Below are 56,527 nucleotides of genomic sequence, written 5' to 3' on the forward strand. Positions count from 1 at the left end.
GCGTCGGACACAACACTTGATGGGATCACTCCGGTGAAGTGGCATTTTGTGGGACCGCAGACAGCCCGACCTGTGCCTTTGGTGGTGTTGTTTCATGGGCGGGACCGCACGGGATTGTCGATGACCGAGATGTGGTATGAGACCGCTCGTAATAATGGGTTTGCTATCTTGGCTCCCACAGCCCCAAGCGGAAACTGGCCTTATCAGGATCCGTCACCACAGGTGCTGGAAAAGATGATCACACAATTGGATGCGAAACATTTGATCGATCGTGACAGAGTATATCTGTTTGGCCACTCTGCGGGGGCCGTCTATGTGCAAGCTTTGCTCAATACAACCCAAGGCCCGTGGCGGGCTGGCGCGATACATGGAGGGTTTTTACCCGCTGAGTTTCAGATCATTCCACAGCAGCCCAAACCTTACAGAGCGTATGTGGGCCAATATGAGGAGGCATTTGATCTATCAGACATACGTGCAACGGGCGAAGAGATGGCCAAACGTGGTGTGGAAAACGATCTGATCGTCATCCCACAACACACACATTGGTTTTATGATATCGGCGACCAGATTGCCGCCGACAGCTGGGCTTGGTTCAAGAGCCTGCCTTAGGACTCACCGTAAAGGCGCTCGGCCTGCTGCGTCAGGGCTTTCATGGCGGCGCGGTAGGGCGCTGGACCAAAGCTGATACGGGACACACCCGTCGCAGCCAAGGGCGCCACGTCTGCGGTGACATCCAGACACATGGCGTTGATTGGTAAGGCAACCGCTTCGCAAATGCTGCGGATCATCTCTGGGTCAGACAGGCCGGGGATGAAGAAGCTGCTGGCGCCGGCCTCGGCATAAGCCGTGCCTCGGGTGATGGCAGCCTCAACATGTTGGCCATGGTCGGCGGGGTCTGATTGTAAAACCAGATCGGTGCGGGCGTTGATAAAGAGCGGTACATCGTGGGCGTCGGCCTCTGCCCGGATGGCTGCAATGCGTTTGGTTTGGGTGTCGATGTCATGAAGGCCTTGGCCTTGCACCACACGGTCCTCAAAGTTGATGCCAATGATGCCCGCCGCCAACACACCCGCAATGTTTTTGCGCAGCGCGTCGGTCTCACCGGCATAGCCGCCCTCAAAATCGAGCGAGACCGGCAGGTCGCAGGCTATGGTGATGCGGGTGGCGATTTGCAGGAGGGTCTCCAGCGGCAGAGCTTCCCCATCGGCATAGCCCTGCGCCGCAGCCACAGACCAGCTGCCGGTGGCCAGCGCAGGCGCGCCGCCTTTGGCAATGGCTGCACCGCTGCCAGCATCCCAGCAGTTGTAGAGCACAAGGGGCTTGCCGGGTTGGTGCAGCGCGGCGAAGGCGCGGGCGCGATCAGCTTGGGTCATGGACAGGTCCTTTTTGGTATTGGCGTTCGATTTCAATGAGTTTCTGTTTCCGCCAGAGCCCGCCGCCGTAGCCTGTGAGTGAACCGTCCGCGCCCAGCACGCGGTGACAGGGCACCAGCAGCGCAATTTGGTTGGCACCGTTGGCGCGGGCCACAGCGCGGGTGGCGGAGGGGCGGTCTAGGGATTTGGCAATCTCTGAGTAGCTGCGGGTTTCTCCTGCGGGAATGCCACAGAGCGCGTGCCAGACGTCTTTGGTGAAGGCTGTGCCGTGAAAGGCGAGGGGTGTTTCAAACTGTGCATTCTGGCCCGTGAAGAAGGCGGCAAGTTCTGCCTCCACTTGATCTGTCGGCGCATAGCGGCCCAAGCCAAGGTCCCCTTTGGCAAAGTTACGTAGGCGGGTGAGTTCGCGGGGCAGGGCCTTGCGTTCGACAAATTCCAACAAGTGTAAATGGGAGGCGCTGGAAACGGCGATCAGGTCACCCAGCGGCGAGGTGATCCAATCCGCGCGTAACAAACCGCCTTTTCGCAGGTCGGCAGGGGCGCAGCCAAGCAACCGGGCAAAGGCGGCACGGAAGGCGGAAGGGCTGTCAAAGCTGGCGCTGTGTTGTGCGTCGATGACTTTGTCGCCTTGGCTCAGGACCTCAAAGCCTTCGCGCAGGCGACGTTGGCGGGCCATTTCCAAGAAGGTCATGCCAAACTGGCGTTTGAAAGACCGGCGCACTGTGGAGAGATCAAAGCCCATTTGTGCGATGTGCCGTTCTGACCATCGGAAATCGGGGCGTTCATCTAATGCGGCGAGCAGGGCGGCAATGGCAGGGTCTTCTTCGGCGGCAGGGGCCATGGGGTGGCAGCGCTTGCAGGCTCGGTAGCCTTGCTCAATGCACTCGCCAATGGAGGCAAAGAAGCTGCAGTTCTCTGTCTTGGGTTTGCGGGCGGGGCAGGTCAGGCGACAGAAGACGCCGGTGGAGGAGACACAGACAAAGGCGCGGCCGTCATAAGCGGGATCTCGGGCCAGTAGGGCGGCATAAAGTGTGTCATGGGTGGGCAAGTCAAAAAGCATGATGACACCCTAGCAGCCAGCAAAACCCGTGCAGCCGGAAATCGGGCGTGTATTTCAGAAAGCTGGTCAGGAATATGTGACTGGTGGGTTACCTAAGGTAAGACTTAAGGTCCTCGCCAGGGAGCGAGAGGGAAAATGGCAGAGAACAGTTTGTATTCGGATCCCGCCTTGATTGCGGTTTATGACGCCCTAAATGCCGGGCGGGAAGACTACGATTTCTACCTGTCGCAGCTGCCTAATGTGCCACTACGGATTTTGGACATTGGCTGTGGCACCGGACAGTTTGCGTTGGCGCTGGTGGTGCGGGGGCATGACGTCTGTGCGGTTGATCCGGCGCCGGGCATGGTAGCTCATGCGCGGGAGAAACCCGGCGCAGAACTGATCGAATGGTATGTGGGCCGGTGCTGTGTGGTGCCCAAGTCGCGGCCGTTTGATTTCATATTCATGACCGGCCACGCGTTTCAGTGTTTGTTGAGCGATCAGGACATCTTGCGGCTTTATGCTGATGTGGCGGAGCGGTTGGCGCCGGACGGGGTGTTTTTTGCTGAGAGCCGCAACCCGGCAGCGAAGGCTTGGGAACGGTGGCGTCCAGAGAATGCAGGGGTGCCGGTTGTTTTGCCGGAGGGGGGCAGGGTTCAGGTTGAGCATGAAGTGACCTCCGTGCGTGATGAACAGGTGCAGTTTGTTGAGACCTACAGGTTTGAGCCTGAAGGGGCAGTGGTGCGCTCGGAAAGCTGTTTGAGGTTCTGTGCAAAAGACAAGCTGGTTTCTCTGGCGCAGCAGGCCAGCCTGAACGTACGGCACTTGAGTGGTGGTTGGGAGGGGCAAACCTTTGACGAGGCAACCAGCCCTGAAATTATACTGGGTCTACAATTCCAAAACGAATAAGGCCGGGCAAGTGCCCGGCCTTAAATGTCTTATGTGATTGTCTTACCGGCCGCGGATACGGGGGTCGAGCGCGTCGCGCAGGCCGTCGCCGAGGTAGTTCACCGACAGCACGGTCAGCGAGATGCCCAAGCCGGGCCAGAACACGCGTTCCGGATAGTCTTGCAGATACTGCACCGCGTCGTTCAGCAGGCGGCCCCAGGTTGGGAAGTCTGGCGGGAAGCCAAGGCCCAAGAAGGACAGCGCCGATTCTGTGATGATCGCGTTGGCGATCCCCAGTGTGGCCGACACCATGATGGGCGACAGCACATTGGGCAGGATGTGGCGGGTGATCATGTTCTTGTTGGATGTGCCGATGGAGCGGGCGGCCAGAACAAATTCACGTTCCTTCAGTGCCAGTACATCGCCTCGCACGATCCGTGCGGTGGGCATCCAGGAGGTGATGCCGATGGCAACCACAATCAGGATGAAGATGCCACGCTCTGGACCAACCGCAGAGGACAGCGGTTCGCGGAAGAGCATCATCATCACCAACAGAAGTGGCAGAATTGGCAGCGCCAGGAACAGGTCGGTTAGGCGCATCAGCGGCCCGTCGAGCTTCTTAAAGAAGCCAGCGACGATGCCGACAAAACTGCCCAGGCTCAGTGCCAGCAACATGGCGGTAAGACCCACAGCAATGGAGGTTTGCCCCCCAGCCATCATCCGCGCCAGAAGGTCACGGCCCAATTGGTCTGTGCCAAAGGGATGTGCCAGGCTTGGACCCTGGTTACGCGACCGGATGTCGATGTAGGTGGCGTCATAGGGCCAAAGCAGTGGGCCGAGAAAGACCCCGAACACAATGATCAGGAAGACGATGCCACCCAGCATGGCGCCTTTGTGCGCCTTGAACTGGTGCCAGACGTCGTACCACTGGCTGTGCGGTGGGGTGGTCGGCTCGGTGTTGGTGGTATCAGTCATAGCGGATCCTCGGATCAAGAACGCCGTAGAGCACGTCTGCGATCAGGTTGAAGAAGACGATCAGGAAGGCGAACATAAAGGTCAGCGTCTGCACGGTGGGCAGATCGTTGGCCTGGATGGCGCCAATCAGCTGTGCGCCGATGCCGTTCACCGAGAAAACCTGCTCGGTGATGATGGCGCCGCCGAAGATGGCTGGAAGACCCAGCGCAATCACGGTCACAACCGGGATCATCGAGTTGCGCAACACGTGGACCAGAACCACAACTTTCTCGCTCAGACCTTTGGCACGTGCGGTACGTACGTAGTCCTGATTGAGATTGTCCAGCATCGAGGCGCGCATGTAGCGGCTGATCTGAGCGGTGGTTTGCAACGCAAGCACCATCACCGGCATGATCATCTGACGCAGCTGATAGACAAAGCTGTCCCAATCCACGACCTCATGTGTCGTGTCATAGATGAACGGGAACCAGCCCAAATTCACCGAGAACAGCACGATCACCAGCGGGCCGGTGAAGAATGGTGGAATGGAGTAGCCGATCATGGTGATGAACGTACCAGCCTGATCGAACATCGAGTACTGCTTGTAAGCAGAGTAGATGCCGATCGGCAGCGCGATCATGATACCGACGATGTAGGACAGGCCCACAACCCAAAGCGTCTGTGGCAGGCGCTCGACAACCACGTCCATCACAGGGCCGCGGTGCTGCCAGCTGATGATGCGCAGTTTGCCTTCGGCAAAGGTGGTGCCAAACATGTGGTCAAACAGGATCTGGGGTTCTACCCAGAAGAACTGGACCAGCCATTTGTAGAAACGGATATAGCCAGGTTCGCCAAGGCCAAGAGCCAAGCGCATTTTTTCTTTGACCTCTGGCGGGACGGTCAGGGGAACTTGAGCCATCGGATCGCCGGGCGCAAGCTCGAGCAGGAGGAAGATGACAAGGGAGATAAAGAGCAACGTCGGGATCGCAAGGATCAGACGGCGTATGGTGAAGGTCAGCATGGAAGCGCCTTTGTGCGTCGTTTTTGTTGTTGAGCCCCGCACAGGGACCTTACTGTGCGGGGCCTAATAGAGTTGGGGCGAGCCCGAAAGCTCGCCCCATTTTGGTGAATTACTTCACGCGATGCCAGTCAGCAACATTCCACAGCTCGGAGTCCCAAACGTTCAGGACGACGCCGCCCAGAGAGTTTGCGTGTGCCGAGACGCGGCCACGGTGCACAAGTGGCACGATGGTGTAGCTGTCTTTGGTCAGCATGTTGTTCATCTTGATCGCGATCTCGCCGCGCTTCTCGATGTCACCGGTGCGAGCCAGTTCGTCGATCAGAGCGTCGTATGCCGGATCACAGAAGCGGTTGATGTTTTCACCCTGCCACTGGCTGTCCGGCTTCGGCTCACCACCACAGCGATATGCTGCGAGGTACTGCTGAGGGTCGGTGCCGTTGAAGGTGTTGGCATACATTTCCACGTCTGCGTAGAACTTCTGGAAGGTGTCAGGGGAGCCTGGGTCACCACCGAAGAATACAGATGCGGACAGGTTGCGCAGCTCGGTTTCAACACCAATCTCGCTCCACCACTGTTTGATCAGGGCTTGGAAGTCCTGACGTACAGCGTTTGTGGAGGTCTGGTACAGGATGGACAGCTTCACGCCGTCTTTGGCGCGGATACCGTCGCCACCCTTAACCCAACCAGCTTCGTCCAGCAGTGCGTTGGCGCCAGCGATGTCCTGCGTTGCGCAGTAGTCGTTTTTGGCAGCATAGTTATCTGGAGAAGGCACGAGGTCACAGGTGACTTTACCTGCTTTGCCGTAACCAATTTCCACCAGCAGTTCGCGGTCGATTGCCATGGACAGTGCTTTACGCACGTTCATGTCAGACAGGAATGGGTGAGGATGTGCAACAGTGCCGCGCTCGCCTTCCGGAAGATCGGAGGACGGGTTGGTCATGTTCATTTCCAGACGCTCAACCAAAGGACCGAAGCCTGCAATGGCTTTGCCTTTGCCGCCTTCTTCCATCTTGGCAATCACATCGGGTGCCAGTTGGAGGTTCCATGCGTAGTCAAATTCGCCGGTTTCCAGAACCGCACGACCAGCACCGGTTGCGTCGCCACCCCCTTTGAAGGTCACAGTTGCGAACGCAGGCTTGGATGCGTCACGGTAGTTAGGGTTGGCTTCGTACTGGATCACGTCGTTGGTTTTGAAGTTTGTTACAACGAATGGACCGGTGCCGATTGGGCCAAAGTTCTCAGCTGTACACTCAGGCGCCTTGGCACCGGTGCAGTTTTCAAACTGAGCTTTCTGGATGATCGGAGACTGACCGCCAACAAATGGGCCGTATGGGTTCGGCTTTGGCTGGTTGAAAGTCACTTTGACGGTTTTGTCGTCGAGCGCTTCGATGTTTTCAACGCCGTCAAAGAATGCCGCCTGTGCACAGCCACCTTCGGGGTGCATGCAGTACTCGCCTGTGAAGACAACGTCGGCAGAGGTCACTGCGGTGCCATCAGACCACATCATGCCGTCTGCAATGGTCCAGGTGATAGTGGTCAGGTCTTCGGAAACGCCACCGTTTGAAACGGTTGGGATTTCAGCTGCCAGGTAGGGAACCATCTTGCCGGTTTCGTCGTAACGTGCCAGCGGCTCCAGGGTGAGGGAAGCGGATTCAACGTCCTTAGTGCCCGAAGACAGATATGGGTTCAGGATGGAAGGCGCTTGCCAATAAATGATGTTCACGTGGCCGTCCGAACCGCGCTCTGCCATGGCCGCTGGGGCCATCACAAACGCTGCTGCGGCGCCAAGCATCAAAGTTTTTGCTTTCATGTCTCACTCCATGTTGGTGCACGCTGGTTGCGTGCCGTTCAGGCGGATTGATTCCACCCGGTTTTTGCTTGTCAGGAAAGGACACAGATGTTGCCATCTACGGTTCCACATGGTGGAAAAGTCGTACACCCCTCCGACTGCAGGCATCACAGACCAGTGGGGGTGAAATTGCAAGGGGCCAAATTGAATAAATGTTCATTCAGAGCCGGAATCTGGCCTTACATTGTTTGACCATTGCTTTTGTGGGCGGTAGCGTCGGCGCGAGGGACAAACAAAAACAATACTCAGGGGAGCCACCTTCATGTTGGACAACGCCATTGCGTCAATCGAGAATCTGCGAGTCGAGTTCCAAACCAAGGATGGGCCTGTGGTGGGCGTGGAGGATGTGTCCTTCAAGGTGAACCCTGGCGAAACCGTTTGTATTGTTGGTGAATCTGGGTCCGGGAAATCCGTATCTTCGCTCTCTTTGATGCGCCTGGTAGAATTCGGCGGGGGTGATATTGCGGGCGGCAGGTTGCTGTTTGACCGCAAAGATAACGACGATGTGGATTTGGCCAAAGCCGACCAAGACCTGATGCGCACGATTCGCGGCAATGAAATTGGCATGATCTTCCAAGAGCCAATGACCGCCTTGAACCCGGTTTTCACGGTTGGGCGTCAGTTGACCGAAGGTCTGCGGTTACACAAGAAACTGTCGAAGGCGGACGCCGAAGCCCGCGCGATTGAGCTTTTGCGCGAAGTTCGAATTCCGGAACCTGAGCGCCGCCTACAACAATATCCGCATGAGTTGTCCGGTGGCATGCGTCAGCGTGTGGTGATCGCTATGGCAATGGCCTGTGAGCCGCGCTTGCTGATTGCAGATGAACCAACAACGGCTTTGGATGTGACCATTCAGGCCGAGATTCTCGCGCTGATGGACCGCCTAAAACGCGAAACCGGTACGGCTGTGATGTTCATCACCCACGACATGGCAGTTGTGGCGCAGATGGCGGACCGCGTTGTCGTGATGTTCCGCGGCAACAAAGTTGAAGAGGGCACTGTCGAAGAAATCTTCGAGAACCCAACACATGATTACACAAAGGCACTTTTGGCGGCTGTGCCAAAGTTGGGTGAAATGACCGGCACGGATGTGCCAAGCCCAATGAAGCTGTTTGGCGACAACACCCACAGCACCGATCCGATCCCGGGCACTGAAGAGCCTATCCTAGAGGTTAAGAACCTTGTCACGCGTTTCCCGGTAAAAGGCGGCTTGATGCGTCGGACCGTGGCCAATGTACACGCGGTCGAGGACTTGTCTTTCACCGTAAACAAAGGGCAAACCTTGTCGCTGGTCGGGGAATCCGGCTGTGGTAAGTCGACGGCTGGCCGTTCTTTGTTGCGCCTGGTGGAGCCGACCTCCGGTGAAGTGACGTTTGATGGTCAGGACGTCATTTCTTTGAACCCCAAAGAGATGCACTCAGCGCGCCAGCAGATGCAGATGATCTTTCAGGACCCCTTTGCATCATTGAACCCGCAGATGATGTTGCAGGATCAGGTGTCCGAACCAATGCGCAACTATGGCACACACTCGGGTAAAGAGCTGCAGAAGCGCGTCGAGATGCTGTTTGACCGCGTTGAGTTGCCGCGCAGCTTTATGCGTCGCTACCCGCACGAAATGTCCGGTGGCCAGCGTCAGCGCATCGCGATTGCCCGTGCGCTTGCCTTGAACCCCAAACTGATTGTGTCTGACGAAGCTGTGTCCGCGCTCGATGTCTCTGTGCAGGCGCAGGTGTTGAACCTGATGATGGAACTGCAGGCTGAGCTAGGCATTTCTTACGTCTTTATCAGCCACGACATGGCGGTTGTGGAACGTGTGAGCCACCACGTTGGCGTGATGTATCTGGGCCGGATCGTGGAACTTGGTCCGCGTCGTGCGGTGTTTGAGAACCCGCAACACCCATACACACAAGCGTTGATGAAGGCGGTTCCAATTGCGGATCCGCGTCAGCGGAAATCGGAGAAGGACCTTAATTTCAAACCGATCCCGTCACCAATCCATGACGTAGGTTATGAAGCCGCTCCTTCTGAGTACAAAGAAGTTGGTCCAGGTCACAAAGTGCTGATTACCGACAGCGGGTATTAAGCGCATGGCGGAGCGTCTGAGCCCGCGGGCTATTTTGGATATGCTGGTGTCGTTTCCGACTGTGTCGAGCGACACCAACCTACCGTTGATAGAGTGGGTGCAAGACTATCTTGCGTCCCACGGTATCGAAGCGCACCAACATCCACATGAAACAGACCCGGCCAAGGCCGGACTGTTTGCCCATGTGGGCCCGATGGTTGAGGGCGCGGTTGTGTTTTCTGGGCATACCGATGTGGTTCCGGTTGAAGGGCAGCCTTGGTCAACCGACCCGTTTGAAGTGGTCGAGAAAGACGGCAAGCTGTTTGGCCGCGGTACCTGCGACATGAAAGGCTTTGACGCGCTGGCGATCTGGGCTGTTGTCGAAGGAAGCTACGCTGATCTGAAGCGGCCGTTGCAGTTGGCGTTGTCATATGATGAAGAAATCGGCTGCACCGGCGCGGCGCCGCTGATTGAGAGCATCGACAAACATTTCCCCAAAGGATCTGCGGTCATTGTTGGTGAGCCGTCTATGATGGGCGCAGTGACCGGCCACAAAGGCGGGCAGGGCTTCAACGTGCATGTGCGCGGCTTTGAAGTGCACAGCTCGCTGATGCACACTGGCGTGAACGCAATCATGTATGGCGCCAAGCTGATCGAATGGGCCAATGAGATGAACGCGGAAAACCGCGCCAAAGATGCAGGCCCTGTGGCGGCGACGTTTGAGCCGCCGTGGACGACCGTGCATGTCGGTGTGATTGAGGGCGGCACCGCCCACAACATCACGGCGTTGGATTGCCGCTTTGGTCTCGATTTCCGCATAGTGCCGGATGAGAACCGCGACGACTGGATTGCCCGTTTTAAAGCCAAAGTGGCCGAGGTTGAGGCGGAGATGCAGGCGGTTGTGCCGGAGAGCCATATTGCGCTGGAGGAGAAGTTCTACGTGCCGGGGCTGATGCCGGAAGAGGCTGGCGAGGCGGAGGCCTTGGTGCGCCAATTGACCGGGGACAACGCGTCCCGTGTGGTGAGCTACGGGACCGAAGGCGGCCATTTCCAAAATGCGGACTATTCGACTGTCATCTGTGGCCCTGGCGACATTGCCCAGGCCCATCAGCCGGACGAGTTCCTCTCTGTGGCCCAGTTTGAGGCCGGAAAAGGCTTTATGCAGAGGCTGATCACGGCCTGTTTCTGATGTCTTACCAAAGGGACACGAAATTAACCGAAATGAACGGTTAATGCCCATCAAATTTTAACCATAGCTCCAGAAACCCGCCTATTACCCCCTACGGAGGGCTTGGCGGGTTAACAACCTGTTGATAACGTCGGAAGCGTTCAGAGGTGATGGAGTGTCATGCGTCATAGTCTTCCGATAGTTCCGCAGTTCTACGTGACCGCGCCGCAGCCGTGCCCTTATCTGGAAGGGCGGCTGGAGCGTAAACTTTTCACGGCGCTGCAAGGTGACAATGCGACCGCGCTGAATGACTCCTTGTCTCAGCAAGGCTTTCGTCGCTCTCAGAACGTGCTCTATCGGCCGTCGTGCACCGATTGTAATGCCTGTATGTCCGCGCGGATTGATGTGTCGAAATTCACCGCGACCAAAAGCCAACGTCGTGCGGCACGTCGCAATACGCATTTGAAACGTAGAGCGACGTCACCATGGGCAACGGAAGAACAGTTCGATCTTTTTCGCCGCTATCTGGACAGCCGTCATGCGGAGGGCGGCATGGCGGATATGGATGTGTTCGAATTTGCTGCGATGATTGAAGAAACTCCCATTCGCAGCCGGGTGGTGGAGTATTCCGATCAAGACAACGATCAGCTTATCGGGGTGTGTTTAACGGACGTTCTCGAAGACGGCGTCAGCATGGTCTATTCGTTTTATGACCCCAAGATGAGCCGGACCTCCTTGGGGACGTTCCTGATCCTGGATCACATTGAAATCGCCCGTGAGGCAGGCTTGCCCTACGTGTATTTGGGCTATTGGGTGCCTGGCAGTCAAAAAATGGGCTACAAGGCAAAGTTCTCTGGTCTTGAGGTGTTTGTGGGTGGCCGCTGGCAGCCGATGAGCGATCCTGAGGAGTTCTCGGAAGATCACCACCCACTGTCCTCGCCACCAATTGCGGAACAGGTGGCGAATATTGCGTTGCCGGAGGTGCGTGGGAGGAAGGTCTGACGTGTCGCGCCATCTGTACGCGATCGCGCTCGTGGTACCCGACTACGACGTCGGCTTAGATTTCTATGTCAAAAAACTTGGTTTTGTGTTGCGCGAAGATGTGAGGCTTTCTGAGGAAAAACGCTGGGTTGTGATTGCACCAGACATGGATTGTGCGACCAACATTCTTTTGGCCAAGGCGCGTGGTGTCGACCAGAAAGCTGCGATCGGTGATCAATTTGGGGGACGTGTTGGGCTGTTTCTGAACACCGACGATTTTGACCGAGAGTATCAAAAAATGCAGGCAGCGGGCGTGCACTTTGAGGAAGAGCCGCGGGCTGAAGATTACGGCAAGGTAGCCGTATGGCGTGATCCATTTGGCAACCGGTGGGATTTGTTAGAGCTGAAGGCACACAAGCTGACATAATCCTGCCTTCTCTGAGCGCCGATTTCCAATGATGATGCTCTGCAACGAGAGTTGAAAAGATGTTGCCGCCAAACTGGATTGGCGACAACACACTCATTTGGTTTAGTTGGTCGCGCTCATGCCCGTGGCGCGTTTGGAGATCAGCTCAATCGCATTGCCCGCTGCGCGGGTGTATGGCGGCCAGAACATGCTCTCCTCAAAGAAGTCCGGGTTGGCTTCGATCAGAGGGTTGGCGTCCACCACAGAGGAAGAGGCGACCATGCCTAGGCCTTCAACCACGCGGGTCTGGACCTCTTTGCCGATGAAGTGGTTGGCAAAGATTTCAGCCGCTTCCAGCTTGTCACCTTCGAGGTGTTTGGCAAAGTTGATGGTGTCGAGCCAGACGGTATTGCCTTCCCCAAACGGCACCAGGCCCCAGTTGCCGCCTTCTGCAATCGCGGCGGAGGCCCCTACGCCATAAGAGGCCACCAGATCATATTCGCCGGTGAAGGGTGGTGAGGCGCTCCAGAAGTGGCCAACCTGGCCGTAGAGCGCATTCACGGTTTGCTGCAGATCGCTGTCCGGGGAGGCGAGGGCGCCCAAGGCGGCGCGGTCGCCTGAGACGTCGTTCACCTCAAAGGCGGAGCGGCCAAGCGCCAATAGGGCCAGCGATACGTTTGGATGCACCTGACCATCGGTTAGCGACAGGCGGCCTTTCCACTCAGGTTCCAGCATGGCTTTCACGGAGGTTGGCATGTCCTGCACCGTGTCGAGGTTGGCCCAGATGCCGTAGGCACCGCCACCCCATGGAATATAGAGGTGCTGATCACCTTTCATGCCCATCGGAATGTCGGTCAGCGCTGTGGACAGGTGCTGGTAGTTTTCCAGTCGTGGGGAGTTCACGTTGATCGGCTGCAACATGTTGGCAGAGGGGCTACCTTCCATGTTGATGTAGTTCAGCGTCAGGAAGGACACATCCACATCACCTGAGCGCAGCATGTCAAACATCTGCTGCGGGCCTTCCGCCACGGTTTCAAGCAGGTTGACCTGAACGTCGTACCCTTGCTCTTTCAGGAGGGCATTGACTGCCGCAATCTCGGTGTCGTTGACGTAGCCGTCCCAAGTAAAAATATTGAGCTGTTCGGTTGCATGCGCCATGCTTGCGCTTGCCGCCAAAATACATCCCATCAAAGCGTGTTTCATCTAAGCACCCCAGTTGTTGAAAACAGTGTTTGTGCGACCGGCCAAATGGTCTCCGATCGACTTGGCGCCAGATTGCGGCGCAACTCCTAACAACCTGTGAATGTATTACGTGACCTATGCGGGGTTTATGGTTGAATGTCGCGCTAAGTTGATAAGCAGTTGTTTTCAATTGTGTTCAGTTGACGGGATAACAAAAAACGCGGCGCCCGGAGGCACCGCGTTTCCACAAACCGCAGATGCGGTGATGTGATTATTCTTCGGCTGCGGCTTCTTCACCTTCAGCAGCTTCACCTTCGTCGTCTTCACCGGCAGAGCGCAGGCCGGACGGTGCGGACAGATTGGCAATCACGAAGTCACGATCGATGGTTGGCTTTGCGCCTTCCGGCAGGTCGATCTGGCTGATGGTGATGGTGTCGCCGATATCTTTACCAGTCAGGTCCACAACCAGACGCTCAGGAATGTCACCTGCGGTCACGTTCAGCTCAACTTCAGGGCGCACGATGGTCAGCACGCCGCCTTTTTTGATGCCGGGTGCTTCTTCTTCGTTTTCGAAATCAACGTGGATGAACAGGCTGATTTTGGAAGTGCGACGCAGACGCAGCAGGTCGATGTGGGTTGGCAGATCTTTGATGACGTCGCGCTGAACGCCGCGGCAGATCACACGCACGTCTTCCTGACCTTCAACCTTCAGGTTGAACAGGGTGGACAGGAAGCGGCCGTCTTTCAGTTTCTTGAGCAGAACATTGAAAGGGATCTGGATTGCAACCGGGTCGGCTTCGCCGCCGTATACAACACCAGGAACCATACCAGCGCGACGTGCTTGACGAGCGGCGCCCTTGCCTGTCCCCGTACGTGCTTCGGCGATAAGATCAGGAATTTGACCAGCCATTTTGAATTCTCCATATACATAGGCAGGGATCCTCCAAGGCTGTATCCCCGCGTGAAGCCGCGCCTATACCGCGGATTTGTCTGAATGCAAAGGGGATTCGCGCCCTAAATACTCCGAAATTCCCGTAATACGCCGCCGGCCGCAACAACTCTGTCATAAAGCTCAAAATCCGCGGGGCGTGCGGCGCGAAATGCCGCCTCCACGTCGGGTGATAGAGTGGCCTCCACGTGAGGGGAGACATTTTTTTGGCGTGGAAGAACCTTTGCCCCAAAACGCTCTTCGATAAAAGCTTGAAGCAGCTCTTGGCGATCATAAGCAAAAAGGTGATCGACTGGGACGTCTCCTTCCGCCAAAGACAGGAAGGACGCTTGGGAGCCGATGCCAGCGGCTTTGGATGGGTGTTTGCTGATTGCGTCGCTGACATAGTCATCAAAGCTTATGCCGCCGTGGCACGTGGGTGCATTGGGGGCCATTCGCTCGGGGCTGCGGTATTTGTACCAACTGCGCGCATGGTCAATTGGATCTCGGATCACCGCAAAGCGTTCCGGGGCAAGGCCATAGGTCTCTTTGAGGAAGGGCGCAAACTTGGCGTGGTATTTTCCGAGTGTCATGTGTTTCACCCCTTTGGTGAAAATCACATCAGCCCGCGGTCTCAGCGCCAGTTCATAAGCCGTGGAGCCGGTTTTGGGCACCGATATAAATGCCAGATTTGGTTTGAAAAAGACCAACATAAACGTGATACCTCTTGCCCGATGCGTTTATGGCGCGCCGGACAAGAGCTTGTCAAAGCAATTGGTTAAGCCTGCCAGCTGCCTTCGAAGTTTTCTGGCACCAGGAGGATGTCGCGATCCAGCTCGTCAATGGTGCGGCGCCCACATAGGGCCATGGACACGTCGAGCTCTTTGTGGATCACTTCCAGCGTTTTGGTGACTCCGGATTCGCCCATAGCGCCAAGGCCGTAGATAAAGGCGCGGCCGATGTAAGTGCCTTTGGCGCCCAGTGCCAGAGCCTTAAGGACGTCCTGACCGGAACGGATTCCGCTATCAAGATGCACTTCGACCTGATCGCCAACGGCCTCCATGATCGACGGCAGCGCGCGAATGGCACTGAGCGCACCGTCGAGCTGGCGACCGCCGTGGTTGGATACGATGATGGCATCCGCGCCAACCGTGAGCGCCATTTTGGCGTCATCCGCATCCAAAATGCCTTTGAGTATGACTTTGCCGCCCCACTTTTCTTTAATTTTGGCAACTTTGTCCCAATCCAATGTGAGATCAAAGCTTTCGGCAGTCCAGGCACCAAGGTCCGCGGTGTCGGTAATACCGTCAACATGTCCCACGATGTTGCCAAAGTTGCGCCGCTTTGCGCCCAGCATCTCGATTCCCCAACGCCATTTGGTCATCAGGTTGGCAATGGTGGAAGGTGTCAGCTTGGGGGGGGCAGAGAGACCATTCTTGAGGTCTTTGTGGCGTTGGCCAAGGATTTGCAGATCTAGCGTGATCACCAAAGCCGCGCATTTCGCATCTTTGGCACGCTGGATCAACCGGTCGACAAAGTCCTCATCCGTCATGGTATAAAGCTGAAACCAGAACGGTTTGGTGGTGGCCTCTGCGACCTCTTCAATCGAGTTGATCGACATGGTTGAGAGCGTGAAAGGAACACCGAATTTTTCGGCAGCGCGCGCAGCTTTGATCTCTCCATCCGCACATTGCATGCCCGTGAGGCCAACGGGTGCTAGGGCGACGGGCATTGCCACATCCTGCCCGATCATCTGGCTTGCTGTGGAGCGCCCAGACATGTCTACGGCCACACGTTGGCGCAAATAGATGTCAGTGAAGTCAGAGGTGTTCTCGGCAAAGGTTTTTTCTGTCCAGCTGCCGGTTTCGGCGTAGTCAAAAAACATTCGTGGCGCGCGGCGTTTATAGAGGCGTTTGAGGTCTGCAACGGAGGTGATGACGGGCATAGACTTACTTTCAGGCCGGTTTTGGTAAATGTTTTTTACCAATGCAGCGGATTTTGCGCAATACCCCTTTTGAGGTTAACATCATGTTTACCCTTTGTTCTTATTGTTGACTGGTTGAGATTTTTCAGTCACGCGGAGGTTTCCATGAAAGGCATTGTTTTTGTCGAATTGATCCGAATGGCCGAGTCTGTGATGGGCGAAGAGGCCGTTGATGACATCTTAGAAAAAGCGAAGTTGGAAAATGATGGCGCGTTTACTGCGGTGGGCAACTATCCCTGTCGGGAACTTTTGGCGATTGTCGATGCGATTGGCGCCGAACTTGGCGCGCCGATAGAAGCATTGCACAAGCAATTTGGCCATTGGATGTTTGGCCGGTTTGTCGAAGGGTACCCTGTTTTCTTTGAAGGCAAAAACGACGGCTTTGACATGTTGGAGTCGATTGAAGGTGAGGTCCATGTTGAAGTGCGCAAGCTTTATCCAGAGGTAGAGCTTCCGACGTTTGCGACAGAGCGGTTGGAGGATGGCCGGTTTAAGATGGTCTATTCCAGCGAGCGGCCGTTGCAGCATTTTTGCCATGGCTTGATCGAGGCTTGCTTGCAGCACTTTGAACACGATGCTTCGATCCAGATGACGGAGCAAAAAGGTGGTGGCAAGTTCTGTGCCGAGTTTTTGATGCAGAAGGCTGTCTGATGTATCTGCGCGAGCCCATAGCCCCGCCTTCCGATGCTGTCTCGCGTCGGAGGTACATGCGGGAGCGCGTGGGGCGTGAGGAAGCGGAGTCAATTCTGGAGGGAAAAAGTCGAGAGCTTTATGAAGCCAATCAACGGTTGCAGAAACTCCTTGGCACAATGGAACAGGCCGTGCGTGACCGCACAAGCGAGTTAGAAGAGGCTCGCGTTGCTGCAGAGTCGGCAAATGAGGCCAAATCGGCATTTCTGGCCTCGATGAGCCATGAAATCCGTACCCCCCTAAATGGCATTCTTGGTATGGCCCAAGCGCTGGACGACAGCGGTTTGAGTGATGATCAGGCCAAATTGGTGGCGATTTTGGGGGAAAGTGGTCGCTTGTTGTTGGCGATCATCAATGACGTTTTGGATATCTCCAAGATTGAAGCAGGTAAGTTGGAGTTTGAGATCATCCCTTACAAATTGTCGGATTTGGTGGATGGCATGCGGCACCACTACCAATTCCGGGCAGAAGAAAAGGGGCTCAATTTTGAAGCTGTGCTGTCAGAGGCGGCCAATTGCTCTGTGCACACGGATCCGGTGCGGTTGCAACAGGTCGTGGGCAACCTTTTGTCCAATGCAATTAAGTTCACCGACACGGGCTCTGTTTCCCTGTTTATTGACCTGGTGCCACATAGGTCGGGAAAGATAGTTCTGAGCCTAAAAGTTCGGGACACAGGGCCTGGCATTCCGAAATCTCAGCAGCTGCGGTTGTTTGAGCGGTTTAATCAAGCAAACACCAGCGTGACACGCATGCACGGCGGCACCGGTTTGGGCTTGGCAATTTCGCGACATATTTGTGAGCTAATGGGCGGGGAGGTATCCCTTCGGTCCAAACCCGGTGCAGGCGCTGAGTTTCATGCCAAAGTTCTGGTTGATCCGGCTGAAGACAGAACAGGTTCGATTGCGTCCGTGACGGCCGCAGATGCAGGGCGCAGCCTGGCTGGCTTGAGGATTTTGGCGGCGGAAGACAATCGTACCAACCAAATAGTGCTCAAGCACATGTTAAAGAAGGTTGGTCTCACGCTGGAGATTGTTGAGAACGGGAGCGCTGCAGTGCATGCTTGGAAAGCAGCGCATTACGACATGATTTTGATGGACATAAATATGCCCGTTATGGATGGGCTAGAGGCCACGCGACAAATCCGCGAAATTGAAAGTCGAGACATGCTGGAGACGACGCCAATCTTGGCGGTGAGTGCAAATGCTATGGTTCATCAGGTGGCGGGTTATCTGTCCGAGGGCATGAGCGGGCATGTTGCCAAACCCATCAGCAGAGAATGCCTGGTGCAAGCCATGGCCAATGCGCTGGCCGCGGAGGGACGTTGGCCAGACTAGTCACGGGCATGCTTGGGGGGGGCAGGCAAACCCAGCTAACACCTGCCCACAGCTTGCGACGTGCATTCAAATGGTGTCCACTTTTCCGGAATAGACCTGCACAATATGCTTGTCTGCTGCGGTGGTCAGTGCCGCAATCTCTTTGTTCTGAATGGTGGATAAGAAACCGGCTTGTGGTGCCTTTGCAATCGCTGAAAGAGCCTTGTCCCTGGCAATTTCAAAGGCGCCACGCCGTCCATCTGCCTCGTAGTCATCACGCCCAATGCGCTGAAAAACTTCAGGAATATGCTGATCCCGGCAGCCTGCAACCGTGTGGTTGCTATCGAGAAAATGCCCACCCACAGGAACTTTGAGCATTTCTTCGAAGTTCAGCGCGGCATCATTTACATCCGGCACCTGCAAAAAGCGTCGTGTCATACCGCCAAGCTCGTTGTCCAAGACCGCCTGCACTGGGCAGAACACTGTCGCACATTCCAATTGGCCAATCCCGCCAAGGATATCCGCACCTGACAGTGCCACGGTTTGCATCAATAGCGCGCGCTCGGCCATGGATTGATGATCCGTATCCGGCGTGTCGGATCCGGATCCGTAAGTGTGCGCCATCAAGCCAAACCCGTGCTTGACCAATTGTATGGAAAGCGAGGCGGCTTGCATGGCTTCCACAGAAGATTGCAGGGCACTGCCGGTGCGCATGTCCAAAGCAAACATTAAAGGCGTGGCGATCACCGGCAGTCCAGGGGACAGCACATGTGCCATCGTGACCATGCCCACCACTTCGGCGCCAGCCATCACCGCAAGTGCCGCCGGGGACAGGGGGGCGGTCCCGCCAGCACTGGGTAGCGAACAGGCATGTACCGGTACGCCGTATTTGCCACATGCGATGATCACTTCAGTGTCCATGAATTTGAACTCAAGAGGTGAAAATGAGCAGGTGATGGTGCTTGTGGAAGGATTGGCCCGCAGCGCGTCTTCACCGCCGGCGGCAATGGCGGCGATCTTCAGAAGATAGTCAACGTTCTCTTTTTGATAGGGCTGCATCCACACGTGCTTTTGTGTGTTGGCAGAGATGGCCGCAAAGCTGTGAATGTCAGCTGTAACCTCCGGAACGCCATGCACAAACGGGTGGGCGATGAACCCGACCTGATCCAAAGAATTGGCCACAGCCGCAATTTCACGTGTCGCGGTGAGGTCCATGTTGCGGTAGCTGGCGTCGTACGGATCAATATAGCCATGCCCACCCGTGCCTGTTCGTAAGATGAACCCTCCGTCGGCACGCGGGACGGCCATGTCAAAGATGCGGTCGCGCCCGGCTAGCCGGCAGGATTTTGGTGTTGCATCTAAAGCCTCTTGGATCATTTGGCGCGGCATCTTTAGGCGTCCGGCCTCGCTGCCTTCCGTGGCGCCCGCTGCCAGGAGAGCAGCTTTTGCCTCTGGATGCACCACCATGACACCGTAGTCCGCCAGCAGGTCCAAAACGCGACCTTTGAGGGTTGCCATGCGATCGCTGTCTAAAAATCCAAATTGCGCGCGCGGTCGAATGACATGTTCAAGAGAAAAGGCATCCGCTGACGCGCGGCTGACCGGCGGTGATTTGCGACCGCGGCGTTTTCGAGGGGCTGAGGAATGGTCAGTAGGCATGGCGCAAGCTCCTTAATACTTGGAAAAAGGCACACACCGATTACGCTCACTGCCTGCCGACTTGAGCAGGATAAGTGTAGCATGACGCGGCGAACCGCGCCAAAGTTTTGATGTCATCAGGCGCGGTGGGCACCGTCCGCCAGAGATTTTACAAAGGCTAGAACGTCTTTTACGGGCTTCCCAGCGCCAATCTGGCTGACAATGGCAGATCCAACCACTGCACCGTCCGCGACGGAGGCAATGTTTTGCGCCTTTTCCGGTGTGTTGATGCCAAAGCCCACGATCACTGGCAAATCTGTTTTGGATTTGATCCGGGTCACTTCCGGTCCTACATCCGTGGCCTCTGCCTCTGCAGAGCCGGTGATGCCAGTGATGGAGACATAGTACACAAACCCAGAAGTGTTCTGTAGAACCTTGGGCAGGCGTTTGTCATCGGTAGTTGGCGTCGCGAGCCGGATGAAATTCAGGCCCGCAGCCTGTGCCGGAATACAGAGCTCGGCATCTTCCTCTGGCGGTAGGTCCACCACAATCAACCCATCAATGCCAGCAAGCTTTGCGTCGATCAAAAACTTGTCGACGCCACGGGAATAGATCGGATTGTAGTAGCCCATCAACACAATTGGGGTGGTGTCGTCAACGCGTCGAAACTCAGTGGCCAGATCAAGAGTTTGTTCCATTGTCATGCCGCCGTCGAGCGCGCGTTGGCCTGCAAGCTGAATGGTTGGGCCGTCAGCCATTGGATCGGTAAACGGCAGCCCAAGTTCGATGATGTCGACGCCGGCGCCAGGAAGGCCTTTGATGATCTCCAATGATGTATCGTAGTCTGGGTCTCCGGCCATGACATAAGCCACAAAGGCTTTTTTGCCAGCGGCATTCAGTTCGGCGAATTTGGCGTCGATGCGTGTCATGAACAGTCCTCAGAGTTTGCTGACAGAAGATGTGCCGAAAATTCTAAGGGAAATCAATCCTTGCTGAGCATGTGCTGCATCCCAACCTTTGGTGGGGCATCTGTAAAGCACATCTTCACAATGTCATTGGCATCAAAGACTGCAGAACAGACATCCTTGGCTTCTTCGCTGGTGCAATCGAAGCAAACGTAAGGAAAAAATGTCATCACAATCTCCTTGTTTAATGGGTCTATCCTAACACGCGGCTTGCGCCGGACCCAAACTCTGCCTAAGAGCAGCACAAACATGTGACAGGAGACCGGACATGGGTTTCAAGATGGGCATCGTTGGCTTGCCAAATGTTGGCAAATCCACGCTCTTTAACGCGCTGACCAAAACCGCTGCAGCGCAGGCGGCAAACTTTCCGTTCTGCACCATTGAGCCCAACGTGGGTGAAGTGGGCGTGCCAGACGCACGTTTGGACAAACTGGCAGCCATTGCGCAGTCCAAATCCATTATCCCAACCCGCATGACCTTTGTGGACATTGCCGGTCTGGTGAAAGGTGCGTCCAAAGGTGAAGGTCTGGGTAACCAGTTCCTTGCCAATATTCGTGAGACCGACGCGATTGCCCATGTTCTGCGTTGTTTTGAAGATGGCGACGTGACCCACGTGGATGGCCGGGTTGATCCGGTGGCAGACGCAGAAACCATTGAAACCGAGCTGATGTTGGCGGATCTGGAAAGCATTGAGAAGCGTCTTCAGGGCATCGTGCGCAAGGTGCGCGGTGGCGATAAGGAAGCGGTTCAGCAGGAGCGTTTGCTGAAAGCGGCGCAAGAGATGCTGGAAGACGGCAAACCTGCGCGTCTGCTCGAAGTTGACGAAGACGATGTGAAGGCGTGGAAAATGTTGCAACTTCTGAGCACCAAGCCGGTGCTCTATGTGTGTAACGTGGGCGAGTCTGAATCTGCTGAAGGCAACGATCATTCCGCTAAAGTGGCGGAAATGGCCGCTGCACAGGGCAACAGCCACGTAATCATCTCCGCGCAGATTGAAGAAGAGATTAGCCAGTTGGAAGATGATGAGGCCATCATGTTCCTTGAGGAGATGGGTCTGGCAGAAGCTGGGTTGGATCGCCTGATCCGCGCAGGTTACGAACTTTTGCATTTGGAAACCTATTTCACCGTAGGCCCAAAAGAGGCCCGCGCCTGGACCATCCGTCAGGGCACCATGGCGCCTCAGGCAGCCGGTGTGATCCACGGCGACTTTGAAAAAGGCTTCATTCGCGCTGAAACCATTGCGTATGAGGATTACATCGCTTGCGACGGTGAAAGCGGTGCCAAGGAAGCGGGTAAGATGCGCGCAGAAGGCAAAGGCTATGAAGTGAAAGACGGCGACGTCATGCACTTCCTTTTTAACACGTAACTTGGATAGACATATCTGACTTGAAAAAGCCCGCTGCTATGACAGCGGGCTTTTTGTTGGGATTGGTCAAGGCGTGTGCCATGCGACTTCGCGGATGGAGCTACTTGAGCGCCCTCGCCAAAAATGCCTGTGTGTCGGGATGTTGTGGCGCATCGAACAGCGCGCTGGGCGGGCCTTCCTCAATCACTTTTCCAGCTTTTAGAAAACAGACCTTATCCGCCGCCTCGCGGGCAAAACCCATCTCGTGCGTGGCAAGAACCATGGTCATTCCGCTGCCTTTTAGGAGCCGCAAAACGTCCAGAACTTCGCCCACCAACTGGGGATCCAGCGCCGAGGTGATCTCGTCAAACAGCATCACTTCGGGCTTCATCGCCAAAGCGCGCACAATGGCGACCCGTTGCTGTTGCCCACCGGACAGTTGGTCCGGATAGTGGTCCATACGATCCGCCAACCCAAAGCGCTCAAACAACTCGGCCACCTCGCTCCGTAACTCCGCGCGCTTCTTGTTGTAAACCCTGCGCGGCGCTAGCATCACATTTTCGACAGCCGTCATATGGGGAAACAGATTAAAGCTCTGAAACACCATGCCAATGCGACGGCGAACTGGTTGCGGGTTCAATCCGGGTAGAGAAATATCCTCGCCATCGAGAAGGATTTCCCCGTCCTCGATGGTTTCCAGCAGGTTGATACAGCGCAGCAGAGTGGATTTTCCGGCGCCCGATGCCCCAATCAGGCAGACCATCTGGCCTTCCTCGACTTCAAGGTTGATGCCATCACAGACCGTGTTGTCGCCAAACCGTTTTTCTACGCTTTTTAAGGTGATTTTTGCCATCAACTGCGCTCCCGGTTCTGCTTGGCCATGAGATAGTCGGCGTAGCGTGTGGCGGGAATGGTAACCGCGAGGAAGATCGCTGCTGCGCCCACATAAGGAGTGAAGTTTGCCAGAAGGGATTTGAACACGCCTGCTTGGCGGAAGATTTCAACCGGACCGATAAAACTCAACAACGCCACGTCTTTTTGCAGGGCAATAAACATATTCATCTGCGCGGGGATAACCCGGCGAATGGCTTGTGGCAGGATCACAAAGCGCATGTTGTCCGCGTCAGACAGGCCCAAAGATTGTGCGGCAGCACGTTGGCTTTTGTGTACGCTTTCGATGCCGGAACGGAAGATTTCCGCCACATATGCCGAGTATGTCAAAATGAGAGCCAGCGAGCCCCAGATGTACGGGGAATTCCACGGGCGGGGCAGTCCAAGGCCGGGAATGCCAAAGCCAATCAAGTAGACGGTCAGCACCACCGGTACACCGCGAAAGATATCTGTGTAAGCCGCACCCAGAATGCGGAGCGGAAACAAAGCGGGATTGCGTGTGTCACGTGCCAGTGCAACCAGCAGCCCAAGGATCACAATGGCGGGGGCGCTCCATAAGAAGATCGCAACATCCAACTTGAAGGCTTCAAGCAGCTTTGGAAAAGTTTTGGCAAAGACTTCCCAGTTAAAGAAGCTGGCTTTGACACGGTCCCAACCCGGTGCCAGTGGCACCAGAAGGATCACGGTCAAAAACACAGCCAAAGTGCTGCCACCCGCGATCAGCATGGAGCGGCGGCGCAGGCGGTCTTCGTATATTTGGCGGCGGGTTTTGCCCGCCGCGTTGGTCTTGCTCATATTATTTGATCAGCGGCACACCAGTGGTTTCCTGCAACCACTCGGCCTCAATGGCGGCCAACTTCCCTGTTTCTGTTAGGGATGCGATAGCCTCATCGACACATGCTTTCAAGGGGTTGCCCTCTTCAAGCAGGAGACCAAACCGGTCTGGGTTTTCGGTGCGATCTGCCGGGAATTGGCCGATCACAGCCGAGCCCTCGACAACAACGGCGCTTAGGTACAATGCGGTGGGCAGATCAAAAAGCGCTGCATCAATCTGGCCCGCCTGCATTGCCGCCGTCACGTCAGCGTTGTCACCATAGAGCAACGGCATGTCATTTGGACCAATAGCGTCCATCAATACGGGCACTGCAGTGGTGCCGCCCATGGCGCCCCACTTTAGGCCTTTGAGGGCATCTACCGTTGCAGCCGTTCCTTTTGCATCCGCAGAGGCCAAAATCGCCATAGGCGCCGCGTAGTAGGCAGAAGAAAAGTCGACCATCTTCTCGCGTTCTTCGGTTATGGAGAACTGCTGCAAGTTGAAGTCGAAATCTTTCGGGCCTGGCTGGATTGCCTGATCAAAGGAGGAGCGGGCCCATGTTACCTTTTCTGCAGCAAAACCCATTTCTTCGGCCACGGCGTAGGCGACAGCGGCTTCAAAACCTTTGCCGCTTTCCGGCGCGTCATCCATGACCCACGGATAATAGGCGGGGTTGCCTGTTGCGATGGTCAGAGTGCCATCGGTCAAGGTTTTACCGTCGGCGCAATGGCCTGCTGCGAAAGCTGCGGAGGTGGTCAGCGCGGTGAGCGCAGTGGCGGCAATGACTTTGTGAAACACGGAGCTATCTTCCCTTTTGAACTCTTTGGTCAAAACATGCGGGGGAAGGGGTTTGTTGTCCAGTACATCTGTTTACAAAAAGAGCTATCGGAAGCGGGAAACGGGAGCAGACCGAACTAAAAGGAACACGTCAACTTTCTGTTGAGCGCATGTGTGCATTTTGTAGCGCTCTTTTTTGGAGTTGTGCCAGCGTGTCCTTTTGATGGCGGCATAAGGAGGCCGAGTATTGCCTTTCTGATGCCTGTTTTAGCCAATGGTGACAGGCGTGCCCTGTCGCCAGGACAGGTTGGCCGCATCCGCTAACATTTGAGCCCGTAGTCCATCGTTGATATCGGGAGACGGTTGCGAACCGCTTGAGATGGCTTGGGCAAAATGCGCCAGCCCAAGGCGGTAGGCGGCCTCGTAGCGCTCCAGAAAAAGTGTTGTGCCGGGGCTTTTCGAAAGCCGGAGGCAGAAGCCATTTCAACAGTATTTTCCAGCACGTTTTCTGCCCGGAGCATATCTTTGGACCCATGTACTTCAATCCGTTGATCATAGCCGTAGGTTGCCCGTCGGGAGTTGGAAATTTGGCAAATCTTGCCGGTTGCCGTGGTCAAAGTGACGGCGCCGGTGTCGATATCACCAGCATTGCCAATTTCCGGATCCACAAGGGAAGACCCAACGGCAAAAACAGATGTTGGTTCTTCGCCGAGTAAAAAACGGGCCATATCAAGATCATGTATCATCATGTCTCGGAATAATCCGCCGGAAGTGGCAATGTACTCAAGTGACGGTGGCGCGGGATCGCGTGAGAGGATTGTGACAATCTCAACGGAACCAATTTCGCCTCGTGTTATTCGAGACTGAATTTGAGAGAAGTTTGGGTCAAACCGACGGTTGAAGGCCGTCATAAAAGGCACCCCCGCATCTTCGACCGCCCAGACGCAATCACGGATTCGGTCTGCGGACATGTCGATCGGTTTTTCGCAAAAAATTGCTTTGCGGGCTTTGCAGGCGGCATGAATAAGATCGTAGTGGGTATTTGTCGGAGTTCCGATAAGAACCGCATCGACCTCCGGACTGGCGATGAGCGCGGCCGCGGACATCACTTGAGCATCGGTTTCTCCTGCCAGTTCTTGGGCCGAAGCCGCGGAGGTATCCGCGACCGCTGCAATAGCGACACTGTCCAGTTGGCCAACTGAGCGGGCGTGCACCCGCCCAATGCGGCCACAGCCTAAAAGACCAATTTTCAACAAATCTTGCTCCCTTGGGTTGGGGCTGGCTGACGTGAGAGCGGTTCTCCTCCGAATTTGCGGTGATTTGTCCGTTTTGCCAATACCCGAGCCGAAAATTGCAAAGGCAATAGCGTGTCACGGCGTGAAGTGCTTTGGGCCAAGGCTGCGACACAGTGTACCCTCTGCGCGGGCGAAGAAAATTCAGATATTGGTGCGCTAAGGTATTTGTGACTTTGGCAATTATGGGAATGGCAAGGCGGGGGTGATGGAGCGGGTACAGAAATCTACGATTGGCCATAATGCAGTACCAATCCATCGCGAGAAGCTATTTGCGACTCCGCCGCGGTTCCGATCTCTTATTTTGGCGGCACTTGTCTGAGGCGTTTGGACCGATCAATGACCAATGATTGCGGAACCTCGCTATGTGGTTTTGAAAGAGGGTAGCAATATTGGGTAGATGCTTTTTGTTTTGTGCGTGGATGGCTCAAGTTCCGAGTGGAGCCCTGAATCTCTTCGCTATCTGACTTAGGCTGTGGTTGTGGCAGAAAACGCCCCGTGGCTGATTTGCATGGTGACACGTTTCGGTCTCTTTTTGGTGACCCAAATTCAGATCATCCGGCCTTCGCTTAAGCGACACTGATTTGGAGTGGATGATTGTGACGTTCGGTGTCTTTGGTGTGAATTTAAGAGAGCCTCTTTCGCTGAGCTACAGGAACTCGGTGTCTTCTAGTTCTGCTCTTAGAACACGAATGCGGGCGCGTTGACCGGCGGTGATATGTATCTGCATGGCTGCCTCGGCCGCATCGCCATCGCGGGCGACAAGAGCGTCTAGAATCGCATTATGCTCCACTATGGCACTCTCGTAACGCTCTTCATCAGCCAAAGTGGTGCGGCCTAGGATTAACATGGCTTTCTGCAAACTCAGCATGGACTTAATCAGGAAGCGATTTTTAGCAGCCTCCAGAAGCGCGCGATGGAACTGGCGATTCAGGCGGGCGGCGTCCGTGCCTTTGCCCACCTTGGAGATTTCGTCACTGATTGCGGTGAGCTCAGTTATTTCCACAGATGAGGCGGACCGGGCTGCCATTCGAGCGGCGGTGCACTCCAAAACGCAGCGCATTTCGTACAGCTCCATGATCTCGGAGTAATCCAACTTTCGCACCGTGGCGCCGATCCTAGGGAGATGCGCCACAAGACCGTCGGTTTCCAGCTGGCGAATGGCTTCGCGTACAGGAGTGCGACTGACGCCAAAGCGTTTGGCAAGTTCGGTTTCTCGCAGGCGGTCGCCGGGGGAAAGATGCCCGTCGCGGATTTCCGCAAGAAGAGCGCCGTAGGCCGCGTTTCCATGTAGTTTTTCTGGTGAGGCCAGGTCGTCGCTCATTGGGTTTTGACCATAACTTGTGATATTGCATCCGAATGTATACAGTCGGATGCAATCGGTCAATCAAGATTGGAATCACCCGTGTCTACTCTGCGACTTCGGGCCTTCACCTTTGCGGTGGCGGCGATTGGGGCCATGTTTTTCTGGGTGTTGAATTTGCCGCTGCCTTTCTTGTTCGGGCCGATGGCTGCGTGTCTCATTGCGGCGCTGAGCGGTGCGCGGTTTGCCGGTTTTGGAGAGATTACTGCTGGCGCACGAACCATTCTTGGCGTGGCTGTGGGGACGTCCATAACGCCTGAAGTGGCGGCGCAATTGCCAGGAATGGCGGGGTCGATTGCGTTAATGCCGCTTTACATATTTGTGATCGCGTTGATTGGGGTGCCGTTCTTCCACAAGGTCTGCAAATTTGACCCTGTGACGTCATACTATGCGGCGATGCCGGGCGGTTTGCAGGACATGATCTTGTTTGGCGAAGAGGCGGGGGGAAATGCGCGCATATTGTCCTTGATCCACGCGACTCGGGTTCTGGTGATTGTGTCAGTGGCACCGATCATGTTGATCTCCGTGTATGGCGTGAGCCTATCCAACCCGATAGGTCAGCCTGCATCTGAACTGCCGGTGCAAGAGATGGTGATCATGGCGGTGGCTGCAATTGTCGGTTGGAAAGGCGGCGAACGCATTGGATTGTTTGGCGCGTCCATCTTGGGACCCATGATTGTGTCTGCAGCTCTGACCATGGGCGGGGTACTGCACTCGCGTCCACCACAAGAAGCGATTTGGACTGCGCAGTTTTTTATTGGTGTGGTGATTGGTGTTTATTACGTCGGTGTCACCATGCGCGAGTTACGCAGTGTAGTACTGTCTGGGCTGGCGTTTATGGTTGTTCTGGCGGTGCTGGCGGCGGGCTTTGCCGAAATCGCAACGCGGCTTGGTCTTGCGCCTGCTATGGAGGCATTTTTGGCCTTTGCGCCGGGCGGGCAGGCGGAGATGACAGTCTTGGCGATTGTGGTTGGTGCTGACCTTGGATTTGTCATTGCCCATCACCTGACGCGGATTGTTCTAGTGATTTTAGGCGCGCCGATTGCGGCGCGCCTGTTGAAGCCGAAGGCCTCGGGTTAGTTTTTCTTCTGAAACGCGATCATGACCAAGGCCAGCAGCGATGATCCCAGCATCAAGAGCAAGCTGACTGCGTTCAGCAGTGGGGTGGACCCCTCTTTGAGACGGTCAAACATGGCGATGGTCAATGGTGCATCAGATCCAACGAGCATCAACGTGGTGTTGAAGTTCTCAAAGCTCATCAGGAAAGCCACTACAAAGGCGCCGATCATGGCAGGCGCCAGATAGGGCAGAGTGACCGTACGGATTGCCGTCAAACGACCGGCGCCGAGGTTGAGCGCGGCCTCTTCCAAAGTCTTGTCAAACTTTTGCAGACGGGCCCCAATCACCAAGGTTGCAATTGTGGTGATGAAGGAGAATTGGCCAAGGATCACTAACCAAAGGCCGGGGCGCAGGGCTTCTACATCCCATTGAAACCCATCCCAAAGGCCGTTGGCCAAGCGGCTGGACGCTACCAGAATGGAGATACCAAGTACGATACCGGGGATCACCAGGGGCAGCAGCATAAAGACGTAGAGGATACTTTGCCCGCGAAACTTGTAACGGTTGAACAGGAAGGCATTGGACAAGCCAACGACCATAGAGAGCGCGGAGACACAAAAGGCCACAAACACGGACGTTCCAATCGCGCGCAGAATTGAGCGTTCATGGAATACGCCAATCATCGGGCGTTCCGAGCCAAAGAACCAGTTCCAGGTAAACCCCTCCCAAGGCAGGGAAGGGAACTGGCTGTCATTGAAGGCAAAGGCCGCCACAACGATCAATGGCAGCGCAAGGAAGACGAAAAAGAGCAGCACATATGCTTTGTAAGCCGTGGTGACAAAGCGGGACTGTGGGATGGAAGGGATCATGTTGCTTCTCCTTATCCCATAGTCTTTTCAAGGGACTGCCCGGTGAGGCGCAACATGCCCCAGACAATCACCGAAGATAGGATCAACAGCAGGAAGCCAAAGGCAGCGCCGAGCTCCCAGTTGAAACGTACAATGAACTGAGAATAGATCAGCTCAGTGAACCAGAGGCTTTCTTTGCCACCTAGCATAGTGGGAGTCAGATAGTTGCCGAGGCAGAGCATAAAGACCACGATGGAGCCCGACACGATGCCTGGCATGGCGTGAGGAATGATGATTTCACGCAAAACGCTGAAGCCGCTGCCGCCGAGATCGTAGCCAGCTTCGACCACTTCGTCAGACAGGCTCTCGAGTGTTGTGATCAGCGGTACGACCATGAAGAGCATAGAGGTATAAACAAGACCCACCATGATGGCGGCATCGTTGTACAACATCTCTACGGGGCCCTGAGCGAGACCTACGGATTGCAAGAGGTTGGAAATGATGCCGGTTTCTCTCAGCAATATCATCCAGCCAAACGTCCGCACCAGCTCCGAGACCCAAAACGGCACTAGGCAGAGCAGGAAAAGCGCGGATTGCGTGCGGCCCTTGGCCATTTTTGCGATGTAGTAAGCGACTGGAAAACCAATCAGCAGGGTCAAGATTGTCGCAAAGATCGACATCACCGCAGTGCGTAGAAAGGTGACGATATACAGCGGTTCCGTGAAGAAGGTGAGGTAGTTCCCAAGGCTGATTTCATATTGGCCAACACCAACACGCTCGCGCAGGGAGACCAGTAAGAGGTCGATGTGAGGGATCACAATCAGCAGGCTGAGCCAGAGAAGAAATGGCGTCAGCAAAAGGATGAGTCCAAGTTTGGCTTCGCGGTGCATCAGGATGCTCCCGCAGAGAAGCAATTGGCTTGATCGCTGGCCCAACCGATGTGCACCGGAGCGCCTTTGGTGAGATTTGCAAATTCACCAGATTGCGGCAGGTTCACGGCAACTTCTTCGTGGCCTTCCGTATCACGGACCATCACACGTGATGCGGCGCCGTTGAACAGAATAGAGGTGACTGTGCCGGAGATTTGGTTATCAAAGCTGGCAAGATCTTCGGCATTGTGGGCAATGCGGATGGCTTCGGGCCGCACAAAAGCGTCGATCGTATCACCTTGAGAGAGCGAACGCCCTTGGGTCGCCCCGCGTAATGTTAGGCCGCTGGTGGTTTGGACAAGCGTGTTTTCACCGTCCTGTTTGACGACTTTGCCCGACCACCGGTTGCTGTCCCCGACAAAACCCGCAACAAAAGCGGTGTCAGGGCGGTAGTATAGGTCTTGTGCGCTGCCTACCTGCTCAAAGCGCCCGGCGTTCATCACGGCGATGTTGTCAGACATCACCAACGCCTCTGATTGGTCATGCGTGATGTATACAAAAGTGGTGTCAAAGGCCGCCTGAAGGGTCTTCAGCTCCACCTTCATGTGCTCGCGCAGTTTGAGATCGAGTGCACCAAGAGGTTCGTCGAGCAAAAGGACGTCTGGCTCAAGCACCATACAACGGGCAATGGCCACACGTTGTTTTTGTCCGCCAGAGAGTTCGTCCACACGGCGGTGTCCAATACCAGGCAGGCCGATACGTTCGAGCGCTTCGTCTACCTTAAAACCAATATCTTTTTTGTGCATACCAGCGCGACGCAAGCCGTAGCCGATGTTGTCCGCGATGTTCATCATCGGGAAGAGGGCCAAGTGCTGGAACACCATGTTCACATGCCGCTTGTTGGGCGGCACATTCAGGACCGAGTTGCCTTTGATCTGGATGTCGCCGCTGCTTGGTTCCAAAAAACCGGCGATCATACGCATGATGGTGGTTTTGCCACAACCGGATGGGCCGAGTATCGAGAAAAATGACCCCGCCGGGACAGAGAAGGAGACATTGTCCACCGCTGTTGTCTCGCCAAATTTTTTGGTGAGGTTGGTGCACTGCAGATCGGGCGTCATTGGGAGGTCCTTTAAAGTCGTAAAAGCGTGCGCCCGTGAGGACACACGCTGATTTAGAAGTTGAAAAGCGCTGGTTTATTTAGCGGCTTTAACGCGGTCCAGAACACCACCTTCGATGGCTTCAAGACCAGCTGGTACTGGTGGGTACCATTTGATGTTGTCGATGGCTTCGGCTGGGAAAGATCCCTGGTAGCGCGCCTTCAGGTCCGCGGAGGCAAATTCGTCAGCACCTTTGGATGCGGTGAAGTTACCAGCAGCTGCGGTGATCATTGCGGCCACTTCTGGCTGCATCACAAAGTTGATCCATGCGTATGCCGCGTCATCTGCTTTGCCTTTGGCTGGCAGAACAAAGGTGTCAACCCAACCCAAAGCGCCAGCAGCAGGCGCCACAAAGGTGATGTCTGCATTGTCGGAGTTCAGTTTCCAACCGCCGGTGTCCCACGCCATGGAGGCCACAACTTCGCCGGAGCGCATCAGGCCCATCAGCTCGTCGCCGCCACCCCAGTAGGTTTTGACGCCCGCTTTACATTCGATCAGCTTGGCTTCGACCTGAGACATGATGTCAGCATAAGCCGCCTCGTCACCGTATGCGGCGAACGGGTCTAGACCCATGGAGAAAGCGAAACCGATCAAAGTTGGGCGCTTCAGACGGTAGGACACTTTGCCTGCAACGTCCGACGCGCAAAGGTCGGTGTAATCCTGAACCATGGAGGCTTTGGCGGTGTCGACCACAAGACCGGAGGTGCCCCACACGTGTGGCACGCCGTAGACGTCACTGCCAACGGTGGTGTTGCCTTGGGTGGCTTCTAGCATCGACGGGATGAAGAGCGACGCGTCAATTTTGGACAGATCGATTGGTTTGTAAATCCCGAACTCAGCCTGTGGGCCGGCAATGCGGTCTTGGCTTGGCTGTGCCAGGTCAAAGCCGCCGCCGCCTGTGGCGCGCAACTTGGCAATCATTTCTTCGTTGTTGGATTTGGTCACCTCAACGGTGTGGCCGGTTTCGGCCTCAAATTTTGCAACAACGTCTTCTGGTGCATAGCCGCCCCAGGTCAAAAGGCGCAGCGTGTCTGCAGATGCGGCGCCTGCGCTGAGCATTGCTGCAACAGCAACCGTCATAGACAGCTTAAATGTTTGATTTTTCATGGAACATATCCCCCCGGGATCTTTTCTTATGTTGTTTGATGCCGCTACCATGGGGGGAATGTATCATTTGGTCAAATATTTTCGTGCCGCGTTACAAAAGTTTTAATCTTGGAAAGATCACGGGGTGATGGACTGATGAAATCAGAGTGAGATTGCGTGAATTTTTTCGATAATTGGATCGGCGACATGCGAGTTTCATCCATGTATTGGCTTACTATTGGCATTTACTTCGGGTGGAATAGAAGTATTTTCCAGCCTTCATTTGTGCGAGGACAACATGCTTACGGACCCAGCCAGCCGGATTTCTTTGGACCCACAAAGCACGGGCTTTGCCGCGGACCCCTATGCCACCTATGCCGCCATGCGCGCATTGGATGCCCCCTATTTCTGGGAGAGCGCGAATACATGGATGCTGACAAAAATGGCGGACGTGGAGGCCGTGGCGCTCGATAAAACCATGTTGCGCAACAACGAGGAATTCATCGAGGACGTTGACCGAAGAGCACAGCAGCGGGCAATCAACTTCCACGACATGCCTTATCACGAGCGTTACGTGCAGGTGAACTTGCTCGAAAGCGAGGGCGCTACGCACGCGCGGTTGCGCAAGGTGGTTTTTCGTGAATTTTCGCCTGCGATGATCGCGCGGCAGCGCCCGGCTATTCAGGATTTTGTGGATACTCTTCTAGAGGAGTTGTGCGAGCAAGAAGAAGTCGATTTTGTTGCTGAGTTTGCCGCGCATGTACCTGGCCATATCATTGGACGTGTTTTGGGTGTGCCTGACGAAGATGCTCCAATGCTGCGTCATTGGTCTGAAGAAGTGGTCCGATTTTTTGATCCTGAGAGGGGTGCAGAAGACAAGGCACGTGCGGAAACCGCGACCAAAGAGTTCTACGAATATTTGTTGGTCCTTTTGGCCAATCGGGAAAAGGCGCCGAAAGAAGATCTGTTGAGCGGTCTGATTGCGTATCGTGATGCGGGTCAGCTGAGTCAAGATGAACTGGTTTCCACAGCCATGCTGATATTGATGGCAGGGCATGGCTCAACCATAGATGTGTTGGGGAGTGGTCTGCACGCGCTTCTGCGATTTCCAGACCAGCATCAGCGGTTGCGGGACGATCCCAGTCTGATGAAAACGGCAGTTCAGGAGATGTTTCGGTATGAATCTCCGCTACCCTATTTTCACCGATTTGCGACGGAGGACACCGAAGTGGGCGGCAAGCTGTTCCCAGCCGGAACGCGCTTTGGTTTGCTTTACGGGGCGGCCAATCGTGATCCTGTTCGATTTGAACGTCCGGATTTGTTTGACGTTGGTCGGACGCCTAATCGGCACATGGCCTTTGGTGGAGGAGGGCACTTCTGCCTTGGCAACCATTTGGCGCGACTGGATATGGATGTAATCTTCTCTACTCTGAATGCGCGGTTTTCAGAAATTGAGCTCGCCGAGGTTGTGCCAGAGTATAAGCGGGGATTGTCGGTGCGAGGTCCAAAAAACCTACGCATAAGTTGGAAGCGCGCATAAAGGCGAGACAAGAAGATGGTCAAATTGAAGTTTGTTCAGTCAAACGGCACTGAAATCGAAACCGACGCAGCGCTTGGCATGTCCGTCATGCAGGCGGCTGTTAATGCCGGGGTGAATGAGATTGCGGCGGAATGCGGAGGGGCCTGCGCGTGTGGAACTTGTCATTGCGTTTTGCCACAGGAGTGGTTTGACCGAGTTGCTGCGCCTCAAGATGACGAAATTGACATGTTGGAGTTTGTCATTGAGCCGCAACCAACCAGCCGGTTGAGTTGCCAGATCGTGGTGAGCGAAGACTTGCAAGGCATGGAGATCAACGTGCCGGACTCGCAGGTCTAATGTCCTTTGGGGCGTTTGAAACTTCGACAATTGTTTTTAATGCAGCGCAGGAAAATAGCGACCTCTGGCCCTACCACGTTCCCGTCGCTGGACGTACGGTGGCCCGACATGATGACGGGATGGTTTGCCAAAACTTTCACGAACATGTCTTGATCCTCGGCCTCAGCGGGAACGGATGTGTTGAATTGGGACGAGAGCGCTTTGAGCTTTTGCCCGGTGACTTGGCCTGGATCGATACTGCTCTGAGTTACGCGCATGGCGCGGACGCCAAGTCAGATTGGACATATTTGTGGATGTCTTTTGCAGGGCATCGGGTGGATGCGTTGCATGCTCATCTTGGGTTTCAACAGGCGCCGATCGTTCATGGCTGTGCTGATCAAAAACCAAGGTTTGATGCGGTAAAGGAAGCGCTGTCTGTAAACTCCGCCTGCTCACCAGGGCTGGTGAGTGCAAAAATTTCAGACCTGCTCGCTGACTTGGCCTCATTGCGCAGTGCACAAGGACACATGGGTCCATCGGGTGTTGTGATGCGTGTGTCGCATAGTTTGCGTTCGCAGTTGGATCGGGCTTGGAGTGTCGAAGATTTGGCTGAGATTGCTGGCATCAGTCAGTCGCAACTTTTCCGCCGGTTTAAGGAGGAAACGGGCAACAGCCCCATGGCTTGGCTGCGTAGAGAGCGAATGGTGTTGGCTTGCTATCTCTTGCGCACAACAGAACATCCAGTTTCGCATGTAGCACTTAAATGTGGCTACGCAGATCCGTTTCACTTTAGCCGTGACTTCAAGCGTCACCAGGGGTGCGCACCGCGCCATTTTCGAGCAGAGATTCGTGGGGAAGCGTGATTTGTTCCAGGGCCTCCAGATGAATTGCCGTGGTTTTCTTTTTTCCGCTGAGTTTGACGGAGAGCATGCTTTCCAGTGTGAAGTAGGCGCGCATGAGACGGAATACAGTGTACTCCGGCAGGCAAAGAACAGCTCGAGGTGTGCGGTTTATCAGCACTGCAGCCACCCCAACCAAGGTCGGAGCGCCAAGAATAACGGCGGCTATTGCGGTCCAAAGTGGGCGCGGCCCTGTGCCGAAAGGTTCCAGAAACTCGATTAGGCCAAATATCACCAGCGGCAAACCCATTGTGCGCACTGATGTGTTGAGCAACATGATGGGTAAGATAACCCAGCCACGCAGGGATGGATTTCCAATTTCGGTTGCCTGTCGGCAGCGGGCTGTGATGTGGAAAGCGGATCGAAACCAGCGCATGCGTTGTTCGCGCATGTGCGCGTAAGTGGCTGGCACTTCGGACTCATAGCGCACGTAAGGATCTACTTGTATGCGGTAGCCCAATTCGCCGATGCGCATCGACATATCACTGTCTTCGCCATTGAGGCCAAAGGCAAATCCGCCAAGGTGACGAACGAGTGCAGAACGATAAACGGCAAACATACCCGGAATGGCAACCTGCCCGTCGATGGCGGTGTTGGCGATGGCGTAATAGCCGTGATTGATCAAAACTTCGGCCAAACGGGCACGCTCGAAAAAGGAACGGCCTTGGGTGTTGGGTACGCCTCCTAAACATCCGAGTTGCGGATCCTTAAAATGCCTCAGTGCCAAGTGCAGGGAGTCTTTGTCTATCTGTGTGTCCGCGTCGATGCGGATGACGAGTTCTGTCTGGACAGCGGCAAAACCTTTATTGAGGGCATGCGCCTTACCCGCACGAGGCTCGTTGATGACACGGCCTTCAGCATTTTCAAAAGAGGCGAATGTGGCCTGCGCCACGTCGAAGGTTGCATCAACGGAGTTGTTATTGACCACATAGACAATGACACGCCCTTTGTAGTGACCAGCAGCCCTGTCCACCGCCTTGAGCGTGTCGGCAATAATGTATTCTTCATTGTGAGCCGGAATGACGATGGTCACGTCCTGATCGAAGTCATCAGTTTGATCTTCTTTTCGCCGGTCCCACATTGCCAAGAAATACATCAACAAGAAGAATGAAGGCAGGAACAGAAACACTCCTGGTCCCAGTCCACCCAGCAATGCTCTGCCGCGTAGCCACGTCACGGTTTCCAGGTCCAGTTGATTGACCCACCAAGAAAAAACGCCTGCGGCAGCGACAAGTATCCAAAACCGGCCGAAAGAACGGCCGGGATGTGTTGGTGTGACTTTCATGTGCACGGGTGAGGGCATTTCGCCCCAAGAATACAGGCGAGCAGAGAACAGAGCGAAGCCAACCAAACCTGTCGCGATTTGCAGGTTTCTGAGAGAAATTGGAGCGTCAAAGCTGTGCGACAAGAAAACTGAAAAGAGGTCGATGGCAAGACAGATCACAAGAAAAGACAGGCAAAGATCTGCAATGAACTTAAGTCTTGTGAGGAACGGGCCGTTTGAAAACAGGCCAAAACTCACAAAAAAGACAAGCAGGAAATGCCGGATTGCAATGAAGTGTTGCCCCGGCACCGGCGCAAAGATCCAATCGTTGGCGGGAAAAAAAGCGCCCAACAGAGTGTCGTTTTGCAGAACAATCAAAGTGAGCATACTCAGGATCGCAAAGGTCGCCAGAACCGCAGGAGCTTTCCAAAGCGCAACGGGGCCGGACAGCTTGGCGGGCTGGCTGTCGACGGACCAGTATTCGTTTTGGGATGCTTTCTGCGGTTGGCTCACCCGAAATCTCTGATTGAAGGAAAAAATACCGGCCCGATTATTGTATCGGACCGGGCGTGTTTTTGGGAAGAAATTATGCAGCCGGTTGAACTTGACCCGCAATCAGCGCCTCTTTGGTCACAACGCCTGCGTGCTGCTCTTTGGTCCAGATGGAAGCGGCAGCCACTGTGGCGCTGTCAAAACGCTCTGCATAGCGTTCGGCGATTTCCACGGTTTCTTCCAACAGACCTTCTTCCAGAGTTGTCGGTTTCAGACCGAGTGCGATGAAACTTGCATTGCTGACGCGCAGGTCGTTTTCGGCGGCCTCTTTGCGTGGGTTGTCAACCATAGCCACTTGCGCACCGTTTGTGGATGCCACGAGTTTTGCCAGGTCCCGCACACGGTGCGTTTCAGTCATCTGGTTGCGGATCACAACACGGTCGCCTTTAGCGGGTGGGTTTTCAATGGCCAGGCGGATGCAGCGCACCGTGTCCCGAATGTGAATGAATGCGCGGGTTTGACCGCCTGTGCCGTGCACGGTCAGGGGGTGACCAACAGCGGCTTGGACCAGAAAGCGGTTGAGGACTGTGCCGTAATCACCGTCATAGTCGAACCGGTTGATAAGGCGATCATCCAGTTTTGTTTCCGGTGTCTGGGTGCCCCATACGATCCCTTGGTGCAGGTCCGTGACGCGGATCTGGTCGTTTTTTGCGTAAAACTGGAACAGCAACTGATCCATCGATTTGGTCATGTGGTACACGCTGCCCGGGTTGGTGGGGTAGAGGATCTCACGCTGGTAAATGACATTGTCATCGCCTGCCACCATCACCTTTTGATAACCTTCGGGAATTTCCAACCCATCGCCATCGTAGCCATAGACGCCCATTGTGCCGAGGTGGACAACGTGGGTGTCCAGATCAAGCGCGGCGATCGCAGCCAAAATATTGTGGGTGGCGTTGATATTGTTGTCCACAGTGTAGCGTTTCTCGGTCAGGCCGCGCATGGAGTAGGGGGCCGCGCGTTGCTCACCAAAGTGGACAACCGCTTCTGGCTTTAGCTCTTCCAGCAGCGCGTGCAAGGCATCAAACTGCTGAGATGCGTCGATGTTTTCGAAGCGAATGGTGTTGCCGCTGACTTCTTTCCAAGCGGTCAGGCGGTCCTCCATGGATGCGATAGGCGTGAGGCTTTTGGCGCCCAGCTCCTCGTCGATCCGCCGGCGAGACAGGTTGTCCACAATTGTGACATTGTAGCCGCCACGCGACAGATGCAAAGATGTTGGCCAGCCGCAGAAACCGTCGCCGCCGATGACAATGATATTTTTTTCCATAGTAGTTCCCTCCAATAGGTGTTTGTTGTGTTGGAGAGATTTCGCGTTTCCCTTTTTGGAGCCCTCGAAGTTCTCGCTTCATCTCATGAACTACAGATGGGGTAAGTTAATAGGATTCACTTAAGAGTTTGAGACAGGCTTTTTGGCGTTCGTGCCAACCTGTCGGAGTGTGTCAAAAATTTTGGGTGCTGGCAGGTTTGGATTTTAAAAAGTCCAACGTGCACCAGCCAGAAGAGCCAGGCTGTCTTGATACTGGGCTGTGGAGTCGGTGTATTCGTACCGGCGCAGGAGCGCATAAAGGTCAATTTTGGGGGATTTAATCTTTTGGACAATTGCGATGCCGTAGGAGCGGCTGGAGCTACTTTGAACTGGCGATGATCTGTTTTGGTAGATGTCATCCCCATCGTACATGTCAATCGAGATTGCGGTTTGGCCAATATCAAACCAGCGGCCGATGTATCCGATTTTGCCGTAGTAGTAATTCGCGCCGCTAGTTTCGTGCCCCGTGGCCAGGGTAACATTCCAACCGCTAGGGCGGTGAAGCAAAGAGCCGGAGGCGATAGCCACATTCGGGCGTTCTTCGATCCATCGGAACGCACCTCCCGCCCGAATACGGAAGTCCCCGTGATCTCCGTCGTATCGCAGCGAAGTGTCTGCATAGAGTTGGTCATCATTGTACGAAAGAACTTCTTGACCCGCAGCGGCAACAAATTGCCAACCATTATTGATTGGGGCGTCAAAGCGTAAGCGCAGTCGACGGGAGCTTCCCATCGATCGGAAAGCCTGTTTAATTTTCTTATTGCTGGGATCGTAAGCGCCATTGGGGACCAAAAATTGCCCACCGGCGGCGTCTTGGACAGGTGTGCCCGCAACAACAGTGGTTAAAGACAAATCGAGGCCCGTGATGCCGTCCGCCGACATGGCGCCTTGACCTAGTGTAATCCTACCGAAGGTGTCATGGACAAACCCAACCTCAAGTTTTCTAAGCTCGGTCCGGTCAAACTTGTATGCCTCATCGTGTGGATCGTTCCGATTAACGGCATTTGTTTCTTTCCACTTCAGCGCAATTTCTCCACGCGCGTGGAGGCGCCAGCCATTTTCCAAAGGTGTGTCAAAAGTCGCGCCAAGGCGAGAAACGGATTTGGAATTGTCGACAAACCAATAGGTGTGATCCGTCGGGCCATCGTCATACCGCAGCACGCCCCTGTTGATCTGGCCATAAACAGCAAACCCTTGGGATGGGGTTTCCTTCTGCTGGGATACGGCAACAGAGGCGGCGCAAGCCGCAAACGCAACTCCAAAAAATAAGTTTCCTGTACGCATGAAGCCTCCCTCCCGCAGGTATCAGAAGGGATGTGCCGCAGCGATTCAAGTAAAAGCCAGAGCGGCGCAAGAAATTGCGGCGATGTGGCAACAGGCCTAACGTGCTTCCAAATTAAAGCGCGTGCCAAGCGCTGTTTGCGACTGAGGATTGTTGACAGGCATGGATGAAACGCATCCCTGCCACACCGTCTGACAGCCTGGGCACGTCCTTTGCTGCATCAGTTTTGCCGGCCAAAGCACAGGCTATGTCGCGGTAAAGGGTGGCAAAGGCTTCCAGGTAACCCTCCGGGTGGCCAGCCGGGATACGAGACACCGCGTTTGCTGCGTCTCCAGCGCCAGACCCTGCGCGTGTGATACGTTGTTCAACGCCGCCCAATGCGGTGAATATCAATTGATTTGGGTTTTCTTGCTCCCAAAACAGTCCGCCTTTTGTCCCGTGAATGCGCAGTTTAAGCCCATTTTCGGATCCTGTTGCCACTTGGCTTGCAAAGATTGATCCGCGAGCGCCAGACCCGAACCTTAATAGGATGTTGGCGTTGTCATCCACTTTCCGCCCTTCCACAAAGCTGTTGAGATCGGCGGCCAGGTGGCTGGCTTGTTCATTCAAAACGAATGTCGCGAGGTGATAGGCGTGGGTGCCAATATCCCCTATGGCGCCCGCGCCCCCGGTACGGGATGGATCGGTGCGCCAAGCGGCTTGCGCATTTTCTGGTTCCGCCGGGCGAGAAAGCCAATCTTGCAGATATTCCGCATGGATCAGGCGGATGTCACCCAAGTCGCCGTTGGCGACCATCGCTTTGGCCTGACGGATCATAGGGGTGGCGCTGTAGTTGTGGGTCAGGAAGAAATGGTGTTCGTAATTTTCGCACTCCGCTGCAAAAGCTTCGGCTTGGGCCAAATCTGTGGTCAGAGGTTTGTCACAAAGAACATGGATGCCGGCCTGCAAAAAGGCGCGGGCAATCGGGATGTGCATATGGTTCGGAGTTACAATTGAAACGGCATCGATCCCATCTGTGCGGGCGCGCTCACGCGCTGCCATTTCTTCGAAAGAGCTATAGCTGCGTGCCAACCCCAAAACTTCTGCGCTGCGATGAGCTTTCTCGGCGGTGGACGAAAGGCAGCCGGCAACCAGATCCCAATGGCCGTCCAGGTTAGCTGCCATCCGATGTACCGCTCCGATGAAAGCCCCATCTCCGCCGCCAACCATGCCCAATTTCAGTTTACGCATGTGATTTCCTAAAGTCCAAGTAAAGCACGGGTGTCAGCTTTGCTGAGGCCGCTGTCCGCAAAATCATCAAAGGCTTTTTCAGTAACCTTGATGATGTGATCGGCGATGAAGGGTGCGCCTTCGGCCGCGCCCGTAGCCGCGTCTTTGAGGCAGCACTCCCACTCCAGCACAGCCCAGCTGTCATATCCGTATTGGGCCAGCTTTGAAAAGATTGCACCAAAATCGACCTGACCGTCTCCGAGGGAGCGGAAGCGCCCCGCACGTTGTATCCAAGGTTGATAGCCAGAGTAGACACCTTGACGGCCATCAGGACGGAACTCTGCGTCTTTCACGTGAAAAGCAGTGATGCGTTCATGGTAGATGTCGATGAACGCAAGATAGTCCAGCTGTTGAAGCAGAAAGTGACTCGGATCATAGTTGATTGTGCAGCGTCTATGGCCATTGAGGCGATCGAGCAGCATTTCGAAGGTTGCGCCGTCAAATAGGTCTTCGCCTGGGTGCAGCTCAAACGCGATGTCCACGCCAACCTCGTCATAGGCATTCATGACTGGGAGCCATCGTTTGGCCAGTTCATCAAATGCCTCTTCTATCAAACCCGCTGGACGTTGAGGCCAGGGGTAGAGATAGGGGAAGGCCAGAGACCCGGAGAAGCTCACCGAAGTGGTGAGGCCGAGGTTTTGGGAGGCCTTCGCGGCCTTGAGCAATTGATCATGGGCCCAGTCCTGGCGCGCTTTGGGGTTGGCGTGCACGGTCACGGGGGCAAAGCCGTCAAACTGTTTGTCATAGGCTGGATGTACCGCGAGCAATTGGCCTTGAATGTGGGTGGAGAGTTCTGTGATCTCCATCTCGCGATCGGCCAACACGCCTGTAACCTCGTCGCAATAGGTTTGTGAAGTTGCGGCCTTGTCCAGATCAAAGAGCCGCATATCCCCTGACGGGATTTGTAACCCCTTGTAGCCCAGAGCCGCCGCCCAGTCGGCAATGGCCTCCAAGGAATTGAAGGGCGCTTCATCTGAGGCAAACTGTGCAAGGAACAGTCCGGGGCCTTTGAGGTTGGACGGCATCAGGTCTCCTCCAGTTCCATAATGGCAAAGGCATCATCTGCACCAAAGGGCGCTGGACGCTCGCAAGTGCTTTGGATGTCCACGGAATTGCCGGTGTCACCAGACTGCAGAATTGCGCCCATAACTTCGACGACATGCAGCGCCAACTCGTTGTTGCAGCGGTGCTGTCGTCCGTCTCGGATGGCGGCAGCCATGTCGGCCAATCCCGCACCACGGTAATTGGCGTTTTCACCGTCGTTGGGTTTGGAGAAGGGATGACCCGTTGAAATCAGAGCTTCGTCATCGTCACTGCGCACAAGCCGCAGTTGGCCGCCAAAGAAGTTGGGATCTGGGACGAAGAGGGTGCCGTCCAATCCATAGAGTTCCATATTGTTGTGTTCATGGGATTTCACATCCCAGCTGGTGCCATAACTGATGATGGCTCCGTTTGTGAACTTCAGGATCGAATGTACAGTGGTCGGGGTCTCAACTGGGACTTGCTCGCCGCTGCGCGGACCGCAAGCAATCGTGCGGTGGTTGCGAGGAGTGCTGCTAAATGCGGTGACGCTTTTCACTGGTCCGAGCAATTGTACGAGGTTGGTTACGTAATAGGGGGCGAGGTCAAAGATGGGACCGGCACCGGGAAGGAAAAAGAAGTCCGGGTTCGGATGCCAATGCTCCATACCACCGCTCATCACATGGATCGTCCCTGAGGTCACCTGCCCGATGTCGCCGTTGTCTAACAGTTCTCGAGCCTTTTGGTGGCTGCCACCCATAAATGTGTCAGGAGCTGAGCCGATGCGCAGATTGCGGGTTGCCGCAAGTTCAGACAATTGTGCGCCTTCCTCGGCGGTTAGCACAAATGGCTTCTCCGAATACACGTGCTTGCCAGCGCTCAGGATTTGGCTGGACACCTCAAAGTGCGCTGCAGGAATAGTCAGGTTCACGACAATTTCGATTTCGGGGTTCGCCAAGAGGTCTTCAATGCTCAAGGCCTGCAAATCAAACTCAGCAGCCCGTGCTTCGGCTGCTTCGGTATTCAAATCGGCGCAAGCCACAACTTTGTAGTCTTTGAAAAACTGCCCCATGCGCATGTAGGTTGTGGAGATGTTGCCGCATCCGATGATGCCAACTTTTACTGCGGAGCTCATAATCAAATGTCCTTCAGGTTGGCCATGGATACGGAAGCAAAGCGCACCGCGTCGCTAGGATTGTCTTGTTCCGCAATCAGGAGGGCGTTTGGGGCCTGGGCGCGAATTTGCCGGATCAAGCCTGGCCAATCCATTACGCCTTCACCGATGTCGGACCAGCCGTCCTCGTCCAGCCCTTCGCCGGCCTTGGCGATGTCCTTTACATGTACGGCGATGAGACGGTCGGCGTATTTTTCCACGATGGGGGCCGGGTCTAGGCCGGCACGGGCAACCCAGCCCAAGTCCGCTTCCCAGCTGATATCAGGCGCGGTACGAAGGATGATGTCCATCGGGTAACTACCGTCCTCTAGCGCTTCAAATTCGAAGTCGTGGTTGTGCCAGGAGAAGGTCCTACCGGTTTCGCGGACCTTAGCACCGATCTCCGACAGTTCCCTAGCTAAGGCTTGCCAGCCGGCCTTGTCGGTAGGGCGGGCCTCAGCCTCGAGGTAAGGCACGATCACGTGTTTGATGCCAAATGTGTCCGCGAGCATCATGACGTTGTCGAAGTTGTCGCGCAGATCGTTGATGCCAAAGTGACCACTGGGCATCGTTAGGCCGCTTGCGGACATCGCTGAGAAAAACGACTGCGGATCGTCATAGACGCCTCCATAGCCTTCGACGCTGGTGTAGCCCAGTTCCGCAAGTTGGGAGAGGAAGATTTCTTGGCTCGCGACGTTGCGCGAAGAGTACAGTTGGAATGAGAAGCTCATGTAAGTCTCCAGAAATGAGCGTCAAAGACGCTTTTCAGTTGTTTTGTCAAAGAGGGATCCCTGGGCGGGGTCAAAGCCGATTTTGAGCGTGTCACCTGCGGCGACGGAGGCCTTTCCGCTCATTCGGAACCGGAATGGGGTTCCAGCCAGCGTGGTGTATATCAGCGTGTCCGATCCCATCGGTTCCACAAGCTCAACGGTAATATCAGCAGTGAATGGCTGCTGCGCCACATCGGTACCGGTAATCACAGCTTCAGGACGGATGCCAAGCCATGCTGGGCGTGCTGTTAGGGCACCTTGTGTGGCTTCATATCCCGTGAGTGGGAAGTGCAAGTCTGCGGAAAGAAATTCACGTCCGCCGTCGGTGATCGAACCCTCGAAGAAATTGATGGTAGGGGAGCCAATGAAGCCAGCGACATACTTGTTGGATGGGCGGTCATACACTTCTGACGGGCTTGCAATCTGTTGCACCACGCCGCCACGCATGATCGCAATACGGTCAGCCAAGGTCATGGCTTCCACTTGATCGTGTGTCACATAGATCATGGTGTTGTCGAGTTTTTGGTGGAGGAGTTTGAGTTCCACCCGAAGGTCTGCCCTTAGTTTGGCGTCCAGATTAGACAGAGGTTCATCAAACAGGAAAACATCCACGTCACGTACAAGCGCGCGGCCAATGGCAACCCGCTGCCGCTGGCCTCCGGAAAGAGCTGCGGGTTTGCGCTTCAAGAGTGGCTCGATTTGTAGGATTTCAGCGGCGCGCGCAACCCGCTTTGCTATCTCCGGTTTTGGGACGCGCGCATTCTTGAGGCCAAAGGAGAGATTTCCCTCTACTGACATTTGCGGGTAGAGCGCGTAGGATTGAAACACCATTCCGATGCCGCGCTCTGACGGTTCTTCCCAGGTGACATTTCGACCACCGATGTGGATTTCGCCATCGGAAATGTCGAGCAAGCCGGCAATGCAATTGAGCAAAGTAGATTTGCCGCAGCCCGACGCCCCTAGGAGAACTAGAAATTCACCTTCCTGAATGTCGATGTTCAGTTTGTCCAGAACTCTGACGGCGCCAAAATCGAGGGTCAGGTCTTTTACGGTTACATTGGTCATGGTCAGCCCTTTACTGCGCCAGCGGCAATGCCGCGCACGAAGAGTTTGCCGGAGGCAAAATAAATGATGAGGGGAACAAGGCCGGTGAGCATCGTCGCGGCCATGTTGACGTTGTATTCTTTCACACCTTGCACCGAATTCACGATGTTGTTGAGTTGCACCGTCATTGGGTACGTATCAGGCTTGGTAAAAATCACGCCAAAGAGGAAGTCGTTCCAGATGCCGGTGACCTGCAGGATGATGGCCACGACAAAGATCGGCAGCGCCATTGGCAGCATGATCTGAAAATAGATCTGCCAGAAGCCTGCTCCGTCCACGCGAGCAGCCTTGAACAGCTCCTCGGGAACTGAGGCAAAGTAGTTGCGGAACAAGAGGGTCAGGATGGGCATGCCGAAGATGGTGTGTACAATCACAAGCCCCCAAATGCTGCCCATAAGACGGATTTTGGTGCCTGTAACCGCTGAAAGAACCTCCCCAGCTTCTCGCAAAAGGATCACAATTGGATAGATCATCACTTGATAGGGAATGAAGGCGCCAAAAATCAGTATGGTGAAAAAAACCTCTGAGCCTTTGAACTTCCAAAGGGACAGTGCGTAGCCATTGATTGATGCGATAGCGATGGAGATCACCACTGACGGGACCAATATCTGTACTGAGTTCCAGAAGCCGCGAGACAGTCCGTCGCAATTTATGCCTGTACATGCTTGAGCCCATGCTTTGACCCAAGGTTCGAATGTGACCTCAACCGGAGGTGCAAATACATTACCAAGGCGAATTTCTGGCATGCCTTTTAGTGAGGTCACGAGCATCACATAAAGCGGCAGAAGATAGTAAACAGAGGCAACAAAAAGCGTGCCATAAAGCATGATATTGGTGGGCGTGAGGCGTTTGCGAGGCTTGGCGCCGCGTGGAGTTACGCCCAAGTTGGAAGGTGCATCAGTCACGGCGTTTGCCTCCAAATTCGAGATAGGCCCATGGGATCAAAACGACGAGGACCGAGAGTAGCATCATGGTGGACGCAGCGAAGCCTTGACCGAGGTTTTGGGATTGGAACATTTTCTCGATGACGTATTTGGCGGGAACTTCGGAGGAGATGCCTGGACCCCCGGACGTCTGGGCCACAACCAAGTCATAGACTTTGATGATGCCGGCTGCGATCAGCACAAGAGCCGTCACAAATATCGGGCGCATCATCGGAATGATGATAAAAATGTATGTTTTCCAAGCCGGGATGCCTTCGACGCGAGAAGCTTTCCAGATGTCTTCATCAATTCCACGCAAACCAGCAAGAAGGATTACCATTATGAAGCCGGAGCCTTGCCATATGCCCGCGATGAGAATGCCGTATATGACAATGTTGGCATTATTGAGCGGATCAAATGTGAAACTTTCCCAGCCCCATCGCTGGACAACACCTTGAATGCCGAATTGTGGATTCAGAATCCACTGCCAGACTAGGCCGGTGACAATGAAGCTGAGCGCGAACGGATATAGAAAAATCGTGCGAAAAATGCCCTCGCCACGGATTTTCCTGTCCAGAAGTGCGGCCAGAGTGAAGCCAATTACCAAACTCAAGACAAGCGAGCAGATGCCGTAAATCGCTAGGTTCTCTATCGACACCAGCCAGCGACGTGTGCTCCACAAGCGCTCGTATTGGTCCAAGCCGACCCACTTTTCTGGTGCTGGCAGCAATTTGGATTTGGTGAACGAGTGGTAGATCGTCCAAACAGTACATCCAATGAACACCACAAGAGCGGTGAAAATCATTGGTATGGTGGCGATTTTCGCCGTCATGTTTTTGAAGAGGCGGTTTGGTCGCTTGGAAATGGTCCGTCGGGACACTTCCTGCGCACCATCGGTCACAGCCATGGCTTAAGTCTCCAGCCTGACGTGAGAAAGCAACACATCAGGTTCGATTGGGGAAATTGGGGTGGTGTACAAGTTGGGAGCCCGGCGTGTCGGGCTCCTCAACAGGGTCAGTCGGCTTCCGCGATGATTTCAGCGTATTTCGCTTGAGCATCTGCCGCTGAGTATGATGAGTCATTCCAGAACTCGACCATCAGATCTTCGATCTGGCCTGAAGTGTCTGCTGACAGAACCTGATCACCCGATTGCAGGATGTTGCCTGCCGCCAGGATTTCCAGACCCTTTTTCATACAATCGTTGGCTGAAGAGAGGTCGATGTCTCCCCGCACAGGCAATGATCCCTTCTTCAAGTTGAAGTTCACCTGGACTTCAGGACTTAGCAGGAGTTTTGCCAGTTCCTTCTGAGCGGCTTCGATCTCTGGATCGTCTTGCTTAGGGAAGTAAAATGCGTCACCACCGGTGGAGATAATTTCGTTTACACCCAGCCCGGGCAGGCACGTGTAATCCTGTCCTGCAACCTGTCCGGCGACTTGAAATTCACCTTGTGCCCAATCGCCCATGACTTGACCGCCGGCTTGGCCGGTGATCACGAGATTGGTCGCTTGGTTCCAGTCCTGAACTTTCGAGTTGGCGGCCATTGCACGCGCGGCAGCGGCGGCCTCAAAAACCTTCGCCATCTCGGGGCCGGCTGCAGCTTCAGCATCTTTCTCGACATTGATTTTGTTCCAGAGATCTGGGCCACCAACGGCAACGTTAATAACACCAAATGCGCCTGAGGACTGCCAAGCCTGCTGTCCCATTGCGAGAGGGATTTTCCCGGCGTCTTCCAGGGCTTTTGCGGAAGCAACAAATTCATCCCAGTTGGAAGGAACAGCTACACCTGCATCAGAGTAGGCCTGATGGCTGAGCCAAATCCACTGCCAAGAGTGAATGTTAACCGGGGCGCAATAGATCTTGCCATCAACTGTACAGCTGTCGAGCAGGGATGTCGGGTTCACCAGGTCAGTCCAACCTTCAGCCTCCGCCACGTCTGTCAGGTCCAACATCAGCCCTGCTTCAATCAACTCCTCGGCCTGGCGCCCGTGGTTGAGCTGGGTGGCGTGCATGGGGTCGCCGCCGATTATGCGGCTGACAATGATCGGGCGTGCGGTGCCGCCTGAGCCCGCAATGGCGCCATCAACCCAGGTATTACCTGTGGCATCAAAGGCTTTGGCAAATTCTGAGACAGCGGCTGCTTCTCCACCTGAAGTCCACCAGTGGGTGACCTCCAACTCGGCCGCGGAAACAGCGCCGGCTGAGCAGAATGCAACAGCTGCTGTGGTTGCTTTGTAATAGTTCATATTTTCCTCCCAATATCGACCAACAAGGCCGTATCGACCAACAAGGCCGTGTAATCGATTACATATCCTCCCAGAACATCACCGTGGCAACCGCGCCCCATGAAGGGGGCAATTGCGGCGCATTGACAGCAACGTGTAATCGATTACATATCGGTAGCTCCGTCGGTCGATGTGAGTCAAGAAATAATTTGAGGCGCAAAATAATGACACTGCAGCGAAAGCCCAAAGTTATCGACGTCGCGCGCCTCTCCGGGGTTTCAACCGCAACGGTCAGTAGGGTATTGAACGACCCTGCAGTGGTGTCGGAAGCAACGAGGGAAGCGGTTTTAGCGGCGGTTAAGCAGACAGGATATCGCGTAAATCGAGCGGCCCGAAGCCTTAGAACCAATACGTCCCGTACAATCCTCGCTTTGGTCCCCAATTTGTCCAACCCTTTCTTTTCCAACATCCTTTCCGGCCTGGAAAGGGAATTGAGCGCCGCAGACTACAGCTTGTTGATCACTGACAGTGGTGACGCAAAGCTGACGGCGGATCATATTCAGCGCTACGTTGCAGCAGGCCAGGCGGACGGGTTGATCATTTTGGACGGTGGAGTTGACTTGCAGCAGCTTGAGGTTGTGCAGTCAGCCGCTCCAACTGTGCCAATTGTGTTTGCCTGTGAGTGGGTCGAAGGTTTCAAAGGGGCGTCGGTTCGAGCGGACAATGCAGGGGGGATTCGGATGTTAGTGGATCATCTTTGGCAGCTAGGACATAGAAAATTTGGACACGTCTCCGGCCCGGACACAAATGTACTGTCGCACTATCGCCAACGCGCGTTTGAACAACATGTTGTTGATCTGGGTGGTGAGCTACGGCCTGAATGGATACTGCCAGGTGACTTTTCCATCGCGGCTGGTAAACACGCGGCCGCACAAGTGATCAACATGCCGGAGAAACCGACAGCTTGGATTTGCGCAAGTGATCAAATCGCGTTTGGCTTAATCGCGGGCCTAACAGAGGCAGGGGTGCGGGTTCCGGCAGATGTGTCTGTGACAGGCTTTGACAATATCGAGATGACGGAAGTGTTTAACCCGCCGTTGACCACGATTCACCAGCATCGCAATAAAATGGGGAATGAAGCCGCGCGCAGATTATTAGCGCAACTTCATGACTATGAGACTGAGGTCAATACGCCAACTGTAATGCCGGTTTATTTGGTGGAACGCCAAAGCACGGGGCCTGTCTCGAAAAAGGTCGAGATGTGCTCCCCGTAAAACTAGCCACCTGTGTGGCTCATATGCCTAGACATTTGGCCATCCACTTTTTGTCGTGAATAGTCAAAATCATGCCCTTTTGGCTTGAGCGCAATGGCCGCTCGAATGGCTGCTTCCAGCACAGAGTCCCCTTCGCTGCTTCGCAAGGCACCGCGCAGATCGGCCATGTCTTCTTGACCCAAGCACATAAAAAGCTGACCAGTACAGGTGAGGCGCACGCGGTTGCAGCTTTCACAGAAATTATGCGTCATTGGAGTGATGAAGCCAATTTTTTGGCCGGTCTCTTCAAGGCGTACGTATCGGGCAGGACCGCCTGTCCGTTCCGCAAGATCTGTTAAAGTGTAGCGTTCCGCCAACCTGCCGCGCAATTCGTCCAGGGACCAATATTGGCCGATGCGATCTTCGTTGCCCAAATCGCCCATAGGCATCACTTCGATCCAGGTCATATCCATATCGCGATCCGCACACCATTCGGCGAGTGTGAAGAGTTCGTCTTCGTTGAAACCTTTGAGCGCTACCGCATTGATTTTGATCCGCAGACCGGCAGCTTGTGCCGCATCAACACCACGCATGACTTGTTCGAGACGTCCCCAGCGTGTGATGTCGGCGAATTTCTTTTCGTCGATGGTGTCTAGAGAAATATTTACCCGCCGAACGCCGCAAGCATAAAGCTCTTCTGCAAAGCGTTCCAGCTGGGATCCATTTGTCGTCAGCGTGAGTTCTTTAAGCGCACCACTGTCCAAATGCCGTTTCATTGCACGGAAAAAGGTCATGATATCGCGACGGACCAAAGGTTCCCCGCCAGTGATCCGCAGTTTTTCCACACCCAAACGAATAAACGTTGAGCACATTCGATCCAGCTCTTCCAGAGTCAGGAGTTCCTTCTTGGGGAGGAACGTCATGTTCTCGGCCATGCAATACACACAGCGGAAATCACATCTGTCGGTGACGGATACGCGCAAATAAGACACGGCGCGATGGAACGGATCAATCAATGGTGCAGTCATAAGACATTGGTAGTCTGACAATCAGAAATGAGCAAGGGCGGCTAAAGTTGTAGTCACCTATCGACGGAAGCCGTGGATTAACTCCCTGTGCCCGGCAAGCCTACTTTTCGCTCAAAGGAAGAAATCTTGACGCCTCTTTGACAGCAAAAGGTTTCATGTTGTCAGTATGTTGCTCCAAAAAAACTTGCACACGCGTCGCATCGTGTTTGGATAGGTCACGCAGCCACCAAGCTACCGCTTTCTGTATGAACCAAGTGTGGTCAGTTACATAAGACGCGGCCCATCCCAATACCCGGTCCCTGGCTTCCAATTCTGCCGGTTTCGGAAAGTTCTGTTTTGTCCAAGGCAAAGTGATTACCAGCGCGGCACGTCGGGTCCACATGTGCTCCGAAGAGGTCCAAGATTCCACCGCATCCAAGCGAGAGGGATCAGCGACCAGGCGTTTTTGTCCAGCCATGCAGGCATGATCGGCAATTGCCCAGCTATCAAAGTCTGGAGTCCAACTTGCTATCAAGTCCCAAGCATCATTGTCTGGCCGAAGCCGGGCCTGAGTGAGGACTTTTGCGGCGACGATGCGCGCCTCAAAGATGTCGGTTTTCCAGAGTTCTGAGGCTAGTGAGACACGTTGCTCCACAGTCAGCGACTGACGCCAGGTTTTGCTTAGATCGTTCAGAGCAGGATTGGGAATACCTAAAACACGCCGTGTTTGTTTGTGATACGCTGCCATACCTTCGGCGCGACCTGGTTCGATCTGCGCTTCCAGCGCGCTTAGGGCATCCTGAAGTTCCATCATTCTACCGTCACCGACTTTGCGAGGTTGCGTGGTTGGTCCACGTCCGTACCTTTTGCAACAGCGGTATGGTAAGCCAACAGCTGTGCTGGAATGGCATATAGAATGGGGGACAGAATGTCAGACACTTGTGGCATCTGAATGGTGTCCCACGTACCTTCTGCTCCGTCTTTCAAACCTTTTGCATCCGTGATCAAAAGTACCTTGCCTGCGCGTGCCATGACCTCCTGCATGTTGGAGATTGACTTGTCATAAAGCTCGTCGTGGGGTGCCAGAACAACAACAGGCACATGTTGGTCAATGAGAGCGATGGGGCCATGCTTAAGCTCGCCGGATGCGTAAGCTTCGGCGTGTATGTAGCTGATTTCTTTGAGCTTTAGAGCACCTTCTAAGGCGAGGGGGAACATGCGGCCACGGCCCAGAAATAGAATGTCACGTGTTTCGGCCAGTTTTGCGGCCACTTGGGAAATTTTGGATTCAGATCCGATGGCCTGATTGATTAGGCCAGGCAATGCACGCAGGTCGCAAAGATGTTGGTTCAACTCTTCTGCCCCGAGCTGTCCACGGTCCTGCGCTGCTTTCAGTGCGAGGATGAGGAGAACGCTGAGTTGGCAAGTAAAGGCTTTGGTTGAGGCTACACCAATCTCTGCTCCTGCAAGAATGGGCAGAGCTAGATCACTTTCCCTTGCAATTGAGCTCTCGGGGACATTGATGACCGAAACAATCCTGTCAGCTTTGCCTGAGCAATAACGTAGCGCCGCAAGTGTGTCCGCGGTTTCTCCGGATTGCGACACAAAGAGCGCAACAGTGCCTTCGGTGATCGGCGGCTCGCGGTAGCGGAATTCGGATGCCACATCTACCTCGACGGGAATGCCGGCGATTTGTTCAAACCAGTATTTGGCAGTCAAACAAGCATAAGACGCAGTGCCACATGCCACCATGACCAGTCGCTTCACTTTAGAAAAGTCCAGGTCCCCACCTGGAAGGCAGATTTGAGTGCCATCGTTCGGCAAATAGTGCCGGATTGCCTCCCCCAGCACCGTTGGTTGTTCGGCGATCTCCTTGGCCATGAAGTGTTTATGACCACCTTTGTCGACCTGTGTTTGGTCGATGTTGATGGTTTTACACTCCCGTTGGACAACTTCGCCTAACTCGTTCCTTATTGTCACGCTAGCACGCGTCACAACGGCGCTGTCACCTTCTTCTAGGTAGGTGACCCGGTCGGTAAGGGGGGAAAGCGCGATGGCATCAGAGCCAACAAACATTTCTCCTTCGCCATGCCCGATGGCCAGAGGAGAGCCCTTGCGGGCGGCCACAATGAGATCCTCTTCACCTTCAAACAGGAAGGCCAAGGCAAAAGCGCCTTCAAGCTGCGCAATTGTTTTCAGCGCAGCGTCAATTGGTTGCAGGCCGGATTGCATGTGTGATTGAGCTACAAGAGCGATGGTTTCGGTGTCTGTTTCCGTTACAAACGAAATACCTTTTTCAGCCAGCTCTGCACGGAGCTCCCGGAAGTTTTCGACGATCCCGTTGTGCACAACTGCGACTGGCCCTGCTTGGTGAGGGTGTGCATTGGTGATGCTCGGCGCACCGTGTGTCGCCCAACGGGTGTGGCCAATCCCGGATTTGCCGCGCAATGGCTCATGAACCAGAAGATCAGACAAGTTGACCAGCTTGCCCACTGCCCGACGGCGATCCAAAGTGCTGTCATTGACAGTGGCAATTCCTGCGCTGTCATAGCCGCGGTATTCCAACCTTTTGAGCGCCTCAACAAGGATTGGTGCCACTTCGTGGTTGCCAAGTACCCCAACAATTCCACACATTATTTGCTCTCCAATGCGCGTTTTCGTTTTCTCTTTTTTAAGATTTCAAACAATTTTTGGGCGACGCCTGGTTTTGTCTGTTGCTCTGCCCGGGCAATTGCCAACGCGGTATCTGGCACGTCTTTGGTGATCACGGAACCTGAGCCTGTCATGGCCTCGTTGCCCACTGAGACAGGAGCAATGAGCATTGTGTTAGACCCAATAAAGGCTTTGTCACCAATTGTGGTTCGATGTTTCATGACACCGTCGTAGTTGCAGGTAATTGTGCCCGCGCCGATGTTGGTGCCAGTTCCCAATGTTGCGTCGCCAATATAGGAAAGGTGATTCACTTTGGTACCCTCGCCAATCTCTGCGTTTTTGATTTCTACAAAGTTACCAACATGCACGTTTTCTGAAAGCTCAGCGCCAGGGCGGAGGCGCGCATACGGTCCAACTATGGCACCGCGCGAAACATGGCACCCTTCGAGATGGGAAAAGGTTCGTATGCGGGCGCCGGATTCGACTGTCACGCCAGGTCCAAAATAGACATTTGGCTCAATTATTGTGTCGCGACCAATGACGGTGTCAAAAGATAGCATCACGGTATCGGGTTGCTGAAGCGTTACACCCAACTCCATCAGTTCTTGCCGCGCATGGGTCTGAAAAACCGCCTCTGCCTCAGCCAAATGGACCCGTGAATTGATCCCCAGAGTTTCGCTTTCCTCACAGGCCACAGCAGTGACACCCAAACCGCGTTTATGGGCCAGTCCAACAACATCGGTCAGGTAGAATTCTCCCTGCGCATTGTTCGGTGTTATGTCGTCAATCAGAGAGAAAAGTGTTTCTCGATCAGCAAGCATTACGCCAGAGTTACAGAAGGTTACAGCGCGTTCTTCTTCGGACGCATCGGCAAACTCGACGATCCGTACTAGCTGATCTTCTGACATTAGCAGGCGACCGTACTTTCCAGGATCCGCCGCTTCAAAACCCAGAACAACCACGGCGTTTTGTGCCTTGGCAGCCACCATGGCTTCCAGTGTTTCGGCCCGGACAAATGGTGTGTCGCCAAAAAGAACAATTACGTCACCGTCAAAGTCTTTGAGCGCGTCACGGCAAACCTCAACCGCATGGGCCGTGCCGTTTTGCTCTTTTTGTTCGACGACAAAAACACCCTCGTCAAAACCTGTGGCAGCGGATCGCACCGCGTCAAACCCGTGCCCGGCCACAACCACGACGCGCTCCGGAGCCAACGCAGCGCCAGCCTGCATGGCGTGAACCAACATGGGCGCGTTGGCAATGGGGTGCAGAACCTTCGGCAGGTCTGAATTCATCCGTGTGCCTTTGCCTGCGGCCAGGATGACAAGTGCAATGCTCATCTGATTTCTCTTTTATTTCGATTGTCCCCGTTTTATCCGAGTGCTGGAAGGGTGCAAGGCCAACGGCCATCAATTCAGGTTGCGCCCTGTAACAGCGATGCGCGGGAAGTCGCGCAGGCGGCAGGGAGCAGTACATGAGAACCGTGGTTTTTGATCTGGATGGTACACTTGCGGACACTAGCGGTGATCTGATTGCTGCTGCCAATGTGTGTTTTCGCGATATGGGATATGGAGATGTACTTTCGGTGGAAAAAGACGCGGGAGTTGCGTTGCGCGGAGGACGGCGCATGTTGACCGAAGGGCTTTCTCGTTTGGAAGTGCTGGATGAGGCCACCGTGACAAAATATTATCCCATTTTGTTAGAGGCTTATGGTGGTGCGATTGCTACACATACGGTGATATACGATGGGGCCATGGAAGCGGTTGAGACGCTCAAGTCACGAGGCTATGGCGTTGGCATCTGTACCAACAAACCGGAAGCCCTTGCGGGGCAGCTTTTAAACGCGCTTGGCGTTCGGGAGGCTTTTGGCGCTTTGGTTGGGGCCGACACTTTACCTGTACGCAAGCCCGATCCTTTGCCGTTGCAGGAAACAGCACGGCGGTTGAACGGCGATCCAGCGCAGACGTTGCTTGTTGGTGACAGCGACACAGACCGAAACACTGCGCGGGCGGCTGGAGTGCCAAGCGTTTTAGTAACCTTTGGGCCAAGTGGCGAGGATATGGCTGCACTGGAACCTGAAGCGTTACTGCATGACTATGCGGCTCTGCCGCAAGTTGTTACGGCGTTGATTGGCCAAAATACGAATTGATTTCAGATGTGCATCGCCAACCACATCTCTGATGTGACCACCCAACTGCGAGTGTCAAAATGAGCGAAGATTTTACAGGCAATTTCACCCAGCAACTGCCGATCTCCGAGGAGGCCATCCAGGCTGCTGTCTCAGTGATGCGGGGCGGGCGATTGCACCGATACAACCTAACAGAGGGGGAGATTGGAGAGGTTTCCCTTCTGGAACAGGAATTTGCAGCCTACGTCGGGAGCAATTTTTGTTTGGCTGTGGCCTCGGGAGGCTATGCGCTTGCCTGTGCTCTGCGCGCGATGGACGTGAAGCCGGGCGATCGAGTTTTGACCAATGCCTTCACTTTGGCGCCGGTGCCGGGCGCAATTGCAAGTATTGGTGCGGTGCCGGTCTTTGTTGGTGTGACGGAGGGGCTGGTGATTGATCTGGCGGACTTGGAAGTCAAAGCGGATCAAGCGGATGTTCTCATGTTGTCTCATATGCGCGGGCATATCTGCGATATGGAAGCGCTTATGGCGATTTGTGACGCACATGGTGTCACAGTGATTGAAGATTGCGCGCATACGATGGGAGGAGGATGGAAAGGGGTTCCCTCTGGACGTCATGGGGCAATGGCCTGTTATTCCACCCAGACCTATAAACACATCAACTCTGGTGAAGGCGGTTTCCTGATCAGCGATGATGAGACCCTCATGGCACGAGCTGTGATGCTATCAGGCAGTTACATGCTCTATGAGCGACACGGCGCTGCCCCGTCTCCTGAAATTTTCGAAGGAGTAAAGTACCACACCCCCAACGTGTCCGGTCGGATGGATCATTTGCGTGCAGCCATTTTGCGGCCGCAGTTGCGTGAACTGGATGCCCAAGTGGTGGCCTGGAATGAGCGGCATGATATCTTGCTGTCTGGATTGCAGGGAACCCCGGGCCTTACGGTTGTTGAGCGCCCTGAAGACGAGGCTTACGTTGGTAGCTCTATTCAGATGGTTTTGTTGGATTGGCCTGAAGAGCAGATCAATGAGGTGCTGACTCGCTGCGGCAAGCGGGGGGTTGAGCTCAAATGGTTTGGTGGCGCTGAACCTGTCGCCTTTACTTCGCGCTACGACAGTTGGCGCTACGCGCCTTCTGAGGCAATGCCGAAGACGGATCGCATCTTGAAGGGTATTGTGGATATGCGCATCCCGCTCACCTTCTCAGAGGCGGATTGCGCGTTGATCGCACGCATTATTCGGGATGAAGTAAGCGCGGTTTTTCAGGCTGGCTGACGCCCTTAGAGGATGTCGAGAACCGCTTCTGGCGGACGGCCAAATGCGGCTTTGCCGTTGGCGATCACGATTGGGCGTTCAATCAGCTTGGGGTGTGCGGCCATAGCGGCCAGCAATTTGGCATCGTCATCTGATTTGGAGAGGCCAAGCTCTTTGAACAAGCCCTCTTTAGGGCGCATCATTTCGATAGTCGTCACGCCTAGGAGTTCTTTGATTGACGCCAATTCGTCTAGGCTTGGAGTGTCCTCGAGGTAACGACGCACAGTAACGCCGCCCTTTTCCTCAACAAGTGTCAGTGTTTGACGGGACTTAGAACAGCGTGGGTTGTGCCAAATAGTGATCATAGCCAGTCCTCTCGTTTGCTGCCCACAGCCTCAGAGACATTGTCAAACCCGTCCTTTTGCAGAAGTTTGTCCAGGTCGCGAATGATGGTTTCGGCCAACGAGAAGCCGCCATACACCAAAGCGGTATAGAGTTGCACAGCGCCGGCGCCGGCGCAGATTTTTGCATAGGCTTGTTCGGCTGACCCAATACCACCAACTCCGATCAGTGGGATGTTGCCGTCCGTCAGTTTGGACAGCTGCGCCAATACGCGTGTCGACTTCTCAAACAGCGGTGCGCCGGACAGCCCGCCAGTTTGATCTTTGTGAG

The 56,527-nt window shown here is 54.8% G+C and carries 53 protein-coding genes and 1 pseudogene (2 of these 54 cut by a window edge); 16 read left to right on the forward strand and 38 right to left on the reverse strand.

Annotation, left to right across the window (positions count from 1 at the left end):
- On the forward strand, window positions 1-609 hold the 3' portion of the coding sequence (locus QOL67_RS19000) for an alpha/beta hydrolase family protein (protein ID WP_283427566.1). It extends 237 nt beyond the left edge of the window; the window shows 609 of its 846 coding nt (coding positions 238-846); its start codon lies beyond the left edge, outside the window; its stop codon occupies window positions 607-609.
- Here QOL67_RS19000 and QOL67_RS19005 read toward each other — a convergent pair.
- Window positions 606-1,373 carry an isocitrate lyase/PEP mutase family protein gene (locus QOL67_RS19005; protein ID WP_283427567.1) on the reverse strand — a complete coding sequence of 256 codons (768 nt, stop codon included), beginning with the start codon at window positions 1,371-1,373 and terminating at the stop codon, window positions 606-608. The two genes, QOL67_RS19000 and QOL67_RS19005, sit on opposite strands and share 4 nt — an antisense overlap.
- Window positions 1,360-2,433: a bifunctional transcriptional activator/DNA repair enzyme AdaA gene (locus tag QOL67_RS19010; protein WP_283427568.1), complete on the reverse strand. Its 1,074-nt coding sequence runs from the start codon at window positions 2,431-2,433 to the stop codon at window positions 1,360-1,362. The genes QOL67_RS19005 and QOL67_RS19010 overlap by 14 nt, the downstream gene beginning before the upstream one ends.
- Before the next feature lie 135 nt (window positions 2,434-2,568).
- Here QOL67_RS19010 and QOL67_RS19015 point away from each other — a divergent pair, with 135 nt between their 5' ends.
- Window positions 2,569-3,321 (forward strand): class I SAM-dependent methyltransferase, encoded by a 753-nt coding sequence (locus QOL67_RS19015; protein ID WP_283427569.1) that lies wholly within the window; start codon window positions 2,569-2,571, stop codon window positions 3,319-3,321.
- 42 nt (window positions 3,322-3,363) lie between these two features.
- On the opposite strand, the gene QOL67_RS19020 is transcribed toward QOL67_RS19015, so the two are convergent.
- The 3 genes from QOL67_RS19020 to QOL67_RS19030 form a co-directional block, all read right to left on the reverse strand.
- A complete protein-coding gene (locus QOL67_RS19020; RefSeq protein WP_164646096.1) occupies window positions 3,364-4,275 on the reverse strand; it encodes an ABC transporter permease in 912 nt (303 codons plus the stop codon).
- Window positions 4,268-5,275: an ABC transporter permease gene (locus tag QOL67_RS19025; protein ID WP_283427570.1), complete on the reverse strand. Its 1,008-nt coding sequence runs from the start codon at window positions 5,273-5,275 to the stop codon at window positions 4,268-4,270. Before QOL67_RS19025 ends, QOL67_RS19020 begins: the two co-directional genes overlap by 8 nt.
- A 109-nt stretch (window positions 5,276-5,384) precedes the next feature.
- Window positions 5,385-7,085: a peptide ABC transporter substrate-binding protein gene (locus QOL67_RS19030; protein ID WP_283427571.1), complete on the reverse strand. Its 1,701-nt coding sequence runs from the start codon at window positions 7,083-7,085 to the stop codon at window positions 5,385-5,387.
- Between the two features lie 301 nt (window positions 7,086-7,386).
- Here QOL67_RS19030 and QOL67_RS19035 point away from each other — a divergent pair, with 301 nt between their 5' ends.
- From QOL67_RS19035 to QOL67_RS19050, 4 genes are all read left to right on the forward strand, one after another.
- Window positions 7,387-9,207 (forward strand): ABC transporter ATP-binding protein, encoded by a 1,821-nt coding sequence (locus QOL67_RS19035; RefSeq protein WP_283427572.1) that lies wholly within the window; start codon window positions 7,387-7,389, stop codon window positions 9,205-9,207.
- A 4-nt stretch (window positions 9,208-9,211) separates the two neighbouring features.
- Window positions 9,212-10,375 (forward strand): acetylornithine deacetylase, encoded by a 1,164-nt coding sequence (gene argE, locus QOL67_RS19040; protein ID WP_283427573.1) that lies wholly within the window; start codon window positions 9,212-9,214, stop codon window positions 10,373-10,375.
- Window positions 10,376-10,534: 159 nt separating this feature from the next.
- Window positions 10,535-11,356, forward strand: a complete 822-nt coding sequence (locus tag QOL67_RS19045) for an arginyltransferase (RefSeq protein ID WP_283427574.1) — start codon at window positions 10,535-10,537, stop codon at window positions 11,354-11,356.
- Window position 11,357: 1 nt separating this feature from the next.
- Window positions 11,358-11,762, forward strand: coding sequence for a VOC family protein (locus tag QOL67_RS19050; RefSeq protein WP_283427575.1), 405 nt, complete (start codon window positions 11,358-11,360; stop codon window positions 11,760-11,762).
- 102 nt (window positions 11,763-11,864) lie between these two features.
- Here QOL67_RS19050 and QOL67_RS19055 read toward each other — a convergent pair whose 3' ends face one another.
- The 4 genes from QOL67_RS19055 to QOL67_RS19070 all read right to left on the reverse strand — a co-directional run bounded on the left by QOL67_RS19055 (window position 11,865) and on the right by QOL67_RS19070 (window position 15,796).
- Window positions 11,865-12,944, reverse strand: coding sequence for an ABC transporter substrate-binding protein (locus QOL67_RS19055; RefSeq protein ID WP_283427576.1), 1,080 nt, complete (start codon window positions 12,942-12,944; stop codon window positions 11,865-11,867).
- 250 nt (window positions 12,945-13,194) lie between these two features.
- Window positions 13,195-13,833 (reverse strand): 50S ribosomal protein L25/general stress protein Ctc, encoded by a 639-nt coding sequence (locus QOL67_RS19060; protein ID WP_283427577.1) that lies wholly within the window; start codon window positions 13,831-13,833, stop codon window positions 13,195-13,197.
- A gap of 104 nt (window positions 13,834-13,937) precedes the next feature.
- Complete coding sequence (locus tag QOL67_RS19065; protein WP_283427578.1) at window positions 13,938-14,564, reverse strand: hypothetical protein; 627 nt, start codon at window positions 14,562-14,564, stop codon at window positions 13,938-13,940.
- Window positions 14,565-14,629: 65 nt separating this feature from the next.
- Window positions 14,630-15,796: an alpha-hydroxy acid oxidase gene (locus QOL67_RS19070; RefSeq protein ID WP_283427579.1), complete on the reverse strand. Its 1,167-nt coding sequence runs from the start codon at window positions 15,794-15,796 to the stop codon at window positions 14,630-14,632.
- A gap of 144 nt (window positions 15,797-15,940) precedes the next feature.
- Between QOL67_RS19070 and QOL67_RS19075 the strand changes: the two genes are divergently transcribed.
- Window positions 15,941-16,486 carry a heme NO-binding domain-containing protein gene (locus QOL67_RS19075; protein WP_283427580.1) on the forward strand — a complete coding sequence of 182 codons (546 nt, stop codon included), beginning with the start codon at window positions 15,941-15,943 and terminating at the stop codon, window positions 16,484-16,486.
- Window positions 16,486-17,859: an ATP-binding protein gene (locus tag QOL67_RS19080; protein ID WP_283427581.1), complete on the forward strand. Its 1,374-nt coding sequence runs from the start codon at window positions 16,486-16,488 to the stop codon at window positions 17,857-17,859. The genes QOL67_RS19075 and QOL67_RS19080 overlap by 1 nt, the downstream gene beginning before the upstream one ends.
- Before the next feature lie 66 nt (window positions 17,860-17,925).
- On the opposite strand, the gene QOL67_RS19085 is transcribed toward QOL67_RS19080, so the two are convergent.
- The 3 genes from QOL67_RS19085 to QOL67_RS19095 form a co-directional block, all read right to left on the reverse strand.
- Window positions 17,926-19,497: a trimethylamine methyltransferase family protein gene (locus tag QOL67_RS19085; RefSeq protein WP_283427582.1), complete on the reverse strand. Its 1,572-nt coding sequence runs from the start codon at window positions 19,495-19,497 to the stop codon at window positions 17,926-17,928.
- A gap of 116 nt (window positions 19,498-19,613) precedes the next feature.
- A complete protein-coding gene (trpA, locus tag QOL67_RS19090) occupies window positions 19,614-20,405 on the reverse strand; it encodes a tryptophan synthase subunit alpha (protein ID WP_283427583.1) in 792 nt (263 codons plus the stop codon).
- A gap of 53 nt (window positions 20,406-20,458) precedes the next feature.
- On the reverse strand, window positions 20,459-20,611 hold the full coding sequence (locus QOL67_RS19095) for a hypothetical protein (RefSeq protein WP_283427584.1): 153 nt from the start codon (window positions 20,609-20,611) through the stop codon (window positions 20,459-20,461).
- 98 nt (window positions 20,612-20,709) lie between these two features.
- Here QOL67_RS19095 and ychF point away from each other — a divergent pair, with 98 nt between their 5' ends.
- Window positions 20,710-21,807 (forward strand): redox-regulated ATPase YchF, encoded by a 1,098-nt coding sequence (ychF, locus tag QOL67_RS19100; protein WP_283427585.1) that lies wholly within the window; start codon window positions 20,710-20,712, stop codon window positions 21,805-21,807.
- 100 nt (window positions 21,808-21,907) lie between these two features.
- Here the strand turns inward: ychF and QOL67_RS19105 are convergent, their stop codons facing one another.
- From QOL67_RS19105 to QOL67_RS19125, 5 genes and pseudogenes are all read right to left on the reverse strand, one after another.
- A complete protein-coding gene (locus QOL67_RS19105; protein WP_283427586.1) occupies window positions 21,908-22,639 on the reverse strand; it encodes an amino acid ABC transporter ATP-binding protein in 732 nt (243 codons plus the stop codon).
- Window positions 22,639-23,472, reverse strand: a complete 834-nt coding sequence (locus tag QOL67_RS19110) for an amino acid ABC transporter permease (RefSeq protein WP_283427587.1) — start codon at window positions 23,470-23,472, stop codon at window positions 22,639-22,641. The genes QOL67_RS19105 and QOL67_RS19110 overlap by 1 nt, the downstream gene beginning before the upstream one ends.
- Window position 23,473: 1 nt before the next feature.
- On the reverse strand, window positions 23,474-24,289 hold the full coding sequence (locus QOL67_RS19115; protein WP_283427588.1) for an ABC transporter substrate-binding protein: 816 nt from the start codon (window positions 24,287-24,289) through the stop codon (window positions 23,474-23,476).
- Between the two features lie 246 nt (window positions 24,290-24,535).
- Window positions 24,536-25,524, reverse strand: a pseudogene (iolG, locus tag QOL67_RS19120) (inositol 2-dehydrogenase).
- A gap of 685 nt (window positions 25,525-26,209) precedes the next feature.
- On the reverse strand, window positions 26,210-26,884 hold the full coding sequence (locus tag QOL67_RS19125; protein ID WP_283427589.1) for a GntR family transcriptional regulator: 675 nt from the start codon (window positions 26,882-26,884) through the stop codon (window positions 26,210-26,212).
- A 135-nt stretch (window positions 26,885-27,019) separates the two neighbouring features.
- Here QOL67_RS19125 and QOL67_RS19130 point away from each other — a divergent pair, with 135 nt between their 5' ends.
- On the forward strand, window positions 27,020-28,003 hold the full coding sequence (locus tag QOL67_RS19130; RefSeq protein ID WP_283427683.1) for an AbrB family transcriptional regulator: 984 nt from the start codon (window positions 27,020-27,022) through the stop codon (window positions 28,001-28,003).
- Here the strand turns inward: QOL67_RS19130 and QOL67_RS19135 are convergent.
- The 4 genes from QOL67_RS19135 to QOL67_RS19150 all read right to left on the reverse strand — a co-directional run bounded on the left by QOL67_RS19135 (window position 28,000) and on the right by QOL67_RS19150 (window position 31,966).
- Entirely contained in the window at window positions 28,000-28,851 is an 852-nt protein-coding gene (locus QOL67_RS19135; RefSeq protein ID WP_283427590.1) for an ABC transporter permease, read from the reverse strand. The genes QOL67_RS19130 and QOL67_RS19135 overlap by 4 nt on opposite strands.
- Before the next feature lie 11 nt (window positions 28,852-28,862).
- On the reverse strand, window positions 28,863-29,720 hold the full coding sequence (locus QOL67_RS19140) for an ABC transporter permease (protein ID WP_283427591.1): 858 nt from the start codon (window positions 29,718-29,720) through the stop codon (window positions 28,863-28,865).
- Window positions 29,720-30,820: an ABC transporter ATP-binding protein gene (locus QOL67_RS19145; RefSeq protein ID WP_283427592.1), complete on the reverse strand. Its 1,101-nt coding sequence runs from the start codon at window positions 30,818-30,820 to the stop codon at window positions 29,720-29,722. The genes QOL67_RS19140 and QOL67_RS19145 overlap by 1 nt, the downstream gene beginning before the upstream one ends.
- Window positions 30,821-30,895: 75 nt before the next feature.
- The gene (locus QOL67_RS19150) at window positions 30,896-31,966 is read right to left on the reverse strand and encodes an extracellular solute-binding protein (protein WP_430458975.1); all 1,071 of its coding nucleotides are present in this window, start codon (window positions 31,964-31,966) and stop codon (window positions 30,896-30,898) included.
- 277 nt (window positions 31,967-32,243) lie between these two features.
- On the opposite strand from QOL67_RS19150, the gene QOL67_RS19155 reads away from it, so the two are divergent.
- From QOL67_RS19155 to QOL67_RS22100, 3 genes are all read left to right on the forward strand, one after another.
- Window positions 32,244-33,485 (forward strand): cytochrome P450, encoded by a 1,242-nt coding sequence (locus QOL67_RS19155; RefSeq protein ID WP_283427593.1) that lies wholly within the window; start codon window positions 32,244-32,246, stop codon window positions 33,483-33,485.
- A 15-nt stretch (window positions 33,486-33,500) separates the two neighbouring features.
- The gene (locus tag QOL67_RS19160; protein ID WP_283427594.1) at window positions 33,501-33,821 is read left to right on the forward strand and encodes a 2Fe-2S iron-sulfur cluster-binding protein; all 321 of its coding nucleotides are present in this window, start codon (window positions 33,501-33,503) and stop codon (window positions 33,819-33,821) included.
- A 119-nt stretch (window positions 33,822-33,940) separates the two neighbouring features.
- Window positions 33,941-34,663, forward strand: coding sequence for an AraC family transcriptional regulator (locus tag QOL67_RS22100; protein WP_430458980.1), 723 nt, complete (start codon window positions 33,941-33,943; stop codon window positions 34,661-34,663).
- Here QOL67_RS22100 and QOL67_RS19165 read toward each other — a convergent pair.
- From QOL67_RS19165 to QOL67_RS19215, 11 genes are all read right to left on the reverse strand, one after another.
- Entirely contained in the window at window positions 34,602-36,476 is a 1,875-nt protein-coding gene (locus QOL67_RS19165; RefSeq protein WP_283427595.1) for a glycosyltransferase family 2 protein, read from the reverse strand. The genes QOL67_RS22100 and QOL67_RS19165 overlap by 62 nt on opposite strands.
- A 73-nt stretch (window positions 36,477-36,549) precedes the next feature.
- Window positions 36,550-37,782, reverse strand: a complete 1,233-nt coding sequence (locus QOL67_RS19170) for an NAD-dependent epimerase/dehydratase family protein (RefSeq protein WP_283427596.1) — start codon at window positions 37,780-37,782, stop codon at window positions 36,550-36,552.
- A gap of 204 nt (window positions 37,783-37,986) precedes the next feature.
- Window positions 37,987-39,105, reverse strand: coding sequence for a porin (locus QOL67_RS19175; protein WP_283427597.1), 1,119 nt, complete (start codon window positions 39,103-39,105; stop codon window positions 37,987-37,989).
- A gap of 112 nt (window positions 39,106-39,217) precedes the next feature.
- Window positions 39,218-40,333 (reverse strand): Gfo/Idh/MocA family protein, encoded by a 1,116-nt coding sequence (locus QOL67_RS19180; protein ID WP_283427598.1) that lies wholly within the window; start codon window positions 40,331-40,333, stop codon window positions 39,218-39,220.
- 8 nt (window positions 40,334-40,341) lie between these two features.
- The gene (locus tag QOL67_RS19185) at window positions 40,342-41,397 is read right to left on the reverse strand and encodes a sugar phosphate isomerase/epimerase family protein (protein WP_283427599.1); all 1,056 of its coding nucleotides are present in this window, start codon (window positions 41,395-41,397) and stop codon (window positions 40,342-40,344) included.
- Entirely contained in the window at window positions 41,397-42,527 is a 1,131-nt protein-coding gene (locus QOL67_RS19190) for a Gfo/Idh/MocA family protein (protein ID WP_283427600.1), read from the reverse strand. Before QOL67_RS19190 ends, QOL67_RS19185 begins: the two co-directional genes overlap by 1 nt.
- A 2-nt stretch (window positions 42,528-42,529) precedes the next feature.
- Window positions 42,530-43,276, reverse strand: a complete 747-nt coding sequence (locus tag QOL67_RS19195) for a sugar phosphate isomerase/epimerase family protein (RefSeq protein WP_283427601.1) — start codon at window positions 43,274-43,276, stop codon at window positions 42,530-42,532.
- A gap of 21 nt (window positions 43,277-43,297) precedes the next feature.
- The gene (locus tag QOL67_RS19200; RefSeq protein ID WP_283427602.1) at window positions 43,298-44,380 is read right to left on the reverse strand and encodes an ABC transporter ATP-binding protein; all 1,083 of its coding nucleotides are present in this window, start codon (window positions 44,378-44,380) and stop codon (window positions 43,298-43,300) included.
- A 2-nt stretch (window positions 44,381-44,382) separates the two neighbouring features.
- Window positions 44,383-45,324 (reverse strand): carbohydrate ABC transporter permease, encoded by a 942-nt coding sequence (locus QOL67_RS19205; protein ID WP_283427603.1) that lies wholly within the window; start codon window positions 45,322-45,324, stop codon window positions 44,383-44,385.
- A complete protein-coding gene (locus QOL67_RS19210) occupies window positions 45,317-46,249 on the reverse strand; it encodes a carbohydrate ABC transporter permease (RefSeq protein ID WP_283427604.1) in 933 nt (310 codons plus the stop codon). Before QOL67_RS19210 ends, QOL67_RS19205 begins: the two co-directional genes overlap by 8 nt.
- A gap of 107 nt (window positions 46,250-46,356) precedes the next feature.
- Window positions 46,357-47,586, reverse strand: coding sequence for an ABC transporter substrate-binding protein (locus QOL67_RS19215; RefSeq protein ID WP_283427605.1), 1,230 nt, complete (start codon window positions 47,584-47,586; stop codon window positions 46,357-46,359).
- Window positions 47,587-47,789: 203 nt separating this feature from the next.
- On the opposite strand from QOL67_RS19215, the gene QOL67_RS19220 reads away from it, so the two are divergent.
- Complete coding sequence (locus QOL67_RS19220; protein WP_283427606.1) at window positions 47,790-48,839, forward strand: LacI family DNA-binding transcriptional regulator; 1,050 nt, start codon at window positions 47,790-47,792, stop codon at window positions 48,837-48,839.
- 2 nt (window positions 48,840-48,841) lie between these two features.
- Here QOL67_RS19220 and moaA read toward each other — a convergent pair whose 3' ends face one another.
- From moaA to glmU, 4 genes are all read right to left on the reverse strand, one after another.
- Complete coding sequence (gene moaA / locus QOL67_RS19225) at window positions 48,842-49,846, reverse strand: GTP 3',8-cyclase MoaA (protein ID WP_283427607.1); 1,005 nt, start codon at window positions 49,844-49,846, stop codon at window positions 48,842-48,844.
- A 100-nt stretch (window positions 49,847-49,946) separates the two neighbouring features.
- Entirely contained in the window at window positions 49,947-50,636 is a 690-nt protein-coding gene (locus QOL67_RS19230; protein ID WP_283427685.1) for a DNA alkylation repair protein, read from the reverse strand.
- Window positions 50,636-52,459, reverse strand: a complete 1,824-nt coding sequence (gene glmS, locus QOL67_RS19235; RefSeq protein ID WP_283427608.1) for a glutamine--fructose-6-phosphate transaminase (isomerizing) — start codon at window positions 52,457-52,459, stop codon at window positions 50,636-50,638. Before glmS ends, QOL67_RS19230 begins: the two co-directional genes overlap by 1 nt.
- Entirely contained in the window at window positions 52,459-53,814 is a 1,356-nt protein-coding gene (gene glmU, locus QOL67_RS19240; protein ID WP_283427609.1) for a bifunctional UDP-N-acetylglucosamine diphosphorylase/glucosamine-1-phosphate N-acetyltransferase GlmU, read from the reverse strand. The genes glmS and glmU overlap by 1 nt, the downstream gene beginning before the upstream one ends.
- A gap of 134 nt (window positions 53,815-53,948) precedes the next feature.
- On the opposite strand from glmU, the gene QOL67_RS19245 reads away from it, so the two are divergent.
- Window positions 53,949-54,623, forward strand: coding sequence for an HAD-IA family hydrolase (locus QOL67_RS19245; RefSeq protein ID WP_283427610.1), 675 nt, complete (start codon window positions 53,949-53,951; stop codon window positions 54,621-54,623).
- Between the two features lie 59 nt (window positions 54,624-54,682).
- Window positions 54,683-55,876, forward strand: a complete 1,194-nt coding sequence (locus QOL67_RS19250) for a DegT/DnrJ/EryC1/StrS family aminotransferase (protein ID WP_283427611.1) — start codon at window positions 54,683-54,685, stop codon at window positions 55,874-55,876.
- 5 nt (window positions 55,877-55,881) lie between these two features.
- Here QOL67_RS19250 and arsC read toward each other — a convergent pair whose 3' ends face one another.
- The gene (gene arsC, locus QOL67_RS19255; protein ID WP_283427612.1) at window positions 55,882-56,220 is read right to left on the reverse strand and encodes an arsenate reductase (glutaredoxin); all 339 of its coding nucleotides are present in this window, start codon (window positions 56,218-56,220) and stop codon (window positions 55,882-55,884) included.
- Window positions 56,217-56,527: the final stretch of a quinone-dependent dihydroorotate dehydrogenase gene (locus tag QOL67_RS19260; RefSeq protein WP_283427613.1), read on the reverse strand. The gene runs 757 nt beyond the window's last position; 311 of the gene's 1,068 nt are visible here — the last part of the coding sequence; its start codon lies beyond the right edge, outside the window; it ends in the stop codon at window positions 56,217-56,219. Before QOL67_RS19260 ends, arsC begins: the two co-directional genes overlap by 4 nt.

The sequence above is a fragment of the Shimia sagamensis genome (assembly GCF_900182745.1).
GTDB classification, from domain to species: Bacteria; Pseudomonadota; Alphaproteobacteria; order Rhodobacterales; family Rhodobacteraceae; genus Shimia; species Shimia sagamensis.

Excerpts from the sequence above, each read along its gene's own strand:
- QOL67_RS19140 (WP_283427591.1), bottom strand. The coding sequence starts at position 29,720 with ATGCACCGCGAAGCCAAACTTGGACTCATCCTTTTGCTGACGCCATTT.
- QOL67_RS19085 (WP_283427582.1), bottom strand. The coding sequence starts at position 19,497 with ATGCCTACTGACCATTCCTCAGCCCCTCGAAAACGCCGCGGTCGCAAA.
- QOL67_RS19020 (WP_164646096.1), bottom strand. The coding sequence starts at position 4,275 with ATGACTGATACCACCAACACCGAGCCGACCACCCCACCGCACAGCCAG.
- QOL67_RS19250 (WP_283427611.1), top strand. The coding sequence starts at position 54,683 with ATGAGCGAAGATTTTACAGGCAATTTCACCCAGCAACTGCCGATCTCC.
- QOL67_RS19160 (WP_283427594.1), top strand. The coding sequence starts at position 33,501 with ATGGTCAAATTGAAGTTTGTTCAGTCAAACGGCACTGAAATCGAAACC.
- QOL67_RS19035 (WP_283427572.1), top strand. The coding sequence starts at position 7,387 with ATGTTGGACAACGCCATTGCGTCAATCGAGAATCTGCGAGTCGAGTTC.
- glmU (WP_283427609.1), bottom strand. The coding sequence starts at position 53,814 with ATGAGCATTGCACTTGTCATCCTGGCCGCAGGCAAAGGCACACGGATG.
- QOL67_RS19190 (WP_283427600.1), bottom strand. The coding sequence starts at position 42,527 with ATGAGCTCCGCAGTAAAAGTTGGCATCATCGGATGCGGCAACATCTCC.
- QOL67_RS19215 (WP_283427605.1), bottom strand. The coding sequence starts at position 47,586 with ATGAACTATTACAAAGCAACCACAGCAGCTGTTGCATTCTGCTCAGCC.
- QOL67_RS19195 (WP_283427601.1), bottom strand. The coding sequence starts at position 43,276 with ATGAGCTTCTCATTCCAACTGTACTCTTCGCGCAACGTCGCGAGCCAA.
- QOL67_RS19220 (WP_283427606.1), top strand. The coding sequence starts at position 47,790 with ATGACACTGCAGCGAAAGCCCAAAGTTATCGACGTCGCGCGCCTCTCC.
- QOL67_RS19065 (WP_283427578.1), bottom strand. The coding sequence starts at position 14,564 with ATGTTGGTCTTTTTCAAACCAAATCTGGCATTTATATCGGTGCCCAAA.
- QOL67_RS22100 (WP_430458980.1), top strand. The coding sequence starts at position 33,941 with ATGGTTTGCCAAAACTTTCACGAACATGTCTTGATCCTCGGCCTCAGC.
- QOL67_RS19130 (WP_283427683.1), top strand. The coding sequence starts at position 27,020 with ATGTTTTTCTGGGTGTTGAATTTGCCGCTGCCTTTCTTGTTCGGGCCG.
- QOL67_RS19210 (WP_283427604.1), bottom strand. The coding sequence starts at position 46,249 with ATGGCTGTGACCGATGGTGCGCAGGAAGTGTCCCGACGGACCATTTCC.
- trpA (WP_283427583.1), bottom strand. The coding sequence starts at position 20,405 with ATGACACGCATCGACGCCAAATTCGCCGAACTGAATGCCGCTGGCAAA.
- QOL67_RS19015 (WP_283427569.1), top strand. The coding sequence starts at position 2,569 with ATGGCAGAGAACAGTTTGTATTCGGATCCCGCCTTGATTGCGGTTTAT.
- QOL67_RS19055 (WP_283427576.1), bottom strand. The coding sequence starts at position 12,944 with ATGAAACACGCTTTGATGGGATGTATTTTGGCGGCAAGCGCAAGCATG.
- QOL67_RS19025 (WP_283427570.1), bottom strand. The coding sequence starts at position 5,275 with ATGCTGACCTTCACCATACGCCGTCTGATCCTTGCGATCCCGACGTTG.
- QOL67_RS19060 (WP_283427577.1), bottom strand. The coding sequence starts at position 13,833 with ATGGCTGGTCAAATTCCTGATCTTATCGCCGAAGCACGTACGGGGACA.
- QOL67_RS19075 (WP_283427580.1), top strand. The coding sequence starts at position 15,941 with ATGAAAGGCATTGTTTTTGTCGAATTGATCCGAATGGCCGAGTCTGTG.
- QOL67_RS19070 (WP_283427579.1), bottom strand. The coding sequence starts at position 15,796 with ATGCCCGTCATCACCTCCGTTGCAGACCTCAAACGCCTCTATAAACGC.
- QOL67_RS19155 (WP_283427593.1), top strand. The coding sequence starts at position 32,244 with ATGCTTACGGACCCAGCCAGCCGGATTTCTTTGGACCCACAAAGCACG.
- QOL67_RS19230 (WP_283427685.1), bottom strand. The coding sequence starts at position 50,636 with ATGGAACTTCAGGATGCCCTAAGCGCGCTGGAAGCGCAGATCGAACCA.
- QOL67_RS19010 (WP_283427568.1), bottom strand. The coding sequence starts at position 2,433 with ATGCTTTTTGACTTGCCCACCCATGACACACTTTATGCCGCCCTACTG.
- QOL67_RS19045 (WP_283427574.1), top strand. The coding sequence starts at position 10,535 with ATGCGTCATAGTCTTCCGATAGTTCCGCAGTTCTACGTGACCGCGCCG.
- QOL67_RS19185 (WP_283427599.1), bottom strand. The coding sequence starts at position 41,397 with ATGCCGTCCAACCTCAAAGGCCCCGGACTGTTCCTTGCACAGTTTGCC.
- QOL67_RS19245 (WP_283427610.1), top strand. The coding sequence starts at position 53,949 with ATGAGAACCGTGGTTTTTGATCTGGATGGTACACTTGCGGACACTAGC.
- glmS (WP_283427608.1), bottom strand. The coding sequence starts at position 52,459 with ATGTGTGGAATTGTTGGGGTACTTGGCAACCACGAAGTGGCACCAATC.
- QOL67_RS19180 (WP_283427598.1), bottom strand. The coding sequence starts at position 40,333 with ATGCGTAAACTGAAATTGGGCATGGTTGGCGGCGGAGATGGGGCTTTC.
- argE (WP_283427573.1), top strand. The coding sequence starts at position 9,212 with ATGGCGGAGCGTCTGAGCCCGCGGGCTATTTTGGATATGCTGGTGTCG.
- QOL67_RS19170 (WP_283427596.1), bottom strand. The coding sequence starts at position 37,782 with ATGGAAAAAAATATCATTGTCATCGGCGGCGACGGTTTCTGCGGCTGG.
- QOL67_RS19005 (WP_283427567.1), bottom strand. The coding sequence starts at position 1,373 with ATGACCCAAGCTGATCGCGCCCGCGCCTTCGCCGCGCTGCACCAACCC.
- QOL67_RS19110 (WP_283427587.1), bottom strand. The coding sequence starts at position 23,472 with ATGAGCAAGACCAACGCGGCGGGCAAAACCCGCCGCCAAATATACGAA.
- moaA (WP_283427607.1), bottom strand. The coding sequence starts at position 49,846 with ATGACTGCACCATTGATTGATCCGTTCCATCGCGCCGTGTCTTATTTG.
- QOL67_RS19030 (WP_283427571.1), bottom strand. The coding sequence starts at position 7,085 with ATGAAAGCAAAAACTTTGATGCTTGGCGCCGCAGCAGCGTTTGTGATG.
- QOL67_RS19145 (WP_283427592.1), bottom strand. The coding sequence starts at position 30,820 with ATGACGCCCGATCTGCAGTGCACCAACCTCACCAAAAAATTTGGCGAG.
- QOL67_RS19150 (WP_430458975.1), bottom strand. The coding sequence starts at position 31,966 with ATGAAAAATCAAACATTTAAGCTGTCTATGACGGTTGCTGTTGCAGCA.
- QOL67_RS19175 (WP_283427597.1), bottom strand. The coding sequence starts at position 39,105 with ATGCGTACAGGAAACTTATTTTTTGGAGTTGCGTTTGCGGCTTGCGCC.
- arsC (WP_283427612.1), bottom strand. The coding sequence starts at position 56,220 with ATGATCACTATTTGGCACAACCCACGCTGTTCTAAGTCCCGTCAAACA.
- ychF (WP_283427585.1), top strand. The coding sequence starts at position 20,710 with ATGGGTTTCAAGATGGGCATCGTTGGCTTGCCAAATGTTGGCAAATCC.
- QOL67_RS19200 (WP_283427602.1), bottom strand. The coding sequence starts at position 44,380 with ATGACCAATGTAACCGTAAAAGACCTGACCCTCGATTTTGGCGCCGTC.
- QOL67_RS19135 (WP_283427590.1), bottom strand. The coding sequence starts at position 28,851 with ATGATCCCTTCCATCCCACAGTCCCGCTTTGTCACCACGGCTTACAAA.
- QOL67_RS19095 (WP_283427584.1), bottom strand. The coding sequence starts at position 20,611 with ATGACATTTTTTCCTTACGTTTGCTTCGATTGCACCAGCGAAGAAGCC.
- QOL67_RS19125 (WP_283427589.1), bottom strand. The coding sequence starts at position 26,884 with ATGAGCGACGACCTGGCCTCACCAGAAAAACTACATGGAAACGCGGCC.
- QOL67_RS19080 (WP_283427581.1), top strand. The coding sequence starts at position 16,486 with ATGTATCTGCGCGAGCCCATAGCCCCGCCTTCCGATGCTGTCTCGCGT.
- QOL67_RS19105 (WP_283427586.1), bottom strand. The coding sequence starts at position 22,639 with ATGGCAAAAATCACCTTAAAAAGCGTAGAAAAACGGTTTGGCGACAAC.